At 59.3% G+C, this 57,671-nt stretch carries 47 protein-coding genes and 1 tRNA gene (1 of these 48 running past the window's edge); 29 read left to right on the plus strand and 19 right to left on the minus strand.

The annotated features are described in order from the left end of the window. Positions 1–110: 110 nt before the first annotated feature. Both ACIPIN_RS18860 and ACIPIN_RS18865 read right to left on the minus strand, forming a co-directional pair. Entirely contained in the window at positions 111–740 is a 630-nt protein-coding gene (locus ACIPIN_RS18860; protein WP_024265168.1) for a response regulator transcription factor, read from the minus strand. A 33-nt stretch (positions 741–773) separates the two neighbouring features. Beyond that, the gene (locus tag ACIPIN_RS18865) at positions 774–3,167 is read right to left on the minus strand and encodes a PAS domain S-box protein (protein ID WP_401120875.1); all 2,394 of its coding nucleotides are present in this window, start codon (positions 3,165–3,167) and stop codon (positions 774–776) included. 74 nt (positions 3,168–3,241) lie between these two features. Between ACIPIN_RS18865 and ACIPIN_RS18870 the strand changes: the two genes are divergently transcribed. Then, positions 3,242–4,231 (plus strand): alpha/beta hydrolase family protein, encoded by a 990-nt coding sequence (locus ACIPIN_RS18870; protein WP_401120877.1) that lies wholly within the window; start codon positions 3,242–3,244, stop codon positions 4,229–4,231. A gap of 100 nt (positions 4,232–4,331) precedes the next feature. On the opposite strand, the gene ACIPIN_RS18875 is transcribed toward ACIPIN_RS18870, so the two are convergent. From ACIPIN_RS18875 to ACIPIN_RS18885, 3 genes are read right to left on the minus strand one after another with little or no spacing between them, the layout of a single operon-like run. Further along, a complete protein-coding gene (locus ACIPIN_RS18875) occupies positions 4,332–5,099 on the minus strand; it encodes a DnaJ domain-containing protein (protein ID WP_401120879.1) in 768 nt (255 codons plus the stop codon). Between the two features lies 1 nt (position 5,100). Beyond that, positions 5,101–5,772: an N-acetylmuramate alpha-1-phosphate uridylyltransferase MurU gene (gene murU, locus ACIPIN_RS18880; protein WP_401120880.1), complete on the minus strand. Its 672-nt coding sequence runs from the start codon at positions 5,770–5,772 to the stop codon at positions 5,101–5,103. Continuing rightward, positions 5,769–6,794: an aminoglycoside phosphotransferase family protein gene (locus ACIPIN_RS18885; RefSeq protein WP_401120882.1), complete on the minus strand. Its 1,026-nt coding sequence runs from the start codon at positions 6,792–6,794 to the stop codon at positions 5,769–5,771. Before ACIPIN_RS18885 ends, murU begins: the two co-directional genes overlap by 4 nt. Before the next feature lie 130 nt (positions 6,795–6,924). On the opposite strand from ACIPIN_RS18885, the gene ACIPIN_RS18890 reads away from it, so the two are divergent. The 11 genes from ACIPIN_RS18890 (at position 6,925) to ACIPIN_RS18940 (ending at position 21,114) form a co-directional block, all read left to right on the plus strand. Beyond that, positions 6,925–9,726 carry an LPS-assembly protein LptD gene (locus tag ACIPIN_RS18890; protein ID WP_401120883.1) on the plus strand — a complete coding sequence of 934 codons (2,802 nt, stop codon included), beginning with the start codon at positions 6,925–6,927 and terminating at the stop codon, positions 9,724–9,726. Then, positions 9,701–11,023 (plus strand): peptidylprolyl isomerase SurA, encoded by a 1,323-nt coding sequence (gene surA, locus ACIPIN_RS18895; protein ID WP_401120885.1) that lies wholly within the window; start codon positions 9,701–9,703, stop codon positions 11,021–11,023. Before ACIPIN_RS18890 ends, surA begins: the two co-directional genes overlap by 26 nt. Next, positions 11,020–12,009 (plus strand): 4-hydroxythreonine-4-phosphate dehydrogenase PdxA, encoded by a 990-nt coding sequence (gene pdxA, locus ACIPIN_RS18900; protein WP_401120887.1) that lies wholly within the window; start codon positions 11,020–11,022, stop codon positions 12,007–12,009. Before surA ends, pdxA begins: the two co-directional genes overlap by 4 nt. Further along, on the plus strand, positions 12,006–12,824 hold the full coding sequence (gene rsmA, locus ACIPIN_RS18905) for a 16S rRNA (adenine(1518)-N(6)/adenine(1519)-N(6))-dimethyltransferase RsmA (RefSeq protein WP_401120889.1): 819 nt from the start codon (positions 12,006–12,008) through the stop codon (positions 12,822–12,824). Before pdxA ends, rsmA begins: the two co-directional genes overlap by 4 nt. A 123-nt stretch (positions 12,825–12,947) precedes the next feature. Next, positions 12,948–13,328 carry a Co2+/Mg2+ efflux protein ApaG gene (gene apaG / locus ACIPIN_RS18910; protein ID WP_123424095.1) on the plus strand — a complete coding sequence of 127 codons (381 nt, stop codon included), beginning with the start codon at positions 12,948–12,950 and terminating at the stop codon, positions 13,326–13,328. Continuing rightward, entirely contained in the window at positions 13,328–14,209 is an 882-nt protein-coding gene (locus ACIPIN_RS18915) for a symmetrical bis(5'-nucleosyl)-tetraphosphatase (RefSeq protein WP_401120890.1), read from the plus strand. Before apaG ends, ACIPIN_RS18915 begins: the two co-directional genes overlap by 1 nt. A gap of 33 nt (positions 14,210–14,242) precedes the next feature. Next, positions 14,243–14,572, plus strand: a complete 330-nt coding sequence (gene glpE, locus ACIPIN_RS18920) for a thiosulfate sulfurtransferase GlpE (protein ID WP_401120892.1) — start codon at positions 14,243–14,245, stop codon at positions 14,570–14,572. A gap of 285 nt (positions 14,573–14,857) precedes the next feature. After that, positions 14,858–16,780, plus strand: coding sequence for a PrkA family serine protein kinase (locus ACIPIN_RS18925; protein ID WP_123424092.1), 1,923 nt, complete (start codon positions 14,858–14,860; stop codon positions 16,778–16,780). 210 nt (positions 16,781–16,990) lie between these two features. Next, complete coding sequence (locus tag ACIPIN_RS18930; RefSeq protein WP_054594316.1) at positions 16,991–18,262, plus strand: YeaH/YhbH family protein; 1,272 nt, start codon at positions 16,991–16,993, stop codon at positions 18,260–18,262. Beyond that, positions 18,259–19,821, plus strand: coding sequence for a SpoVR family protein (locus ACIPIN_RS18935; protein WP_401120893.1), 1,563 nt, complete (start codon positions 18,259–18,261; stop codon positions 19,819–19,821). Before ACIPIN_RS18930 ends, ACIPIN_RS18935 begins: the two co-directional genes overlap by 4 nt. 63 nt (positions 19,822–19,884) lie before the next feature. Further along, a complete protein-coding gene (locus ACIPIN_RS18940) occupies positions 19,885–21,114 on the plus strand; it encodes a multifunctional CCA addition/repair protein (protein WP_401120894.1) in 1,230 nt (409 codons plus the stop codon). Between the two features lie 108 nt (positions 21,115–21,222). On the opposite strand, the gene folK is transcribed toward ACIPIN_RS18940, so the two are convergent. After that, positions 21,223–21,741 (minus strand): 2-amino-4-hydroxy-6-hydroxymethyldihydropteridine diphosphokinase, encoded by a 519-nt coding sequence (gene folK / locus ACIPIN_RS18945; protein ID WP_401120895.1) that lies wholly within the window; start codon positions 21,739–21,741, stop codon positions 21,223–21,225. Continuing rightward, positions 21,732–22,085 (minus strand): dihydroneopterin aldolase, encoded by a 354-nt coding sequence (gene folB / locus ACIPIN_RS18950; protein ID WP_123424087.1) that lies wholly within the window; start codon positions 22,083–22,085, stop codon positions 21,732–21,734. The genes folK and folB overlap by 10 nt, the downstream gene beginning before the upstream one ends. A 74-nt stretch (positions 22,086–22,159) precedes the next feature. On the opposite strand from folB, the gene plsY reads away from it, so the two are divergent. Then, the gene (plsY, locus tag ACIPIN_RS18955) at positions 22,160–22,729 is read left to right on the plus strand and encodes a glycerol-3-phosphate 1-O-acyltransferase PlsY (RefSeq protein WP_401120897.1); all 570 of its coding nucleotides are present in this window, start codon (positions 22,160–22,162) and stop codon (positions 22,727–22,729) included. Positions 22,730–22,765: 36 nt separating this feature from the next. Here the strand turns inward: plsY and tsaD are convergent, their stop codons facing one another. Continuing rightward, positions 22,766–23,791 (minus strand): tRNA (adenosine(37)-N6)-threonylcarbamoyltransferase complex transferase subunit TsaD, encoded by a 1,026-nt coding sequence (gene tsaD / locus ACIPIN_RS18960; protein ID WP_401120899.1) that lies wholly within the window; start codon positions 23,789–23,791, stop codon positions 22,766–22,768. A gap of 199 nt (positions 23,792–23,990) precedes the next feature. Between tsaD and rpsU the strand changes: the two genes are divergently transcribed. The 15 genes from rpsU (at position 23,991) to ACIPIN_RS19035 (ending at position 43,542) form a co-directional block, all read left to right on the plus strand. After that, positions 23,991–24,206: a 30S ribosomal protein S21 gene (gene rpsU, locus ACIPIN_RS18965; protein WP_401120900.1), complete on the plus strand. Its 216-nt coding sequence runs from the start codon at positions 23,991–23,993 to the stop codon at positions 24,204–24,206. A 488-nt stretch (positions 24,207–24,694) separates the two neighbouring features. After that, entirely contained in the window at positions 24,695–26,656 is a 1,962-nt protein-coding gene (gene dnaG / locus ACIPIN_RS18970; protein WP_401120901.1) for a DNA primase, read from the plus strand. Between the two features lie 67 nt (positions 26,657–26,723). After that, a complete protein-coding gene (rpoD, locus tag ACIPIN_RS18975) occupies positions 26,724–28,571 on the plus strand; it encodes an RNA polymerase sigma factor RpoD (protein ID WP_262112869.1) in 1,848 nt (615 codons plus the stop codon). 124 nt (positions 28,572–28,695) lie between these two features. Beyond that, positions 28,696–32,439 carry a bifunctional diguanylate cyclase/phosphodiesterase gene (locus ACIPIN_RS18980; RefSeq protein WP_401120903.1) on the plus strand — a complete coding sequence of 1,248 codons (3,744 nt, stop codon included), beginning with the start codon at positions 28,696–28,698 and terminating at the stop codon, positions 32,437–32,439. Positions 32,440–32,454: 15 nt separating this feature from the next. Further along, a tRNA-Ile gene (locus tag ACIPIN_RS18985) sits at positions 32,455–32,531 on the plus strand. A gap of 87 nt (positions 32,532–32,618) precedes the next feature. After that, positions 32,619–33,080 (plus strand): Lrp/AsnC family transcriptional regulator, encoded by a 462-nt coding sequence (locus tag ACIPIN_RS18990; RefSeq protein ID WP_008067391.1) that lies wholly within the window; start codon positions 32,619–32,621, stop codon positions 33,078–33,080. Positions 33,081–33,220: 140 nt separating this feature from the next. Continuing rightward, positions 33,221–34,903, plus strand: coding sequence for an NAD(P)/FAD-dependent oxidoreductase (locus tag ACIPIN_RS18995; RefSeq protein WP_123426559.1), 1,683 nt, complete (start codon positions 33,221–33,223; stop codon positions 34,901–34,903). Positions 34,904–34,915: 12 nt separating this feature from the next. Next, entirely contained in the window at positions 34,916–35,710 is a 795-nt protein-coding gene (locus tag ACIPIN_RS19000) for a carbon-nitrogen hydrolase family protein (protein WP_401120905.1), read from the plus strand. A 48-nt stretch (positions 35,711–35,758) separates the two neighbouring features. Then, positions 35,759–38,224, plus strand: coding sequence for a pyrroloquinoline quinone biosynthesis protein PqqF (gene pqqF, locus ACIPIN_RS19005; protein ID WP_401120948.1), 2,466 nt, complete (start codon positions 35,759–35,761; stop codon positions 38,222–38,224). 144 nt (positions 38,225–38,368) lie between these two features. After that, complete coding sequence (pqqA, locus tag ACIPIN_RS19010) at positions 38,369–38,443, plus strand: pyrroloquinoline quinone precursor peptide PqqA (protein WP_003194766.1); 75 nt, start codon at positions 38,369–38,371, stop codon at positions 38,441–38,443. Between the two features lie 85 nt (positions 38,444–38,528). Continuing rightward, positions 38,529–39,440 carry a pyrroloquinoline quinone biosynthesis protein PqqB gene (gene pqqB / locus ACIPIN_RS19015; protein ID WP_401120906.1) on the plus strand — a complete coding sequence of 304 codons (912 nt, stop codon included), beginning with the start codon at positions 38,529–38,531 and terminating at the stop codon, positions 39,438–39,440. A 138-nt stretch (positions 39,441–39,578) separates the two neighbouring features. Then, complete coding sequence (gene pqqC, locus ACIPIN_RS19020) at positions 39,579–40,331, plus strand: pyrroloquinoline-quinone synthase PqqC (protein WP_401120907.1); 753 nt, start codon at positions 39,579–39,581, stop codon at positions 40,329–40,331. Next, complete coding sequence (gene pqqD, locus ACIPIN_RS19025) at positions 40,328–40,603, plus strand: pyrroloquinoline quinone biosynthesis peptide chaperone PqqD (RefSeq protein WP_401120908.1); 276 nt, start codon at positions 40,328–40,330, stop codon at positions 40,601–40,603. The genes pqqC and pqqD overlap by 4 nt, the downstream gene beginning before the upstream one ends. Before the next feature lie 10 nt (positions 40,604–40,613). Then, complete coding sequence (gene pqqE, locus ACIPIN_RS19030) at positions 40,614–41,744, plus strand: pyrroloquinoline quinone biosynthesis protein PqqE (protein WP_401120950.1); 1,131 nt, start codon at positions 40,614–40,616, stop codon at positions 41,742–41,744. Then, on the plus strand, positions 41,710–43,542 hold the full coding sequence (locus ACIPIN_RS19035) for a prolyl oligopeptidase family serine peptidase (protein ID WP_401120909.1): 1,833 nt from the start codon (positions 41,710–41,712) through the stop codon (positions 43,540–43,542). The genes pqqE and ACIPIN_RS19035 overlap by 35 nt, the downstream gene beginning before the upstream one ends. Before the next feature lie 91 nt (positions 43,543–43,633). Here the strand turns inward: ACIPIN_RS19035 and ACIPIN_RS19040 are convergent, their stop codons facing one another. Together ACIPIN_RS19040 and ACIPIN_RS19045 are read right to left on the minus strand one after the other, a co-directional pair. Beyond that, entirely contained in the window at positions 43,634–44,911 is a 1,278-nt protein-coding gene (locus ACIPIN_RS19040; protein ID WP_401120911.1) for an aspartate aminotransferase family protein, read from the minus strand. Further along, positions 44,908–45,606: an MOSC domain-containing protein gene (locus ACIPIN_RS19045; RefSeq protein WP_401120913.1), complete on the minus strand. Its 699-nt coding sequence runs from the start codon at positions 45,604–45,606 to the stop codon at positions 44,908–44,910. The genes ACIPIN_RS19040 and ACIPIN_RS19045 overlap by 4 nt, the downstream gene beginning before the upstream one ends. Before the next feature lie 101 nt (positions 45,607–45,707). On the opposite strand from ACIPIN_RS19045, the gene ACIPIN_RS19050 reads away from it, so the two are divergent. Further along, positions 45,708–46,637, plus strand: a complete 930-nt coding sequence (locus ACIPIN_RS19050; RefSeq protein ID WP_401120915.1) for a LysR family transcriptional regulator — start codon at positions 45,708–45,710, stop codon at positions 46,635–46,637. Between the two features lie 236 nt (positions 46,638–46,873). Here ACIPIN_RS19050 and ACIPIN_RS19055 read toward each other — a convergent pair whose 3' ends face one another. The 9 genes from ACIPIN_RS19055 to bioF form a co-directional block, all read right to left on the minus strand. After that, complete coding sequence (locus ACIPIN_RS19055; RefSeq protein ID WP_401120916.1) at positions 46,874–48,652, minus strand: acyl-CoA dehydrogenase C-terminal domain-containing protein; 1,779 nt, start codon at positions 48,650–48,652, stop codon at positions 46,874–46,876. Between the two features lie 219 nt (positions 48,653–48,871). Next, on the minus strand, positions 48,872–50,668 hold the full coding sequence (locus ACIPIN_RS19060; RefSeq protein WP_401120918.1) for an acyl-CoA dehydrogenase C-terminal domain-containing protein: 1,797 nt from the start codon (positions 50,666–50,668) through the stop codon (positions 48,872–48,874). A 90-nt stretch (positions 50,669–50,758) separates the two neighbouring features. Next, positions 50,759–52,048: a GGDEF domain-containing protein gene (locus ACIPIN_RS19065; RefSeq protein ID WP_401120920.1), complete on the minus strand. Its 1,290-nt coding sequence runs from the start codon at positions 52,046–52,048 to the stop codon at positions 50,759–50,761. Between the two features lie 221 nt (positions 52,049–52,269). After that, positions 52,270–54,075, minus strand: coding sequence for a phenylacyl-CoA dehydrogenase (locus ACIPIN_RS19070; RefSeq protein WP_401120922.1), 1,806 nt, complete (start codon positions 54,073–54,075; stop codon positions 52,270–52,272). A gap of 276 nt (positions 54,076–54,351) precedes the next feature. Further along, positions 54,352–54,648 carry a pyrroloquinoline quinone biosynthesis protein PqqE gene (locus ACIPIN_RS19075; protein WP_401120924.1) on the minus strand — a complete coding sequence of 99 codons (297 nt, stop codon included), beginning with the start codon at positions 54,646–54,648 and terminating at the stop codon, positions 54,352–54,354. Positions 54,649–54,755: 107 nt separating this feature from the next. After that, complete coding sequence (gene bioD, locus ACIPIN_RS19080) at positions 54,756–55,436, minus strand: dethiobiotin synthase (RefSeq protein WP_401120926.1); 681 nt, start codon at positions 55,434–55,436, stop codon at positions 54,756–54,758. Beyond that, the gene (bioC, locus tag ACIPIN_RS19085) at positions 55,436–56,245 is read right to left on the minus strand and encodes a malonyl-ACP O-methyltransferase BioC (RefSeq protein WP_401120928.1); all 810 of its coding nucleotides are present in this window, start codon (positions 56,243–56,245) and stop codon (positions 55,436–55,438) included. The genes bioD and bioC overlap by 1 nt, the downstream gene beginning before the upstream one ends. Further along, a complete protein-coding gene (locus tag ACIPIN_RS19090; RefSeq protein WP_401120930.1) occupies positions 56,238–56,969 on the minus strand; it encodes an alpha/beta fold hydrolase in 732 nt (243 codons plus the stop codon). Before ACIPIN_RS19090 ends, bioC begins: the two co-directional genes overlap by 8 nt. Next, a protein-coding gene (bioF, locus tag ACIPIN_RS19095) for an 8-amino-7-oxononanoate synthase (protein WP_401120931.1) crosses the window boundary here: on the minus strand, positions 56,962–57,671 show its 3' portion. The gene runs 469 nt beyond the window's last position; only the last 710 of its 1,179 coding nucleotides appear in the window; its start codon lies off the right edge, out of view — the gene reads right to left on this strand; it ends in the stop codon at positions 56,962–56,964. Before bioF ends, ACIPIN_RS19090 begins: the two co-directional genes overlap by 8 nt.

The raw sequence follows: 57,671 nt of genomic DNA on the forward strand, positions 1-57,671 counted from the left end.
GCTGTTGCACTTCGTTTACGGCGTGCTCAAGTCGGGTCAACCCTTTGACCCGAAACTTGCGCTTGCCCGGTGAGGCTCAAGACGGTATCTACAGTGGATCGAGTACAACGTCAGAGGAGTTTGTGTTCCATTGCGTACTTCACCAGTTCGGCGAGGGAGGTGATGTTGAGTTTTTGCATCAGCCGCGCCTTGTGGGTGCTGATGGTTTTGCTGCTCAACGCCAGTTGCTGTGCGATGTCGTTGACGTTGGCGCCTTGGGCCAGGCGCTCAAACACCGAAAACTCGCGCTCCGAGAGCAACGAATGCAGCGGCCGCGAATCCGTCAGGCCGACTTCGAAGACCATTCGATCCGCCAACTCAGGATCGATGTAACGCCCGCCCGCCGCGACTTTTCGAATTGCCGTCAGCAGCAACGCCGGATCGCTGTCCTTGGTCGCATAACCGGCAGCACCGACCTTCAACGCACGAGCAGCCATTTGCGCTTCATCGTGCATCGACAGCACCAGAATTGCCGGCGGATTGTTCAGTGCGCGAATCCGTGGAATCGCCTCCAGCCCGTTAACCCCGGGCATGGAGATATCCAGCAACACCACCTCGCAGGGAATGTGGCGCAAGGTCTCCAGCAGTTGCTCGCCATTGCTCGCCTCCCCCACCACCAGCAAATCCTTGGCGAGGCCGATCAACTGTTTGATGCCTTCACGGACAATGGTGTGGTCTTCGGCTACCAGTACACGGATCACGCCTTTCTCCTCATTGATGGGTTGAGCGATCTTTTATCGGTCCAGCGGCACACGCACGCTCAGGGTCGTGCCCTCGCCCGGCTCACTGTCCAGCGACAACTGGCCGCCCATGATCAACACCCGTTCGCGCATGCCGACCACGCCAAAGGATGTCGGCCTGCCCGTGGGGGCGACAAAGCCTATGCCATCATCGCTGACCGTCAGGCACAACTCGTCGCCTTCCAGCACCAGTGTCAGTTCAACAGTATGCGCCTGCGCATGCCGCATGACATTGGTCAGCGCTTCCTGAAGAATCCGGAACAGGCCGATGGCCTTGGCATCGCTGAGGGTCGGCAGGTTGTCCGGCACTTGCACCAGACACGGGATCTGCGTGCGCGCTTCGAAACGCCGGGCTTGCCACTCGATGGCCGATGCGATCCCTGCGTCGAGAATCGGCGGGCGCAAAGCCGTGGCCACGTCCCGCACCAGCTGGAACAGTTGGGCGATCAGGCGCTTCATACTGTTGAGACGGTCACTCAAGCCCGGATCGAGCTCGGCGTAGGCCAGTTCGCACATCGAGGTTTCCAGCTTGAGCACCGTCAGCATCTGACCCAACTCATCGTGAACTTCCCGGGCAATCCGGGCTTTTTCCTCTTCCCGCACGCTTTCCAGGTGCGCAGACAGTTCACGCAATTGCTCGCGGGAGCTGGCCAGTTCCAGCTCGATGCGCTTGCTCTCGCTGATGTCCCAGACAATCCCGTCCCAGACGAATGCACCATCGTCGAGCCGACGGGTAATGGCCTTGATCTCGGCCCAGCGCTGCTCGCCCTGGCGGGTGAGAATCCGGCCCTGCCATGACCAGTCGCTGTCGGTGTCCAGTGCATGATTTTGAGTCTGGTGATAACTCGCCTTGTCGTCCGGATGCACCAGACTGCGCAGGCCCATGTCGCGACGGCTCAAGGTTGCCGGTGAATACCCCACCAGGCTCTCGCTGCCCTCGCTGATGTAGGCAAAGTCGATTTGCCCGGTCACCGGCGCACGCTCCAGGCGAAAGACCAGGCCCGGTACGTTGGCAGCGATCCCCTGCAACCGCGCCTCGCTTTCCTGCAAGGCGGCCAGCGCCCGACGGCGTTCGGTGACGTCGTTGAGGTAAACCACCAGGTATTCGCCGTCACGAAAACGCAGAAAACTCAACGACACATCGGCCGGCAGAATGCTGCCATCGGCGCGCACGCAGTTGGTTTCAAAGCTTTGTGGCCCGTCCTCGCTGGCCCGGGCGCGCTTCCACAGGCTCAACCAACGGTCCATGTGCAGACCGGGTTCGAAGTCGATCAGTGGCCGATCAATGACACCGCCCGGCGCATAACCGAGCATGTCCTCGGCCGCACGGTTGGCGTAACGCACATGGCTGTCCCAATTGACCCAGAGAATCCCGACGGTGCTTTGATCAATCGAAAACTGCGTCAGGCGCAATGCTTCTTCACTGGCCTCGCGCAGGGCAATGTCTTCGCGGGCCGCCAGTAAACGCTGCTCAAGCGTCTGTTGCTGACGGCGCTGCCACAGCACGATGGCCATGCTGCTGAGGAACAACACGGCCAACAACAGACAAAGGTTTTGCCAGAAGCCCGGCGACTCGGCCAGACGCGGGTATTTGGGTTGCAGCCAGCGCGTGTGCAACTGCTCAATATCCTTGGCCGGAATGGCGTGCAAAGCGCTTTCGACGATGCCCGCCAACTCCGGCCAGTCGCGGCGAGTCGCCACCCGTAGCAACTGCGGCAGGCCAATGTCCCCTACCACCACCAAGTTTGCGAATTCGGGCTCGGACGACAAACGGCTGAGCTGGGCCTCATCGACAACCGCGTACCGGGCCTGTTGAGTCAGCAGCAATTGCAGGGCCTCACGCTCCATGGGCACGCCCTGCAGGTTGAGATTGCCGTAATTGCTGCGCAGATAATCGGCGACGGCACTGGGCATGCGCACCGCGACCCGCGACTGGCTGTCGAGCTTTTCCAGCTCGACGATACCGGTGCCCTTCTGTTCGCCGACCACCAGCTGCGGTACACGCATGTACGGGTCGGTGAATTGCCACAGGCGCAGGCCGGCGGGTGTTTGGGTCAGACCCGGAGCGATGTCGACTTCACCCTCGCGCAACGCTTCTTCCAGTTGCGCCACATCAGGGAAGTTACGCCACATCAGCTCGATATTCAGCGCACTGGCGAGCCACTGCATCAGTTCGACATTGGCCCCGGACAACCGCTGCAAGCGCCGATCGTACTGTGCGAAAGGTGCTTGCAGCACCACACCAACGCGCAGCTCGTTGTGTTGTGCGAGCCACTGACGCTGCTCGGCGTTCAATAGCGCGTCATGCGCAGGCGACGCCGGTGCCGCCCATGCCATCAAGGGAAGCCAACAACAGCCGATAACCAACAGGCAGCGAAAACGCATCATCCGAAGTCTCACACACTGACAAATACTGACCAACCCATTAGGCTGCCGGGATTACTTCTGGCCTGGAATATCCGATGCCCCCTGTCTACCGCTTGGCACTGCCAACATTGTGCCTGTCGCTGATCCTGCCTTGTGCCTTTTCAGCTCTGGCCGCCGACCCGGCACCCGCCACTGCGCAAAAGTCCGCAGCAGCAAAACCGGTCGAACGCCAGCCTCTGCCAGAGCGTAGCCAGGAAGAAGCCACAGCCCTTGAACGGACGGTCCCCGCGCAAGAGCAACAGCAATTGCAGGCCGGCAGTGACAGTTTTCTCGCGCTCTGGAAACCGGCTAACACCAGCAATCCCAAGGGTGCGGTGATTATTATCCCCGGCGCGGGTGAAACTGCTGACTGGCCTCAAGCAATCAGCCCATTGCGGCAAAAATTGCCCGATGCCGACTGGAGCAGTCTGAGTCTTACCTTGCCTGACCTGCAAAGCAATGCCCCACAAGCGCGCGTCGTCGAAGTCGCACCCACACCGGCCAAAACCGCAACCGGCAGCAAAGACGCCAGCACCGCACCACCCATCGAACAAGTGGCCGGTGGCGAAGGGGACGTCGCCGACCGTGCCATCACCGAGACCAGCGAGGAACAAGCCAAGGCCGACGCCGAGCGCATCTACGCACGGATCGACGCAGCCATTGCTTTCGCCGAACAACAAAGTGCCCGCAGCATCGTCTTGCTCGGTCACGGCACCGGGGCTTATTGGGTTGCGCGCTACCTGAGCGAAAAACAACCCTCGCAAGTCGCGAAATTCGTGATGGTCGCCGCACAGACACCGGTGACCGCGAAACCTGGACTGGCCGAACTGACGACCACGTTGAAGCTGGCCACCTTCGACATCTACTACAAGGACAAAGCACTGGTGCAGAGCGCAGCCCTGGAGCGTTTGCAGGCCAGCAAACGCCTGAAAGCTTCGACCTTCAGCCAGCTTGCACTGAAGACGTTGCCCGGCAACAGCGCTGCCGAACAAGAGCAATTGTTCCGGCGTGTGCGCGGTTGGTTGAATCCGCAGAAAGCGGACTAAGCACAAGCAAAAGATCGCAGCCTGCGGCAGCTCCTACATTGGATTATGCGTACACCTGTAGGAACTGCCGCAGGCTGCGATCTTCTGACCTTCCAAGCCGTTAACGAAAATCCCGCCGCTCGCGAATCAACGTATAGGCGTTGTGCAACTCACTAGTCTTGTCAGTCGCGTCGCGCACCTGGGAAGGAGTCGCCCCGCTGCCGGCGATCTTGTCCGGGTGATGGCGACTGAGCAGACGTCGATACGCACGCTTGATTTGCGACGGTTCACTGGTGGTGGATACGCCAAGTACCCGCAGCGCCTCCTGATAAGCCGCCGCACTGTTAACCAGGGTTCTTTTGTGTGGCTCGTAATCACTGGCCAGGGCCTGCACCTGCTCCGGCGTCCAGCCCAGCCACTTGCCCCACTGCGCAATCAACTCACGCTCGGCGCATCCGGCACGCCCGTCGGCCCAGACCATCCGCCAACAGGCGCGCAAGACACCTTCGGCGGCATGCGGTTGCGCGCTTAACCGGCGCAGGTAACCCCGCAATCGATCATGGCCTGACTTGCCACGATTGAACGCCGCGATTGCGCGCTTTTGCGCCGGCTCGCTCATTTCCAGCGAACGCATTTCCTGACGTGCCTGGTAGATATGACCATCCACCACCCGGCCATCGCTCTTGGCCAGACGCCCCAGCAATACAAACAGTAATTCGTCGTTACGCAACATCGGCCGACCGCCGAGTCGCTCACGTAAATGCCCCAGGCTTTGCAACTGCAAGCGCCGATCCAGCGCCTGCCCCAACAATGCGCCGAGCATGGCCCCCGGAATGCTGGCTATGGCAAAGCCCGCTCCGGCTCCGATCAGAGTCCCTGGCCACAACATGTCAGTAGCTCGCTTCTATCAATTGTTCAACTTCGGCCAGACGTTCGTGAGTGCCGACATCGACCCAGTGACCGTGCAATCGCTCACCACTCACCTGCCCTCGCGCCATGGCGTCGCGCAATAACGGGGCCAGTTTGAAGGCGCCGTCCACGCACGCCGCGAAGAGTTTCGGATGCAGCACGGCAATGCCGCTGTACGTCAGCGTATCGGTTCCCGGCTGGCCGTCCCGCACCAGGCCATCGACCAGACTGAAATCGCCGGTCGGGTGATGGTCCGGGTTGTCGACCAGCACCAGGTGGGCCAGGCCCGCGATCGGTTGACGCAGTGCCATGAAGTCATAATCGGTCCAGATATCCCCGTTGACCACCACAAAGGCCTCATCACCCAAGAGCGGCAATGCGCGGAATATCCCGCCACCCGTTTCCAGCGGCTCACCTTCCGGCGAATACTGAATACTCAGGCCATAGCGCGAACCGTCACCCAGGTACTCTTCGATCTGTTGTCCCAGCCAGGCGTGGTTGATCACCACCTCGGTGAAACCTGCCACTACCAACGCCCGCAGGTGATACTCGATCAGCGGCACCCCGCCAACACGCACCAGCGGCTTGGGGGTGGTCAGCGTCAGGGGGCGCATACGCTCGCCCTTGCCAGCCGCCAGAATCATTGCCTTCATGCAGAAACTCCGACCGACTGGCGCAGACTGGCCAGCAACACATCCAGTTCCACCAACTCAGGACGACGAGCGACCACTGCTTCTATATAAGCAAAGAAGCGCGGCACATCGCCGAGGTAGCGCGGCTTGCCATCGCGATGACAGATGCGGGCGAAAATGCCGATCACTTTCAGGTGACGCTGCACCCCCATCAGGTCGCTGGCACGCAGGAAGTCTTCGAAGTCAGGCTGAACCGGAATCCCGAGAGCGCCTGCTTGCTGCCAGTAGTCCGCCAGCCAACCACGCACACGCTCCTCGGGCCAGCTGAGGAAGGCGTCCTTGAACAGGCAGGTCACGTCATAGGTCACCGGCCCGTATACCGCGTCCTGGAAATCCAGCACGCCGGGGTTCGGCTCGCTGAGCATCAGGTTGCGCGGCATGTAGTCGCGATGCACCAGCACTTTGGGCTGGGCCAGGGCGCTGTCGATCAACCTGTCGCTGACTTGCTGCCAGAGCATTTGCTGCGCCGAATCGAACTCGATGCCCAACTCGCGCTTCACGTACCACTCGGGAAACAGTTCCAGCTCGCGGCGCAAAAGGGCCACGTCATAGCTGGGCAGTGGCGCAACCATCGGCAACTGCTGAAAAGCCAACAACGCTTGCAAGGCATCCCTGAACAAATCGTCAGCATTTTCGCTGTCGATCACGTCCAGATAGGTCTGGTTACCAAGGTCGTTGAGCAAAAGAAAACCGCGTTCAAGGTCTTCTGCGTAGATTTTCGGTACGTTAATTCCGGATTTCGCCAGCAAAAATGCGATATCCACGAAGGGTTTACAGTTTTCCTGGGGCGGGGGAGCGTCCATCACGACGAAGCTGCGGCCGGCGCCTTCCCAACGGAAGTAACGGCGAAAACTCGCGTCACTGCTGGCCGCAGTCAACGTGGCCGGGGGTACGGCCCCCCATCCTTGTGCGGCAAACAGCGTTGCCAATTGCTCATCGAGCCAAACTTTCAGGTGTTGCAAGCGTACATCTTGGTCAGGCATTACAAGGGTCTCCGACGGCGCTAGCCGTCAAGCGGGTCATGCTTTATTATCCAGCATCTTTTTCAGACCATCGAGAGGCGTGCGGCCCACACCGCGGGCAGATGGCACGCAGGAAGCCCGGACTAATAAGATGGCATTGAAATCCCCCGCGTTTCGTAAAAAATTTCCGTTGTTGGTGACCGGCAGTTTGCTGGCCCTGCAACCTCTAGCCACTTCGTTCGTGGTCGCCGCGGAACAGTATGACTGCTCAGTCTCTGCTTCGGGTGCCTGGGACTGCGCGCCAAAAGCCAACGCAGCTCAACTGCCACCGCGCCCTGTGCATGATGCCAGCGCGGTCAGTTCGGGCAACGAGTCGGCGGCAGACAGCACTGCAAATGGCGAAACTGCCGACAAGCCGGTGCTGGTCACTGAAGCCAAGGGTCGCGCCCTGAAGTCGCGCAGTGCCGACTACAGCCACCTCGACTGGGTCCCGCGTGAGAAGCTCACCGCAGCCCAATTGGCCGAAACCGGACCTTACTGCTCTGGTTCCTATATCGAACCAATTCGTCCTGGCATGAATGACAAGACGAATAAAAGTGACGCCCCGACCTTTATTGGCGCCAAAGCCTCCCGCTATCAGCAGGAAGAACAGGTGGCGACCCTCGCCGGTGACGTAGTCATGCGTCAGGGCAGCATGCAGGTCGAGGCCGATGAGGCCAGCCTGTATCAAGCCGAAAACCGTGGCGAGCTGAGCGGTAACGTTCGCGTGCGCGACAACGGTGCACTGATCGTCGGCGACCACGCTGACGTGCAACTCGACACGGGTGAAGCCCAGGTCGACAACGCCGAATACGTGATGCACAAATCCCGTGTCCGCGGTAGCGCGCTGTATGCCAAACGCGCCGAGAACGCGATCATCCGCCTCAAGGATGGTACGTACACCACGTGCGAACCGAACAGCAACGCCTGGCAGCTCAAGGGCAACAACATCACCTTGAACCCGGCGACCGGTTTCGGTACCGGGACCAACGTGACACTGCGGGTCAAGGACATTCCGGTGTTCTACACGCCGTACATCTATTTCCCGATCGATGATCGTCGCCAGTCCGGTTTCCTGCCGCCAAGCTTCGGCACCAGCACCAAAACCGGCTTCATGCTGGTCACACCGTACTACTTCAACCTGGCACCGAACTACGACGCCACGTTGTATCCGCGCTACATGAGCAAGCACGGCATGATGATGGAAGGCGAGTTCCGTTACCTGACCAAGTCCAGCGAAGGTCAGTTCGGCGCCTCGTACCTCAATGATGAGTCCAACGATCGCAGCAAGCAGACCGACTCCGAAAAAACCCGCTACATGTACAACTGGCAGCACAAGGGCGGGCTTGATTCGCGGGTATTCACCCAAGTCGACTACACCAAGATCAGCGATCCGTACTACTTCCAGGATCTGGAGACCGGTCAACTGGGTGTGAAAAGCGCCCCCGATTTTGTGAACCAGCAAGGTGCAGTCACCTACCGTGGCGACAGTTTCAATGCACGCCTCAACGTGCAGGCCTTCGAACTTGCATCGGTTTCCAACCTCACGCCGTATGATCGCCTGCCGCAGATCACCCTCAACGGTGTTCTGCCTCAGCAGCCTGGCGGCCTGAACTTTGCGTATGACACCGAGGCTGTAAGGTTTGACCGAAGCCTGCAAACAGGCATCTATTTCGACCAGGACGGCAACCCGGCCTCTCGACTTGACAATAACATTCAAGGCCTGGCGCGTGCCAACGGCGACCGTCTCAACCTGGCACCCAATGTCAGCCTGCCGCTCAACTGGACTTATGGCTTCCTGAAGCCAACGCTCAAGTATCAGTACACCCAGTACGATCTTGATCTCGACAGCACCGGCAAACAGCAAATCGCGGCCCAGAGCGCGCAGCAGGATAGCCTCAGCGGCACCTACAGCCGCAATCAGAGTCGTGCGGTTCCTATCGCGAGTATCGACAGCGGCCTGTACTTCGACCGCAATACCCAATGGTTTGGCAAAAACTACCGCCAGACCCTGGAACCTCGTCTGTACTACCTCTATGTTCCAGAGAAAGACCAGTCTGACATCCCGGTATTCGACACCGCCGAAACCACGTTCAACTATTCCTCGCTGTTCCGCGACAACCGCTTCACCGGTTCCGACCGGGTTGGCGACGAGAACAAACTGTCGCTGGGCGTGACCAACCGCTGGATCGAAGAAAACGGCTTCGAACGTCAACGCTTCAGCGTTGGCCAGGCCATGTACTTCAAGGACCGCGAAGTCCAGTTGCCGGGTATCGATCCAAAAACCCGCGCCGATGCACACTCCAACGTTTCGCCGTATGCACTGGAATACGAATACCGCTGGAATCGCGATTGGCGTACCACGGCCGACTACAACTGGGACCCGGACAGCCGCAAACCTCGCTCGGGCAGCGCGATGTTCCACTACCAGCCTGAAGACAACCCGAACAAGGTCATCAATGCCGGTTATCGCTATCGCAATGACCAGATTCGTTACGATCAGAACACCGGTAAGTGGACAGTGGGTGGTGGTGACTACGGCACCCCAGGCCAACCTGGCTACGTGAAGGATTACTACAAGATCAAACAGCACGACTTCTCGGTCATCTGGCCAGTCGTGCCACAGTGGAATGCCATCAGCCGCTGGCAGTACGACTACAACCGCAACCGTACCCTGGAAGCCTTTGGTGGTTTCGAGTACGACAACTGCTGCTGGAAACTGCGCCTGATCAACCGTTACTGGGTTTCGTATGACGAGTTCAGTCAAGCAGCCCCGCAAAACGAAAAAGGCGACCATGGCGTCTTCCTCCAAATTGTTCTGAAAGGTCTCGGTGGCGTTACTGGCGCCAAGGTAGAGAGCTTCCTCGACAAAGGCATTCAAGGTTATCGTGAACGTGAAGACCAAGCTTTCTGATTGTCTGCGCCCGCTGATGCTGGGCGCGCTGTTCCTGGGTACCGCGGCTAACGCCGCGGTTCAGTCCATCGACAAAGTGGTGGCCATCGTCGACAACGACGTGGTCATGCAGAGCCAGTTGGACCAGCGGGTTCATGAAGTTCAGCAAACCATCGCCAAACGCGGCGGCGGCACACCGCCTGCCGGCGTACTGGACCAACAGGTGCTAGAACGCCTGATCGTCGAAAACCTGCAGCTGCAGATCGGCGAGCGCTCCGGCATTCGCATTACCGATGAAGAGCTGAATCAGGCGATCGGCACCATTGCCCAGCGCAACAACATGACCGTGGACCAGTTCCGTGCCGCCCTGACTCGCGACGGTCTGTCTTATGACGACGCCCGCGATCAGGTTCGTCGCGAGATGATCATCAGCCGTGTTCGTCAGCGTCGTGTGGCCGAGCGGATTCAGGTGTCCGAGCAGGAAGTGAAAAACTTCCTCGCTTCGGACCTCGGCAAGATGCAACTCTCCGAAGAGCTGCACCTGGCCAACATCCTGATCGGGACGCCGGAAAGCGCCAACGCTGAAGCAATTCAAAACGCAGCGCGCCAAGCCTCCGAGATTTATCAGCAACTCAAGCAGGGTGCTGACTTCTCTCAACTGGCCATCGCAAAATCTGCCAGCGATAACGCACTGGAAGGCGGCGACATGGGCTGGCGTAAAGCCGCTCAACTGCCACCACCGTTCGACCGAGAGCTGAGCGCCATGTCAGTGGGTGAGATCACTCAACCGGCACGCACACCAGGCGGTTTCATCATCCTGAAAGTACTGGAGAAGCGCGGCGGTGGTACTCAGATGCGCGATGAAGTGCATGTGCGTCACATCCTGGTCAAACCGAGCCCGATCCGCGACGAAGAAAAAACCAAGGCTCTGGTTCAATCGCTCTACACCCGTATCGAAGCAGGCGAAGACTTCGCTGAGCTGGCGAAAAGCTACTCGGAAGACCCGGGTTCTGCCCTCAACGGCGGCGACCTGAACTGGATCGACCCGAACGCCCTGGTGCCGGAATTCCGCGAAGTGATGGCCAAGACCCAACAAGGTCAGCTGTCCAAGCCGTTCAAGACTCAATATGGCTGGCACGTTCTGGAAGTCCTTGGCCGCCGCGCCACCGACAGCACCACCCAGGCCCGTGAACAACAGGCAATGACCGTACTGCGCAACCGCAAATACGACGAAGAGCTGCAATCCTGGTTGCGTCAGATCCGTGACGAAGCCTACGTTGAAATCAAGCTCCCTGGCGTCGACCAGGCGGCGAAGTGAACCCCAAGCGTTTTGCACTGACACCCGGCGAGCCGGCCGGCATAGGTCCAGACCTGTGCCTGCTACTCGCCTCGCAAGCCCAGCCACACCCCCTGATTGCCATTACCAGCCGCGACCTGCTCCTTGAGCGGGCCGCGCAGCTGGGTGTGGTCGTCGACTTGCTGCCGGTAACGCCGGACAACTGGCCGGACGTTCCTGCGCCAGCCAACAGCCTGTATGTCTGGGATACACCGCTCAGTGCGCCGGTTACCGCCGGGCAACTGGACAAGGCCAATGCCGCCTTCGTCCTGGAAACCCTGACCCGCGCTGGCCTTGGCTGCCTGGACGGGCACTTTGCAGGGATGATTACCGCCCCTGTGCACAAAGGCGTGATCAATGAGTCGGGCATTGCCTTCTCCGGTCACACCGAGTTTCTCGCAGACCTGACCCACACCCCGCAAGTGGTGATGATGCTCGCCACACACGGCTTGCGAGTCGCTCTGGTTACCACGCACCTGCCCCTGCGGGAGATTGCCGATGCAATCACCCCTGAGCGCCTGGAGCGGGTCACGCGGATTCTGCATACCGACCTGCAACAAAAATTCGGCATCGCCCAGCCACGCATCCTCGTCTGCGGACTCAACCCGCATGCCGGCGAAGGCGGACACCTGGGCCACGAAGAAATCGACATCATTGAACCAACCCTGGAGCGTCTGCGCGCTGAAGGCATGGACCTGCGTGGTCCCCTGCCCGCCGACACTCTGTTTACCCCCAAATATCTGGAGCACTGCGACGCGGTGCTGGCGATGTACCACGACCAGGGCCTGCCTGTGCTGAAATACAAAGGCTTCGGCGCGGCAGTCAACGTGACCCTCGGCTTGCCGATCATCCGCACCTCAGTCGACCACGGCACTGCCCTGGACCTGGCTGGCAGCGGAAAAATCGACACCGGCAGCCTGCAAGTCGCCCTGGAAACCGCCTACCAGATGGCCGAGACCCGTTTATGACCGAGCATTACCAACACCGGGCGCGCAAGCGTTTCGGCCAGAATTTCCTGCACGACGCCGGCGTTATCGACCGTATCCTGCGCTCCATTCACGCCAAGCCCGAAGACCGTCTGCTGGAAATTGGCCCGGGTCAGGGCGCGCTCACCGAAGGCCTGCTCAACAGCGGTGCCCAACTGGACGTGGTTGAACTGGACAAGGACCTGATCCCGATCCTCAACCAGCAATTCGCCGGCAAAAGCAATTTCAACCTGCACCAGGGCGATGCGCTGAAGTTCGACTTCAACAGCCTGAATGCCGCGCCAAACAGCCTGCGCGTTGTCGGCAACCTGCCGTACAACATCTCCACGCCGCTGATCTTCCACCTGCTGAACAACGCAGGCATCATCCGCGACATGCACTTCATGCTGCAAAAGGAAGTGGTCGAGCGTCTGGCGGCAGGTCCTGGTGGTGGTGATTGGGGCCGTCTGTCGATCATGGTTCAGTACCACTGCCGGGTCGAACACCTGTTCAACGTCGGCCCTGGCGCGTTCAACCCACCGCCGAAAGTCGACTCGGCGATCGTCCGCCTGGTGCCGCACGCCGTGCTGCCGCACCCGGCCAAAGACCATCGTTTGCTGGAGCGCGTCGTTCGCGAAGCCTTCAACCAGCGCCGCAAAACCCTGCGTAACACCCTCAAATTGCTGCTGAGCAATGCCGAAATCGAAGCCGCTGGCGTCGACGGCAGCCTGCGCCCCGAGCAGCTCGACCTTGCCGCCTTTGTACGACTGGCTGACAAGCTCAGCGAACAAGTCGCACAGAAACCTGCCGTCGGCTGACAGGCGTCGAGCGTTATCGGGTAGGACACCAGCGCACATGTCTGGTTTACTACCCGATACTTGGCCTAGACTGACCTCAATCAGTTACGCCCCGCGTCCCGCTTTGCTTTTAAGGCCTCTTGCATGTCCGATCCTCGTTATCAGGTCGACGTCAGCGTCGTCACCCGCTATCTGGCAGAACAATCGCAACCCGAGCAAGACCGCTTTGCCTTCGCCTACACCATTACCGTACAGAACAACGGCCTGCTACCGGCCAAGTTGCTCTCGCGACACTGGGTGATTACCGATGGCGACGGGCATGTCGAAGAGGTTCGCGGCGCAGGCGTGGTTGGCCTGCAACCGCTGATCGGTGTCGGCCAGAGCCACACCTACAGCAGCGGCACCGTGATGACCACCCGCGTTGGCAACATGCAGGGGACTTATCAAATGCTCGCCGAAGACGGTAAACACTTCGACGCCATCATCGCGCCATTTCGCCTGGCGGTGCCCGGAGCCCTGCACTGATGGCGACGTACGCCGTCGGCGACCTGCAAGGCTGCCTCGAACCCCTGCAATGCCTGCTCAAGCGGGTTGCCTTCGACCCTGCAAAGGATCATTTGTGGCTGGTTGGCGACCTGATCAACCGTGGTCCGCAATCGCTGGAAACCCTGCGCTTCCTCTATAGCATCCGCGAATCACTGGTGTGCGTGCTGGGCAACCACGACCTGCACCTGCTGGCCGTCGGCTACAACATCGAGCGCCTGAGGAAAGCCGACACCCTGCGTGAAATCCTCGAAGCACCGGATCGCAAAGAACTGCTTGAGTGGCTGCGCCAGCAAAAGCTCATGCACTACGACGAACAGCGCGACATTGCGCTGGTCCATGCCGGTATACCGCCGCAGTGGTCCCTGCGCAAAGCCTTGAAGTGCGCAGCCGAAGTCGAAGAAGCATTACGTGACGACAACCGCATCGCGCCCTACCTCGATGGCATGTATGGCAACGAGCCGGTGAAGTGGGACGGCGACCTTAAAGGTGTAACCCGCCTGCGGGTGATCACCAACTACTTCACCCGCATGCGTTTCTGCACCAGCGACGGCAGGCTTGATCTCAAGAGCAAGGAAGGCCTCGACACCGCGCAACCGGGCTACGCGCCATGGTTTGCACACCAGGAACGCAAGACCCGCGGCCAGAAAATCATTTTCGGCCACTGGGCGGCGCTCGAAGGTAAATGCAACGAACCTGGCCTCTTCGCCCTCGACACCGGTTGCGTCTGGGGTGGTTCGATGACCTTGATGAACGTCGACACCGGCGAACGCCTGCATTGCGCATGCGATGCCCAGGGCCACACCAGGCCGCACGTCACCCCAATCAACCCAGAACTATTGTCGGCCAGCGCCAAGCGCTAGGCTGCGTTTTCAGCCAGGCCACAGGAGCCCGCCATGAGCGAATTCAAACGCATCCCCCCAGAACAAGCCCAGGCCCTGCGCGAACAAGGCGCCGTGGTGGTCGACGTCCGCGATCCACAGACGTTTGCCTTGAACCACATCAGCGGCTCGAAGCACCTGGATAACCACTCCATCTCCGACTTCATCCGCGCTGCCGACCTCGACGCGCCAACCGTGGTGGTCTGCTATCACGGTAATTCCAGCCAGAGCGCTGCGGCTTACCTGATCAGTCAGGGCTTTTCCGACGTCTACAGCATGGACGGTGGTTTTGAGCTGTGGCGTACGATCTATCCTTCGGAAATCGCGCAAGGCACTTCCGAGTAATTTTTTTCACACGCTCAAGCCCACGCCCACCGTGGGCTGACGAACGGTCAGTCATAACAAATTGCGCATTGCCCCTTTACCTTGCGGATTCCGAACTATCCTTAGCCTCAGGCCATCCAAAACAGGGGAGAGCCGGTACACCGGCGAGCGGATCATCGGGAGTAGCTTTCAGGGTTGATAGCTTTGAAGGTGTTCTGGGGGGTAAAAGGCAGCTGCACTTCAGTTGCTTGCCAGCATCCACTGACTGATCCGACGTCGGCTCCACGTATCGAGCGAGGTGACGTCATGAGTATCTTTAGCCACTTCCAACAACGCTTCGAGTCCACACGCCAGGAAGAGCTCTCCCTGCAGGAGTATCTCGAACTGTGCAAAAAGGACCGCAGCGCTTACGCGTCCTCCGCCGAGCGTCTACTGCTGGCAATCGGCGAACCCGAACTGCTGGACACCTCGACCAACTCGAGACTGTCGCGCATCTTTTCCAACAAGGTGATCCGTCGGTATCCGGCCTTTGAAGACTTCCACGGGATGGAAGAATGCATCGACCAGATCGTCTCCTACTTCCGCCATGCGGCTCAGGGCCTGGAAGAGAAGAAACAGATCCTCTACCTGCTCGGCCCCGTTGGTGGCGGTAAATCGTCCCTGGCCGAGAAGCTCAAACAGCTGATCGAAAAAGTGCCCTTCTACGCCATCAAGGGCTCTCCGGTGTTCGAGTCTCCGCTGGGGCTGTTCAACGCCACGGAAGATGGCGCGATCCTCGAAGAGGACTTTGGCATTCCGCGGCGCTACCTGAACACCATCATGTCACCCTGGGCAACCAAACGTCTGGCCGAATTCGGCGGCGATATCAGCCAGTTCCGGGTGGTCAAACTCTACCCGTCGATTCTCAACCAGATCGCCGTGGCCAAGACCGAACCGGGTGACGAAAACAACCAGGACATCTCGGCGCTGGTGGGCAAGGTCGATATCCGCAAGCTGGAAGAGTTCCCGCAGAACGACGCCGACGCCTACAGCTACTCGGGCGCACTCTGCCGCTCCAACCAGGGGCTGATGGAATTCGTCGAAATGTTCAAGGCACCAATCAAGGTGCTGCACCCATTACTGACCGCCACCCAGGAAGGCAACTACAACAGTACCGAAGGCCTGGGCGCGATTCCGTTCACCGGGATCCTGCTGGCGCACTCCAACGAGTCGGAGTGGCACACCTTCCGCAACAACAAGAACAACGAAGCCTTCATCGACCGGATCTACATCGTCAAAGTGCCGTACTGCCTGCGGGTCAGCGACGAAGTGAAGATCTACGACAAGCTGCTGTTCAACAGCTCCCTGGCCAAGGCCCACTGCGCGCCCGACACGCTGAAGATGCTCGCTCAGTTCACCGTGCTCTCGCGCCTCAAAGAGCCGGAAAACTCGAACATCTACTCGAAAATGCGCGTGTATGACGGCGAGAACCTCAAGGACACCGATCCGAAGGCCAAATCGATCCAGGAATACCGCGACACCGCTGGCGTCGACGAAGGCATGAACGGTCTTTCTACCCGGTTTGCCTTCAAGATCCTGTCGAAAGTCTTCAACTTCGACCCGCACGAGATCGCCGCCAACCCGGTGCATCTGCTGTACGTGCTGGAACAACAGATCGAGCAGGAACAATTCCAGGCGGAAACCCGCGAGCGCTATCTGCGCTTCCTGAAAGAGTACCTGGCGCCGCGTTATATCGAGTTCATCGGTAAGGAGATCCAGACCGCGTACCTGGAGTCTTACAGCGAATACGGGCAAAACATCTTCGACCGCTATGTGCTCTATGCGGACTTCTGGATTCAGGATCAGGAATACCGCGACCCGGAAACCGGCGAGATCCTCAACCGCGTAGCCCTCAACGAAGAGCTGGAGAAAATCGAAAAACCGGCGGGCATCAGCAATCCGAAGGATTTCCGCAACGAAATCGTCAACTTCGTCCTGCGTGCCCGGGCCAACAACAACGGCAAGAATCCAACCTGGCTCAGCTACGAGAAGCTGCGGGTGGTCATCGAGAAAAAAATGTTCTCGAACACCGAGGATCTGCTGCCGGTTATCAGCTTCAACGCCAAGGCCAGCAAAGAGGACCAACAGAAACACAACGACTTCGTTACGAGAATGGTCGAGCGCGGCTACACCGACAAACAGGTACGACTGCTCTCCGAGTGGTACCTGCGGGTCAGGAAATCGCAGTAACTCGCTGCCGGTCAGACCGGTTGTCGTTAGCCCGGAGCCTGTGCCGAGATTTTCTGTTACACAGGTTTCAGGAAGGTGTTTGGAAATCGACAGCGAAGCCCAGGCAACGCGTAGGTGGTACGGGGCGCAAGACCGCGCCCCCCCCCTGCTCCGCGCCCATTACGGCCAGACTTGCTCGCGATTTCCCAAGACAGCTTCTAAGGAGAAGTCATGAGCTATGTGATCGACCGACGTCTCAATGGCAAGAACAAGAGCACGGTAAACCGTCAGCGGTTTCTGCGGCGTTACCGTGACCACATCAAGAAGGCCGTCGAAGAGGCGGTCAGCCGGCGCTCCATTACCGATATGGAACACGGCGAGCAGATCAGCATTCCCGGTCGGGATATCGACGAACCGGTGCTTCACCATGGTCGCGGCGGCAAGCAGACCATCGTGCATCCCGGCAACAAGGAATTCACCAGCGGTGAGCATATCGCTCGTCCGCCGGGAGGTGGCGGCGGCAGAGGTCCTGGCAAGGCCGGCAACTCTGGCGAGGGCATGGACGAGTTTGTCTTCCAGATCACCCAGGAGGAATTTCTCGAGTTCATGTTCGAGGACCTGGAGCTGCCGAACCTGGTCAAACGCAACCTGAGCGGCACCGACACCTTCAAAACCGTGCGCGCCGGTATCAGTAATGAAGGTAACCCTTCGCGGATCAATATCATCCGCACGCTGCGTTCGGCCCATGCGCGGCGCATCGCACTGTCGGGCAGCAGCCGAGAAAAATTGCGGGTAGCCAAAGAGGAACTGGCGCGACTTAAGCAGGAAGAACCAGATAACTTCGGCGATATTCAGGAAATCGAGGCAGAAATCGAGCGCTTGAGTGCGCGCATCAACCGTGTTCCATTTCTCGACACCTTCGACCTCAAGTACAACCTGTTGATCAAGCAGCCTAACCCCAGCTCAAAAGCCGTCATGTTCTGCCTGATGGACGTTTCCGGCTCCATGACTCAGGCCACCAAGGACATCGCCAAACGGTTCTTCATCCTGCTGTACCTGTTCCTCAAGCGTAACTACGAGAAAATCGATGTGGTGTTCATCCGCCACCATACCAGTGCCCGGGAAGTCGACGAGGAAGAATTCTTCTACTCTCGCGAAACCGGCGGCACCATCGTTTCCAGCGCCCTGAAACTGATGCAGGAGATCATGGCCGAGCGTTATCCGAGCAACGACTGGAACATTTACGCCGCCCAGGCTTCCGACGGTGACAACTGGAACGATGACTCACCGATCTGCCGCGACATCCTGATCAACCAGATCATGCCATTCGTGCAGTACTACACTTATGTGGAGATTACCCCGCGCGAACACCAGGCCCTGTGGTACGAATACGAACGTATCAGCGAAGCCTTTTCCGACACGTTTGCCCAGCAACAACTGGTTTCGGCCGGGGATATCTATCCGGTCTTCCGTGAACTCTTCCAGCGCAGGTTAGTGACATGACCGCCAAAGAGCAGAAGCGCCAACCCATATCCACCGGCTCCGAATGGACGTTCGAGCTGATCCAGGCCTACGACCGAGAAATCAGCCGTATTGCGGCCCGCTACGCGCTGGATACCTACCCTAACCAGATCGAGGTGATTACCGCCGAGCAGATGATGGACGCCTACGCCTCTGTCGGCATGCCGCTGGGTTACCACCACTGGTCCTATGGCAAACACTTCCTCAGCACCGAGAAGTCCTACAGCCGCGGCCAGATGGGGCTGGCCTACGAGATCGTGATCAACTCGGACCCGTGCATCGCCTACCTGATGGAAGAAAACACCATCTGCATGCAGGCACTGGTGGTGGCCCATGCCTGCTACGGCCACAACAGCTTTTTCAAAGGCAACTACCTGTTCCGCACCTGGACCGACGCCAGCTCAATCATCGATTACCTGGTGTTCGCCAAGCAGTACATCATGCAATGCGAAGAGCGCCATGGCATCGATGCCGTGGAAGACCTGCTGGATTCCTGCCACGCCCTGATGAACTACGGTGTCGACCGCTACAAACGCCCTTACCCGATTTCCGCGGAAGAAGAGCGGCGCCGGCAAAAGGATCGTGAAGAACATCTGCAAAAGCAGATCAACGACCTGTGGCGCACCATTCCAAAAGGCGCAGACAAGTACAACGAGAAGGACAACGCACGCTTTCCGGCAGAACCGCAGGAAAACATCCTCTACTTCATCGAAAAACACGCCCCGCTGCTGGAGCCATGGCAACGGGAAATCGTGCGGATCGTACGCAAGATCGCGCAGTACTTTTATCCACAGCGTCAGACTCAGGTCATGAACGAGGGCTGGGCGACGTTCTGGCACTACACCCTGATGAACGACCTGTACGACGAGGGTCTGGTGACCGAAGGTTTCATGATGGAGTTCCTGGCGTCCCACACCAGCGTGGTCTTCCAGCCTGGGTTCGATAGCCCTTACTACAACGGCATCAACCCCTACACCTTGGGTTTTTCCATGTACCGCGACATTCGGCGCATGTGCGAAGCGCCCACTGAAGAGGATTACCGCTGGTTCCCGGAAATCGCCGGGACCGACTGGCTGTCGAGCATCAAGTTCGCCATGAGCAGCTTCAAGGACGAAAGTTTCATTCTGCAGTATCTGTCACCCAAAGTGATTCGTGACCTGAAACTCTTCAGCATTCTCGATGACGACCAGAAGGACGACCTGCTGGTGCCAGCCATTCATGACGAGGAAGGTTATCGAACCATTCGTGAAACCCTGGCAGCGCAGTACAACCTGGGTAACCGCGAACCGAACATACAGATCTACAGCATCGACCGCCGTGGCGATCGCTCGCTGACGCTGCGTCATCAGCAACACGACCGCAAACCACTCGGGGACTCCACCGATGAAGTGCTCAAGCACCTGCACCGCCTCTGGGGCTTCGATATTCACCTGGAAACACTGCAAGGCGACCAGGTAATGAAAACCCATCATGTCCCGCCTAAGGGCGAGCATAGCGAGGGCGAATACGGTCGGCTGGACCTGGCTGTCATTCATCTTTGATGCCACCCGGACCTCCGGAAGCTCGACGCAAAGGTTATCCTGTCGAGCTAACGGAGGTTTTTTATGCAGATTTATAAAGTCGGTGGCGCGGTCCGTGATCGCCTGCTTGGCAAGCCTGTTACCGACATCGACTGGGTGGTGGTGGGCGCCAGCACCGAAGAAATGCTCGCCAAGGGCTATCGCCCGGTAGGCGCCGATTTTCCGGTGTTCCTTCACCCCAAAAGCGGCGAGGAATACGCGCTTGCGCGCACCGAACGCAAAAGCGGACGTGGCTACGGCGGCTTCACCTTCCACGCCAGCCCCGAAGTCACTCTGGAAGAGGACCTGATTCGTCGCGACCTGACAATCAATGCCATGGCCGAAGACGACCACGGTCAATTGACCGATCCGTATCACGGCCAGCGCGATCTGGAAGCGCGCCTGCTTCGCCATGTTTCCCCCGCGTTCGCCGAAGATCCTCTCCGCGTCCTGCGCGTTGCTCGTTTCGCCGCGCGCTATGCCGGACTCGGCTTCACGGTAGCCCCGGAGACTCTGGAGCTGATGCGTCAGCTCAGCGAATCAGGCGAGCTTGAGGCGCTGACCGCAGAACGCAGCTGGAAAGAAATATCCCGCGCTCTGATGGAGGATCAGCCACAAGTTTTCATCCAGGTTCTGCGCGACTGCGGTGCCCTGAAAGTCTTGATCCCCGAAATTGACGCACTGTTCGGCGTACCGCAACCCGAAGCCCACCACCCGGAAATCGACAGCGGCGTGCACACCCTGAGCGTTCTCGAACAGGCTGCCCTGCACAAACAACCGCTGACCGTGCGCTGGGCCTGCTTGCTGCACGATCTGGGCAAAGGCCTGACACCCGAGAGCCAATGGCCCAAACACATCGCTCACGAGCACAGAGGCCTGAAGCTGATCAAAGCGGTCAACGAACGCTTCAAAGCCCCGCGCGACTGCCAGGAGCTGGCGTTGCTGGTAGGCGAATACCACACCCATGGTCATCGTGCGCTGGAGCTGAAGCCGTCGACATTGCTGGAGTTACTGCAAAGCTTCGACGTTTACCGACGGCCGCAGCGCTTTGAAGAATTCATCAAGGCCTGCGAAATGGACGCTCGGGGCCGCAAAGGCCTCGAGCAGAGAAGTTATCCACAAGCGGATTATTTGCGAGGCGCGGCGACGGCCGCACGAACCGTGGCGGTTCAGCCGTTGCTGGAGCAGGGATTCAAAGGCCCGGAGTTGGGCGAGGCGCTCAAGCGCGAACGGCTCAAGGCTTTGAAGGCTTACAAAGAGGCAGCGTCCACCTGAAAAGCATCGCGGGCAAGCCTTGCTCCTACGAGACCTATGCCGAGCACGTAAATGGCGTACGACACAATACTGTAGGAGCAAGGCTTGCCCGCGATGGAGCCACCAAAGTCACAGCAAATTCGAAGGGGTCAACTGCTCGCCGCGCCACTCAAACGCAACCGGCGCCAGGACCTGATCGATCTGCGCCTCGCTCCACAGTGTCGCAAAACTTTTACCCACGCCAGGATGCACTCTGTTCGGCGCAATCAGCGACAACGGCCACAACACAAAGGCATTTTTCAGGATTTCCGCTCGCGGCAGGATCAATCCGTCGAAATTTCCCACCAGATCGCCATACAGCAGCACGTCGATATCCAGCGGCAAGCCTTTGCGATCTGGAGCATAACGACCGTTGTCGGCCTCGATAAACTTCAACCGACGGTCCAGCTCCATCAACGGCAGGTCGGTAAACGCCGACACCACAAAATTGAAAAACGGCCCGCTCTTGATCCCGACCGGCTGGCTTTCGAACACCGCCGAGCAGCGCATATCCACCAGAAAACCGGCAAGCGCTTCCAGCCCTGCCTGCAAATGAGCTTCGCGCTCGACATTGCTGCCGAGCCCAAGAAATACCTGAGTTAGCGACATCCGCGCTCGATCTCCACGCCCACGCCCGTTGCAGCCGGGATAGCCCCCGGCTTGGTCAGCTTGAGGCGCAGCCAGGTAATCTTGAATTCGCTCATCAAGACTTCGGCCAGACGCTCGGCAAAGGTTTCAACCAGCTGGTACTGCGCCTGCTCGGCAAACGCTTGAATACGTGCTGTCACGCTGGCGTAGTCGAGCGCCAGGGTCAGGTCATCACCGGCCGCTGCCGGACGATTGTCCCAGGCGAAACTCAGATCAAGACGCAGGCACTGACGGATGCCACGCTCCCAGTCGTAGGCACCGATCACCGTGTCGACTTCCAGGCCCTCGATAAACACTCTGTCCAAGCACTCTTCTCCGCAGCACGACAAGGGCGCAATGCGCCGTTAGAATCAGGGCGTCCTCGCCCGGAATAGTTAGCATGTTTTGGTTACTGGCGATCCTCGCCTACCTGCTTGGCTCTCTGTCCTTTGCCATTTTGCTCAGCCGCCTGACCGGAAGCCCCGATCCGCGAATGAGTGGCTCGGGTAATGCCGGCGCCACCAACATGTTACGCCTGGCCGGCAAAAAACTCGCGGTCCTGACCTTGTTCGGCGACCTCTGCAAAGGCCTGCTACCCGTTTTGATCGCAGGGCTTGCGGGGCTCTCGGTACAGCAACAGGCTTGGGTCGGCGTCTATGCCGTCATCGGTCATCTGTTTCCGCTGTACTTCCGCTTTCGCGGCGGCAAAGGTGTTGCAACGGCCGCCGGCATGCTGCTGGGGCTTTATCCTCCGGCAGCGCTTCTGGCTCTTGGCGCCTGGCTACTGACCTTCTACCTCACCCGCACCAGCTCGCTGGCCGCCCTGATCGCCACGCCCCTGACCTTGCCACTGCTGGCCTGGCAGGAGCCGGGAGCATTGCTGCCCATGAGCGCCCTGACAGCGCTGATCGTCTGGCGCCATCGCGGCAATCTACGCGACCTGTTTGCCGGGCGCGAACGGCATTTTTAAATATTGTTGCCGAGTACGCCCCAAACTCATCGGTCTTTACAACGGCGACAGCTGCTCCATCGGCCAGCGCGCCTGCACACTGATCGCCAGGCTTTCCTGCTGACCGGCCTGTAGCCGCTGACATCCGGCAAAAGCGATCATCGCGCCGTTATCGGTGCAGAACTCCGGACGTGCGTAGTAAACGTCGCCCTTCATGTCGCCGAGCATTTTCTCCAGGGAAATGCGCAAAGCCTTGTTGGCGCTGACGCCGCCAGCGATCACCAGACGCTTGAGACCCGCTTGCTTCAGGGCGCGCTTGCATTTGATGGTCAAAGTCTCCACCACCGCCTGCTGGAAGGCCAGCGAGATGTCGCTGCGGGTTTGTTCGCCGTCGTCCCCGGCGCTGACGCACTGCTGCCATGTGTTCAAGGCAAAGGTTTTCAAGCCGCTGAAACTGAAATCCAGGCCCGGCCGATCACACATCGGACGCGGGAACACGAAACGTCCGGCAACGCCTTGCGCAGCCAGTCGTGCGATTTCCGGACCGCCAGGGTAATTGAGGCCCATCATCTTCGCAGTCTTGTCGAACGCCTCACCGGCAGCGTCATCGAGCGTCTCGCCCAACAACTCGTATTGGCCGATACCGTCGACCCGAACCAGCTGCGTATGACCACCGGACACCAACAAAGCGACGAACGGAAATTCAGGTGGTTGCGGCTCCAGCATCGGCGCCAGCAAGTGGCCTTCCATGTGGTGCACACCCAAGGCAGGAATGCCCCAGGCAAATGCCAGCGCCTGAGCGCAGGAAGCCCCCACCAGCAAGGCACCAACCAGGCCAGGACCCGCGGTGTAGGCGATGGCGTCGATCTCGGTCGGCACGCAGTCAGCTTCGGCCAACACCTGACGAATCAAGGGCAGCATGCGTTTGACGTGGTCACGCGAAGCCAGCTCCGGCACCACGCCACCATAGGCGCGATGCAGGTCGATCTGACTGAACAGCGCGTCGGCCAGCAGGCCTCTTTCACTGTCGTAAAGTGCGACACCGGTTTCGTCGCAGGAGGTTTCTAATCCCAGTACTAGCATGGGTTTGCGCCTTGTTTAGGCTAAATTCGAAGGCGCGCATAATAGTCGCCATGCGATGCCCCGACTAGCGGTTTTCGATCAGAGGCTTTGCATTCCGAGCGATGAGGAGTTAACATCCGCAACCCTTAAAAACCGACGTCTTCAAGTGCACTTTTGCCGCGAGGATGTTGACCCCGGTAATGAATGAAGGTAGCTCTGGATGCCAGCCGTCAAAGTAAAAGAGAACGAACCCTTCGACGTAGCTCTGCGTCGATTCAAGCGCTCCTGCGAAAAAGCCGGTGTACTGGCTGAAGTTCGGAGCCGCGAATTCTACGAGACGCCAACTTCAGAGCGGAAGCGTAAAGCAGCAGCCGCTGTTAAGCGTCACGCCAAGAAAGTTCAGCGCGAACAGCGCCGCGCCGTTCGTCTGTACTAATACACAGTCGTTCGTAGCAAGCTTCTGCCAAGCCCGGCCCTCAGCCGGGCTTATGGCATTTGCGGATATCGCTTGATGCTTCACCGTCAAAGCCGCAGACGCGACCGAGACGAATCTGCTTCACACGTCAGACCTGGCTCTTTTGCCAGCGGTGCACGTCTCTTCTGACGAGCCTTCCAAGGCTACTGACGAGCACACCTTTTACTGATTCCTCTCACGACGATCAGCCCAAGGCACGATTTTGCGTGCCCGCTTATGAGCTATCCGAGGCCTCTCATTGGCCATTGCGGACTCAGCGCAACACTTTCAAACAGTCGAATACCGATGAACACTAACGTCAGCGGATTTTCGGCAGATACACTTCCCGACAGCGAATACGCAGACGATACCTGGTCGAGCCGCACATCTGCCGCGCCTCAAAATAATGACCAGCATCAGGCCGCCCTTCGCGCGGGTTAAATTTTCAGCGCAGTGATGACGAGAACGCCATGGCCGGGCTAATTCCCCAGAGCTTTATTGACGACCTTCTGAACCGCACCGACATCGTCGATGTGGTCAGCTCGCGCCTGCAAATGAAAAAAGCCGGCAAGAACTACACCGCTTGCTGCCCGTTCCACAAAGAAAAAACCCCCTCCTTCAGCGTCAGCCCGGACAAACAATTCTATTACTGCTTTGGCTGCGGCGCTGGTGGCAATGCCCTCGGCTTCATCATGGACCACGACAACCTGGACTTTCCCCAGGCCGTCGAAGAACTGGCCAAAGCCGCTGGCATGGAAATCCCCCGCGAGGAAAGTGGTCGCCCGCACAAACCGCGACAACCGACCGACTCGCCCCTTTACCCACTGCTGACTGCCGCCGCAGACTTTTACCGTCAGGCACTGAAAAGCCATCCTGCGCGCAAAGCGGCTGTCGACTACTTGAAGGGTCGCGGCCTGACCGGCGAGATCGCCCGCGATTTCGGCCTCGGCTTCGCGCCACCGGGCTGGGATAACCTGTTCAAGCACTTGAGCAACGATACCCTACAACAAAAAGCCATGATCGATGCCGGTCTGCTGATCGAGAACGCCGAAACCGGCAAACGCTACGACCGCTTTCGCGACCGCGTAATGTTCCCGATTCGCGACAGCCGCGGGCGCATCATCGCGTTTGGCGGCCGGGTACTGGGCGACGATAAACCGAAATACCTGAACTCACCGGAAACCCCTGTATTTCATAAAGGCCAGGAGCTCTACGGCCTGTATGAAGCGCGCAAAAACAACCGCAATCTCGACGAAATCATCGTCGTCGAAGGTTACATGGACGTCATCGCCCTGGCCCAGCAAGGCTTGCGCAATGCCGTCGCCACGCTCGGCACCGCCACCAGCGAAGAACACTTGAAGCGACTGTTCCGCGTCGTGCCCAACGTGCTGTTCTGCTTCGACGGCGACCAGGCCGGCCGTAACGCCGCATGGCGCGCTCTGGAGTCAACGCTTTCGAGCCTGCAAGACGGACGGCGTGCGCGCTTCCTGTTCCTGCCCGAAGGCGAAGACCCGGACACGCTGATCCGCTCCGAGGGCACCGACGCCTTCCGCGCGCGAATCAATCAGCACGCCCAGCCATTGGCAGATTATTTCTTTCAGAAACTGATCGAGGAGTCCGATCCGCGCTCGCTCGAAGGCAAGGCCCACATGGCCACCCTCGCCGCGCCGCTCATCGACAAAGTCCCGGGAGCCAACCTGCGCACCCTGATGCGCCAGCGCCTGACCGAAATTACCGGCCTTAATAGTGAAGCCGTCAGTCAGTTGGTGCACAGCGCACCGCAGGATGCTCCGCCCGCCTACGATCCAGGCATCGATTACGACGCGATGCCGGACTATTCCGACTACCACCAGCCGCAGGATGCCTACGCGCCCCAGCAAGAGTGGACGCCGAAAAAACCCGGCGCGGGCGGCAAGAAATGGGATAACAAACCCTGGGACAAGAAAGGCAAACGTGGCGGTGATCGCGATCAACCTCGCGCCCCACGCATCCCGGCCGCGGTCGAGCCACCAACACTGGCGGCCCTGCGCACCTTGCTGCACCACCCGCAACTGGCCGAAAAAGTTGAAGACGCCGGGCACTTCGCTGCCGAGGACCACTCCAACACGCAATTGCTGGTGGCACTGCTCGAAGCCGTGCAGAAGAATCCTAAGCTAAACTCATTTCAGTTGATTGCGCGTTGGCATGGCACCGAACAAGGACGTCTGCTCAAGGCACTGGCGGAAAAGGAGTGGCTGATTGACGGAGATAACCTTGAACAACAGTTTTTCGACACCATTACTAGCTTGTCAGCCCGCCAACGCGAGCGAAACCTGGAACAACTTCTCAGGAAAGCACGTCAAAGCGAATTGAGTGCAGAAGAGAAAAACCAACTGCGCGACCTCCTAAGTCGCAATGTTTCCGCATCAAACCCGACCTCAAGTGGCGCGTGAGGTCATAGCTAAGGTATAATCCTCGGCTTGTTTTTTGCCCGCCAAGACCTTCAGTGGATAGGGTGTTATGTCCGGAAAAGCGCAACAGCAGTCTCGTATCAAAGAGTTGATCACCCTTGGTCGTGAGCAGAAGTATCTGACTTACGCAGAGGTCAACGACCACCTGCCGGAGGATATTTCAGATCCGGAACAGGTGGAAGACATCATCCGCATGATTAATGACATGGGGATCCCCGTACACGAGAGTGCTCCGGATGCGGACGCCCTTATGCTGGCCGACGCCGATACCGACGAGGCTGCCGCGGAAGAAGCGGCTGCAGCGTTGGCAGCGGTTGAGACCGACATTGGTCGCACTACCGACCCTGTGCGCATGTACATGCGTGAAATGGGTACCGTAGAACTCCTCACACGTGAAGGCGAAATTGAAATCGCCAAACGTATTGAAGAGGGCATCCGTGAAGTGATGGGCGCAATTGCGCACTTCCCTGGCACGGTTGACCACATTCTCTCCGAGTACACTCGCGTCACCACCGAAGGTGGCCGCCTGTCCGATGTCCTGAGCGGTTATATCGACCCGGACGACGGCATTGCGCCGCCTGCTGCAGAAGTGCCGCCGCCTGTCGACCCGAAAGCCGTGAAAGCGGACGACGATGCCGAAGACGACGATGCTGAAGCCAGTGACGACGAAGAAGAAGCCGAAAGCGGTCCGGATCCGGTCATCGCAGCACAGCGTTTTGGCGCTGTGGCCGATCAGATGGAAATCACCCGCAAGGCGCTGAAAAAGCACGGTCGCGAAAACAAGCAGGCAATTGCCGAGATGTTGGCGCTGGCTGAGCTGTTCATGCCGATCAAACTGGTTCCGAAGCAATTCGAAGGCCTGGTTGAGCGTGTTCGTAGCGCCCTGGATCGTCTGCGTCAGCAAGAGCGCGCGATCATGCAGCTCTGCGTTCGTGATGCACGCATGCCGCGTGCCGACTTCCTGCGCCAGTTCCCGGGCAACGAAGTTGACGAAAGCTGGACCGAAGCACTGGCCAAAGGCAAAAGCAAATACGCTGAAGCCATTGGTCGCCTGCAGGCCGACATCGTTCGTTGCCAGCAGAAGCTGACCGCACTTGAAGCCGAAACCGGCTTGAAGATTGCCGAGATCAAGGACATCAACCGTCGCATGTCGATCGGTGAGGCCAAGGCCCGCCGTGCGAAGAAAGAGATGGTCGAAGCGAACTTGCGTCTGGTGATCTCCATCGCCAAGAAGTACACCAACCGTGGCCTGCAATTCCTCGATCTGATCCAGGAAGGCAACATTGGTTTGATGAAAGCGGTAGACAAGTTTGAATACCGCCGCGGCTACAAATTCTCGACTTATGCCACCTGGTGGATCCGTCAGGCGATCACTCGCTCGATCGCCGACCAGGCCCGCACCATCCGTATTCCGGTGCACATGATCGAGACGATCAACAAGCTCAACCGTATTTCCCGCCAGATGTTGCAGGAAATGGGTCGTGAACCGACCCCGGAAGAGCTGGGCGAACGCATGGAAATGCCTGAGGACAAGATCCGTAAGGTATTGAAGATCGCTAAAGAGCCGATCTCCATGGAAACCCCGATCGGTGATGACGAAGACTCCCATCTGGGTGACTTCATCGAAGATTCGACCATGCAGTCGCCAATCGATGTTGCTACCGTTGAGAGCCTTAAAGAAGCGACTCGCGAAGTTCTCTCCGGCCTCACTGCCCGTGAAGCCAAGGTTCTGCGCATGCGCTTCGGTATCGACATGAATACCGACCACACCCTTGAGGAGGTTGGTAAGCAGTTCGACGTTACCCGTGAGCGGATTCGTCAGATCGAAGCCAAGGCGCTGCGCAAGCTGCGCCACCCGACGAGAAGCGAGCATTTGCGCTCCTTCCTCGACGAGTGATCACAAAACCCCCGGCCCTGCCGGGGGTTTTGCTTTCTGTAGATTAAATCCCCCTCGCTTCGCTCCCGTCCCGCATAGCCCGTCTACACTCGAAACATTCCCCTCGAGCCATAACGAGACCGTTATGCCCAGACTACCGGCCATGCTTTTGCTATTGCTGATGACCTGGACCGCAACGGCTGGCGCGCTGACTCTGACCGACGAAGAACGTGGCTGGCTTGCGGCTCACCCGGAACTACGCCTGGGCGTCGACGCCTCTTGGCCACCGTTTGAGTTTCGTGATGAGCAAGGCCGCTATCAAGGTCTCGCGGCTGACTACATCAACATCGTGCGTGAACGCCTGTCGATCAAGGTCACGCCCATTGAGCCTGTCAGCTGGACCGAAGTCCTGGCGCAGGCCAAACAAGGCAAACTGGACCTGCTGCCCGGCGTCATGTCGACGCCCGAACGGCAGAACTACCTCTCGTTCACTCGGCCCTACCTGGACTTTCCGATCGTCATCCTGTCCCATGTGGGAGGCGCACAACCGCACAAGCTGGAGGACCTTTACGGCTTGAAAATCGCCGTAGTGGAAAACTACGCCCCCCATGAACTGCTGCGCACGAACCATCCCGACCTCAATCTGGTCCCCATGCCGAATGTCAGCTCAACCTTGCAGGCACTGGCCACCGACGAAGTGGACGCCGTAGTCGGCGATCTGGCCTCAAGCGTCTGGAGCCTTCGGCAACTCAAGCTGGACGGGCTCTACGTCAGCGGCGAAACGCCCTATCGCTACCAACTGGCGATGGGCGTACCGCGAGATGAGAAAATGCTGGTCGGCATTCTGGATAAAGTGCTGGCGGACATGAGCCCGGGAGAAATCAGCGCCATCCAGGAACATTGGGTCGGAAACGTCCTCGACCACCGCACCTTCTGGTCCGACCTGCTGGTTTACGGCCTGCCCGGCGTACTGCTGCTGGTCACCGTGCTGGGCGTGGTGATCCGCATCAATCGTCGTTTGAGCTCGGAAATCTCCCGCCGGGTCGCGCTGGAGCAAGAGCTGCGCACCAGCGAATACCATTACCGCGGGCTGGTGGAGAGCCTTTCGGCGATTGCCTGGGAAGCACGAATCAGCGATTTTACGTACAGCTACGTGTCACCCCATGCCGAAGACCTGCTCGGTTACCCCCTGTCCCATTGGCTGATTCCGGGCTTCTGGCGCAACATCATCCACCCCGCCGACCTCACACGTGCCCAGGCATTTTGCGATCACGAAGTGCTCGCCGGGCGCGATCACAGCCTCGACTACCGGGTAATCACTGCGGATGGGCGCTGCCTCTGGGTACGCGACATTGTCAGCCTGATCGAACACGGCCATGAACCAATATTGCGTGGGCTGATGATCGACATCAGCGAAGCCAAAAGAACCGAAGAAGCCTTGCGCCTCTCCGAGCAGAAGTTTGCCTCGGTGTTCCAGCAGTGCCCGGACATTCTGGTCATTGCACGCCTGTCTGACGGTTGCCTGCTGGAAGTCAACGAAGCGTTCGAAGATCAAATCGGCCTCAGCGCCGAAGACGTGATCGGACAGACCGCCACCGAGCTGAACATCTGGGGCATACCAGACGTCGGCCCTGGCCTCTTGCATCGGTTACAGGCTGGCAGCATTCGCAACCTGGAGATGCCCTTTCGTCGCAGCAATGGCCAGGTGTTCACTGGCCTGATCTCCGCAGAACCCTTCGAACTCGACACCACCCCGGCACTGGTCGTGGTGGTGCGCGACATCAGCCAGCTCAAAGAAACCCAACAGCAACTGCAAACCTCCGAAGAAAAATTCGCCAAAGCCTTCCATGCCTCCCCTGACGGCTTATTGCTGTCACGCGTGAGTGACGGCCTGCTGATCGAGGTCAACGAAGGCTTCAGCCGCATCACCGGCTTCAATAGCGCGATGTCGCTGGACCGCTCGACCCTCGACCTCGGTATCTGGGTCAACCTGAATGAACGCAGACAGATGCTCGACCTGTTGAAACGCGATGGTTTCGTACGTGACTTCAGTTGCCATATCCGCCGCAACGACGGGCAAATCCGCCTCTGCGAGATGTCCAGCCGGCCGCTGCCGATTGGCGATGAAGATTGCATGCTGACCATCGCCCGGGACATCACCGAGCGGCATCTGATGCAGGAAAAACTGCAACAGGCCGCCACGGTATTCGAGAGCACTGCAGAGGGTGTGTTGATCACCGACACCCAACAGCACATCAGCGCCGTCAACCGCGCGTTTACCGAGATCACCGGTTACAGCGAAACCGAAGCCCTGGGCCACACTCCCCGGCTGCTCGCCTCGGGCCTGCATGACAGCGCCTTTTACGCAGCGATGTGGCATCAACTGACCGCCGAAGGGCATTGGCAGGGCGAGATTTCCAACCGGCGCAAGAATGGCGAGCTGTACCCCAGCTGGCTGACGATCAGCGCGGTGCGCAACAAAGACCGGTTCATCACCCACTTCGTTGCGGTATTTGCTGACATCTCGAGCCTCAAGCATGCCCAGGCCAAACTCGACTATCAGGCCCACCACGACCCGTTGACCGGGCTGCCGAACCGGACGCTGTTCGAAAACCGGCTGCTGACCGCACTCAACAGCCAGCAAGAAAATGGTGGCCAGGGCGCAGTGCTGTTCCTGGACCTCGACCGCTTCAAGCACATCAACGACAGCCTTGGTCATCCGGTCGGCGACCTGCTGCTCAAAGGCATCGCGGTGCGACTCAAAGAGCAACTTCGGGACATCGATACTGTGGCGCGACTGGGGGGTGACGAGTTCATCATCCTGCTGCCGGGCTTGCAGCAAGCCAGCGACGCCGACAATATCGCCAACAAGCTGCTGAACTGCTTCACAGCGCCCTTCCAGGCGGGCGAGCACGAGTTCTTCATCAGTGCCAGCATCGGCACCAGCCTCTACCCCAAGGACGGCAGCGACGTCGCTACGCTGGTCAAAAACGCCGATGCCGCGATGTACCGCTCCAAAGCCAAAGGCCGCAATCGGGTTGAAAGCTATACCCGCGACCTCACTGCCCAGGCCAGCGAACGAGTCGCACTGGAACATGAACTGCGCCGCGCCATCGAGCGCAATGAGCTGTCACTGTTCTATCAACCGAAAATCAGCCTCAACCATCCACGCCTGGTAGGCGCAGAAGCTCTGATTCGCTGGCGTCATCCAGCCTTCGGCGACGTGCCGCCCGAGCACTTCATCCCGCTGGCCGAAGAAAACGGCATGATCCTGCAAATCGGTGACTGGGTGCTGGAACAGGCCTGCCTGCAGATGCATGAATGGAACAAGCGCTATGAAGGTTTCGGCCCGCTGTCGGTCAACCTCGCCGGCGCGCAGCTGCGCCAGCAGAACCTGCTGGGCCGCATTGAACAGTTGCTCAAGGACAACCGCCTCAAACCCGGCCTCCTGCAACTGGAAATCACCGAAAACTTCATCATGAGCCAGGCCGAAGAGGCGCTTGAAGTCCTGCACCAGCTCAAACGGCTAGGCGTGCAACTGGCCATCGACGACTTTGGCACCGGCTATTCCTCGCTGAGCTACCTCAAGCGCCTGCCTCTGGACTTCCTGAAAATCGACCAATCGTTTGTCCGCGGCCTGCCGGATGATCCACACGATGTCGCCATCGTCCGCGCAATCATCGCCCTGGGCCGCAGCATGCAATTCACGATCATTGCCGAAGGCGTTGAAACCCAGGCGCAGCAGCAATTCCTGACTGCCGAAGGCTGCGAACAGATCCAGGGCTACATCGTCAGCCTGCCCCTACCCGCCGACGAATTCGCCGCAACCTTTCTTCGTATCGCAGTTTCAGACTTTTCGGATAGCACAGCCGAGAAACCGTCGCTATAATCCGCGGCCTACTGAGGGCCTATAGCTCAGTTGGTTAGAGCAGAGGACTCATAATCCTTTGGTCCACGGTTCAAGTCCGTGTGGGCCCACCAAACTCAAAGCCGCGCATTGCGCGGCTTTTGTGTGTCTGGCGAACGTGTAACATGCTCCCCCACCGCAACGTGCCGCCGGAGATGACCTTGCCTGATACCCGCCCTCCCGTCCTCGACGAAATCGACCGCCAACTGATCGCAGCCTTGCAGATCAACGCCCGTGAAAGTGTGGCCATGCTCGCCCGACAATTGGGAATTGCGCGCACTACCGTGACGTCACGCCTGGCGCGGCTGGAGAAGGCTCGGGTGATTACCGGTTACGGTGTGCGGCTAGGGCAGCGGGTAGTCGATGGCGGTTTGCAGGCATATGTCGGGATCACCGTACAACCACGTTCCGGCAAGGAAGTGCTGCGTCGGCTCAGCGCCATGGCGCAGGTCCAGCAGTTGTGTGCGGTCAGTGGCGAATTCGATTACGTGGCCTGGCTGCGTACTGATTCACCGGAACAGCTCGACCAGTTGCTCGATCAAATCGGCAGCGTCGACGGCGTAGAAAAAACCACCACCTCGATCATCCTCAGCAGCAAGATTGATCGCGGCCAGCCAGTTTGATCGATCTGTTCGTCATATCGCATCAACAACATGCATAACGACGACACATTGCGTCTTATTATCGTGCTCTACGCTCCCTAGAATGGCGACAGTCTTTTCCTATACTCAGCACCGAGTGCGAGTCGCCAGCAAGGTCAGCCATGAACAAGAACAATCGCCATCCTGCAGACGGTAAAAAACCAGTCACCATCTTCGGCCCGGACTTTCCTTTCGCCTTTGACGACTGGATCGAACACCCGGCCGGCCTGGGCAGCATCCCCGCGCACAACCACGGCGCGGAAGTGGCAATTGTCGGCGCCGGTATCGCAGGCCTGGTGGCCGCTTACGAGCTGATGAAACTGGGCCTGAAACCAGTCGTCTACGAAGCCTCGAAAATGGGCGGCCGCTTGCGCTCCCAGGCCTTCGAAGGCGCAGAAGGAATCATCGCCGAGTTAGGCGGTATGCGCTTCCCGGTATCGTCCACGGCGTTCTATCACTATGTCGACAAGCTCGGCCTTGAGACCAAGCCTTTCCCTAACCCGCTGACGCCTGCTTCCGGCAGTACCGTCATCGATCTGGAAGGCCAGACCCATTACGCACAGAAACTCGCGGACCTTCCTGCACTGTTCCAGGAAGTCGCCGACGCCTGGGCTGATGCACTGGAAGACGGCTCGCGCTTTGGCGAGATCCAGCAAGCGATCCGCGACCGCGACGTGCCACGCCTCAAAGAGTTGTGGAACACCCTCGTTCCGCTGTGGGATGACCGGACCTTCTACGACTTCGTTGCCACCTCCAAAGCCTTCGCCAAGCTGTCGTTCCATCACCGCGAAGTGTTTGGCCAGGTCGGTTTCGGCACCGGCGGCTGGGATTCTGACTTCCCAAACTCGATGCTGGAAATTTTCCGCGTGGTGATGACCAACTGCGACGATCACCAGCACCTGGTGGTCGGTGGCGTGGAACAGGTGCCGCTGGGCATCTGGCGCCATGTGCCGGAACGCTGCGCTCACTGGCCGCAAGGCACCAGCCTGAGTTCCCTGCACAACGGCGCGCCGCGCACCGGGGTCAAACGCATCGCGCACGCCGCCGATGGCCGTTTCAGCGTGACCGACAACTGGGGTGACACCCGCGAATACGCCGCCGTGCTGACCACCTGCCAGAGCTGGCTGCTGACCACGCAGATCGAGTGCGAAGAGTCGCTGTTCTCGCAAAAAATGTGGATGGCTCTGGACCGCACCCGCTACATGCAATCGTCGAAAACCTTCGTGATGGTCGACCGGCCGTTCTGGAAAGACAAAGACCCGGAAACCGGTCGCGACCTGATGAGCATGACCCTCACCGATCGCCTGACTCGCGGCACGTACCTTTTCGACAACGGCGACGACAAGCCTGGAGTGATTTGCCTGTCGTACTCGTGGATGAGCGACGCGCTGAAAATGCTCCCGCAACCGATCGAAAAACGCGTGAAGCTGGCACTGGATGCACTGAAGAAAATCTATCCAAAAGTCGATATCGCTGCGCGCATCATCGGTGACCCGATTACCGTGTCCTGGGAAGCCGACCCGCATTTCCTGGGTGCGTTCAAAGGCGCCCTGCCCGGCCACTATCGCTACAACCAGCGGATGTACGCGCACTTCATGCAGCAGGACATGCCTGCGGAACAGCGTGGGATTTTTATCGCTGGCGACGACGTTTCGTGGACGCCGGCGTGGGTCGAAGGTGCAGTACAGACCTCGCTCAACGCGGTATGGGGCATCATGAATCACTTCGGCGGCGAAACCCACGCCGAAAACCCTGGCCCGGGCGATGTGTTCCATGAAATCGGCCCGATTGCCCTGCCCGAGTAAGAGGAGTCCAAAATGCGCGTAGCTCTCTACCAATGCCCGCCGCTGCCGCTCGACGTTGCCGGCAATCTGCAACGCCTGCAACAGCTCGCGACGCAAGCCTCGGGCGCCGATCTGCTGGTGTTCCCGGAGATGTTTCTGACCGGCTACAACATCGGCGCCGAAGCGGTTGGCGCATTGGCGGAGGCGCAAGACGGAGCATCCGCGCAGCACATTGCGAGCATCGCCAAATCCTGCGGCATTGCCATTGTGTATGGCTACCCGGAACGCGCCGAGGATGGGCAGATCTACAACGCCGTGCAGTTGATCGACAGCCAGGGCCAGCGCCTGGCCAACTACCGCAAGACCCACTTGTTCGGTGAACTCGATCACTCGATGTTCAGCGTCGGGCCGGATGAGTTTCCCTTGGTGGAGCTGAACGGCTGGAAGCTCGGCTTTTTGATCTGCTACGACCTGGAGTTCCCGGAAAACGCCCGGCGTCTGGCTTTAGCGGGTGCCGAGCTGATTCTGGTGCCGACGGCGAACATGATTCCTTACGACTTCATCGCCGATGTCACCGTGCGCTCGCGGGCCTTCGAGAATCAGTGTTACGTGGCGTACACCAATTACTGCGGGCACGAGGGCGAGATCCATTACTGCGGTCAGAGCAGCATCGCAGCGCCGGATGGCAGTCGCATCGCCCAGGCCGGCCTGGATGAAGCGCTGATCGTTGGCACGCTGGATCGGCAGCTAATGCTCGATTCGCGCGCCGCCAATCGCTACTTTCTTGATCGTCGGCCAGAGCTCTACGGTGTGCTGAACAAGCGCTGATCCCTGGTTTTCGCTAGCATGAGCGCTTCTCAAGTAGCGGAAGTGCTCATGCCTGCGCCGACCCATCTTCTCCCTCACACCGAAACCCTGGCCAACGGCCTGCGGGTTTCACTTCGTCATGCGCCCGGTTTGAAACGCTGCGCCGCTGCCTTACGGGTTGCCGCCGGCAGCCACGACGCCCCGCTGGCCTGGCCAGGGCTGGCGCACTTTCTTGAACACTTGTTCTTTCTCGGCACCGAACGCTTTCCTGCTGACCATGGGTTGATGGCCTACGTGCAACGTCATGGCGGGCAACTGAACGCGACTACCCGCGAGCGCACCACCGACTTCTTCTTCGAATTACCGCCTCAGGCCTTCGCCGGTGGGCTTGAGCGTTTGTGCGACATGCTCGCCCACCCACGTCTGAATCCGGACGATCAGTTGCGCGAACGGGAAGTACTGGAAGCGGAATTCATCGCCTGGTCTCAGGATGTTGAGGCACAGCGACAGGTCGCACTGTTCAACGGACTTTCATCCAATCACCCCTTGCGCGGTTTCCACGCCGGTAATCGCGACAGCCTGGTGGTGCAGCAGCCTGAGTTTCAGCAGGCGTTAAACGCGTTCTATCAGCGTTTCTACCAGACCGGCCAAATAACTCTGAGCCTTGCCGGTCCACAGTCTGTGGATGAATTGCGTAGCCTGGCCGAGCGCTTGAGCGCCGACTTCACCGTCGGTGAGCAGCAATCGCAAAGCGCCCCGCCCGCCTTGATGGCAACCGCAGAGGCAAGTTATCAACAGGCTGACGAACACCGACTCAACCTGCTGTTTGCATTCGAAGCATTGCCTGACGCATCCCGTGAAACGCTGGACTTTCTCTGCACCTGGCTGAACGCGTCGAAACCGGGAGGCTTGTTCGCCGAATTACGCCATCGCCAATTGATCGACAGCCTGAAGGCCGCGCCGCTGTACCAATTCGCCGGGCAAGCGCTGCTACACATCGAGTTCAACCTGACGCCCAGCGCCACAACGCAGACCGGGGTAATCGGTGAGCTACTGGGTGATTGGCTGGGTTTCTTCGCCAACCATGCCGATTGGTCTGAATTGCGCGAAGAATATGCCCTGCTGCAACAGCGAAAACGTCAGGTCAGCAATGCCTTGGCGCTTGCCCGACTGGATAGCGAGAAGTTGGAACCAGAGCTGTCGGAGTCGGGCGTAATTGTCCTCAAGAGCATATTGCAGCAAATGAACCCGACGCCTGTGGATAACCTGGCTGTCGCTTGGCAACTGCCGCCGTTCAACCCATTTCTGCGCTCGGTCGATGCACCGGCACCGGCCGGGCTGATCCGCGGACAAACCAGCGCCCATCGGGGCTTGCGCACGTTTGCCCAGGATCGCACGCGCGGGCGCCGTGAACGCTCGCCCATGCAGTTCAGCCCGGCACTGGCAGACGACAGCGGCGAAGCAGCGATTTGCCTGCGCTGGCGCCTCGACTCGGCACCGTCAGCCAATCTTCAGGCGGCGCTAGCCCGCAGTCTGCAAGGCCTGTGCGACGACGCGAGTCAGGCGGGTGTCGAGCTGTCCTTCAGCGAAATGGGCAACCAATGGTTGCTGAAGATGACCGGGCTGCACGAGTCGATGCCGGTGATTCTCGAACAGGCGTTGCTGTGTCTGACGAATCCCGCCGCCGATGCCTGGCAAAACAGCGACTCGCCTGTGCCTATGATTGCGATTCGGCAATTGCTCAAAGCACTTCCTGAGCATTGTCTGGGACAGAGTTTGCGTCCGACGTCGCAGCCAGCCGGTCCTGATGACCTGCAACAACACTGGGTCGGCGCACGCTGGGATGGACTGGCCGCAGGTCTGCCGGCAACCGCTCAAACCGCAATCACCCGCGCCTTGAGCCGAGCGCCCGGCATCCCCGACAGCGAGATGACAGCGCCGATGTCTATTGCCGGTCAACGTCTCTGGTCCGAGCTGCCCAGCGCAGTCAACGAACACGCATTGCTGCTGTTTTGCCCTACAGCCACTCAGGAACTGGCCGACGAGGCCGCCTGGCGAATGCTTGCCCATGTCTGCCAAACACCCTTCTACCAGCGCCTGCGGGTCGAACTGCAATTGGGCTACGCGGTGTTCAGTGGCGTCCGACAAATCAACGGGCAAACCGGTTTGCTGTTCGGCGTGCAATCGCCAAAGACGTCGGAGAAAGAACTGCTCGAACACGTGGAGCTCTTCCTCAACCAACTGCCTGAGCTGATATCGGCGCTCAATGATGAAGTGTTGATCAATCAGCAACAGGTCCTGGCCGAACAACTCGACGGCAATGCCATGCCGCTTGTCCAGGCGTTTGAACTGCTGTGGCAGGGCAAACTGGGCGGTCATTCATCGGATTACCTCCTTCAGTTGCAACAGGCTGTGTTGCTACTGGACCGCACCGCTTTACTCGACGCGGCAAGGCGGTTGATTCACGCAGAAGGTGGCCGCAGATGCCTGGCCAGCGCTGCCTGCCCGGATGGCACCTGGCAACCAACCTCCTGATCATTACCGGGGCTGTAACGGGCTTTCTTCGATAGATGTCTCCAATTTGCGGAAACGTTTCAGTAAGATAGCCCGCCAAGCATCTGAACATCTCCCGCGGGAGGTGGACTGTATGTATCGAGCCCAATCTGAAGGAGCGTTTTCATGACCTGGTCCAAACCCGCTTACACCGACCTGCGTATCGGCTTTGAAGTCACCATGTACTTCGCCAGCCGTTGATTCTGCCTTCGGGTAGAACCTGCAGTGCAACGCCTCGGCCCGTCCGGGGCGTTTTTATTTTTAGCGTTGAAGTGATGGAGCAGCCATGTTTGTCCAGATTCTAGGTTCCGCCGCCGGCGGTGGTTTTCCGCAGTGGAACTGCAACTGCGTGAACTGCGCAGGTTTTCGCGCAGGCAGCCTGCGGGCCGAGGCCCGGACCCAGTCGTCTATCGCGATTTCCGATGACGGCGTGAACTGGGTGCTGTGCAACACCTCGCCGGACATCCGCGCGCAGCTCCAGAACTTCGCGCCGATGCAGCCGGGCCGCGCTCTGCGTGACACCGGTATCAGCGCAATCATCCTGATGGACAGCCAGATCGACCACACCACCGGCCTGCTGAGCCTGCGCGAAGGTTGCCCGCATCAGGTCTGGTGCACCGACATGGTTCATGAAGACCTGAGCACCGGTTTCCCGCTGTTCACCATGCTCACCCACTGGAACGGCGGGCTGAACTGGAACCGCATCGAGCTCGACCAGAGCTTCTGCGTCCCGGCCTGCCCCAACCTGCGCTTTACCCCATTGCCACTGCGCAGCGCCGCACCTCCCTACTCGCCACACCGCTTCGACCCACACCCGGGCGACAACATCGGGCTGATCGTCAAAGACCTGCGTACCGGCGGAAAGTTGTTCTACGCGCCGGGGCTGGGCAAGGTCGATGCACCGCTGCTGGAGCTCATGGCCGGCAGCGACTGCCTACTGGTGGACGGCACGCTGTGGGATGACGATGAAATGCAGCGTCGTGGCGTCGGCACCCGCACTGGCCGGGAGATGGGCCACCTGGCACAAAACGGCCCCGGCGGCATGCTCGAAGTACTGGAGCAACTGCCCAAGCAGCGCAAAGTGCTTATCCACATCAACAACACCAACCCGATCCTCGATGAGGACTCGGCCGAGCGCGCCGAGCTGGTTCGGCGCAACGTTGAAGTGGCCTACGACGGCATGAGTATTGTGCTGTAGCGGATGCCCTCATCGCGAGCAAGCTCGCTCCCACAGAGATTTCGTTTACTCAACAGATCCAATGTGGGAGCGAGCTTGCTCGCGATGAGGCCAAAGCAAACACAACAGAATCCACCGGTTGTTCCCCGGAGAACCGAAATGACTGACACACCACTGTCCCCCGCCGAGTTCGAACAGGCTCTTCGGGCGAAGGGCGCCTACTACCACATCTATCATCCGTATCACGTGGTGATGTACGAAGGCCGGGCGACTCGCGAGCAGATCCAGGGCTGGGTCGCCAACCGCTTCTACTATCAAGTGAACATCCCGCTCAAGGACGCCGCGATTCTGGCCAACTGCGCGGACCGGGAAATTCGCCGCGAGTGGATTCAGCGCCTGCTCGACCACGACGGCGCGCCCGGTGAAGACGGCGGTATCGAAGCCTGGTTGCGTCTCGGCCAAGCCGTTGGCCTGGACCCGGATCAGCTACGCTCACAGGAATTGGTGCTGCCCGGCGTGCGCTTCGCCGTGGATGCCTACGTCAACTTCGCCCGCCGCGCCAGTTGGCAAGAGGCCGCCAGCAGCTCGCTGACCGAGCTGTTCGCGCCGCAAATCCACCAGTCACGTCTGGACAGCTGGCCGCAGCACTACCCGTGGATCGATCCGGCCGGTTATGAGTATTTCCGCACTCGGCTGGGCCAGGCGCGGCGCGATGTCGAGCACGGTCTGGCGATCACCCTGCAGCACTACACCACCTATGAAGGCCAGCAGCGCATGCTGGAAATTCTCCAGTTCAAACTGGACATCCTTTGGAGCATGCTCGATGCCATGAGCATGGCCTATGAACTGAACCGCCCGCCTTATCACAGCGTGACCGAGCACCGGGTCTGGCATACAGGGATCGCCTTATGAGTTTCAACCGCAGCAAGACCCCGAGCTGGCGTCCTGGCTACCGCTTTCAGTACGAACCGGCGCAAAAAGGCCATGTGCTGCTGTACCCCGAAGGTATGATCAAACTCAACGAAAGCGCTGCGTTGATTGGCGGTTTGATCGACGGTGAGCGTGACGTCGCGGCGATCATTGACGAACTGGATGCCAGGTTCCCCGACGTGCCCGAGCTGGGTGACGACATCGAGCAATTCATGGAGGTCGCCCGTGCTCAGCACTGGATCGAACTCGGCTGATGCTCAGGTCATGCCGCCGAAACCCGAGATCGGCCTGCCGCTGTGGCTGCTCGCCGAGCTGACCTACCGCTGCCCGCTGCAATGCCCTTACTGCTCGAACCCGCTGGACTTCGCCGAACAAGGCAAAGAGCTCAGCACCGAGCAGTGGCTCAAGGTGTTTCGCGAGGCGCGGGAAATGGGCGCCGCACAGTTGGGCTTCTCTGGCGGCGAGCCGCTGGTGCGTCAGGACCTCGCCGAGCTGATCGCCGAGGCCCGCAAACTAGGCTTTTACACCAACCTGATCACCTCGGGGATTGGCCTCACCGAGCAGAAAATCAGCGACTTCAAAAAGGCTGGGCTTGATCACATCCAGATCAGCTTCCAGGCCAGCGACGAACAGGTGAACAACCTGCTGGCAGGCTCAAAAAAAGCCTTCGCGCAGAAACTCGAAATGGCTCGCGCGGTGAAAGCCCACGGCTACCCGATGGTGCTGAACTTCGTCACCCATCGGCACAACATCGACAAGATCGACCGCATCATCGAGCTGTGCATCGCCCTGGAAGCCGACTTCGTCGAGCTTGCCACCTGCCAGTTCTACGGCTGGGCCCAGCTCAACCGCGTCGGTTTGCTGCCGACCAAAGAACAATTGGTGCGCGCCGAACGCATCACCAACGAATACCGCGCCAAGCTCGAAGCCGAAGGTCACCCATGCAAGCTGATCTTCGTCACCCCGGACTACTATGAAGAACGCCCCAAAGCCTGCATGAACGGCTGGGGCAGCATCTTCCTCACCGTGACCCCGGACGGCACCGCCCTGCCGTGCCATGGTGCGCGGCAGATGCCGGTGCAGTTCCCGAACGTGCGCGACCACAGCATGCAGCACATCTGGTACGACTCGTTCGGCTTCAACCGCTTTCGCGGTTATGACTGGATGCCCGAGCCGTGCCGCTCCTGCGACGAGAAAGAAAAGGACTTTGGCGGCTGCCGTTGCCAGGCGTTCATGCTCACGGGTGACGCGAGCAACGCCGACCCGGTGTGCAGCAAGTCACAACATCACGGCGTGATCCTCAAGGCCCGCGAAGAAGCCGAGCACGCCACCCAGACCATCAAACAGTTGGCCTTTCGCAATGAACGAAACTCACGCCTCATCGCTAAATGCTGAACCCTTGAGCGCCCTCAAAGCCGTAGCGGCTGGCCTCGATTTCACTGACTTGCGCGTCGGCGCTCATGGCTTGTTCTGGAATGAGTACCGCCCCGAAGATGCCGCCTGCCGAATCTGGCACTGGCGCGACAACACCGCCCATTGCCTGACTCCGCCGGGGTTCAGTGCGCGCAGTCGAGTCTATGAATATGGTGGCGGATCGTTTTGCCTGAGCGATGACGGCGTAGTCTTCGTCAACGAGTCAGACCAACAGCTATATCGGCAATCGTTGGCAGGTGAAATACCGCAGTCGCTGACTTCGGGCGAATGCCGTTACGGCGATCTGCAATTTGCCGGTGGGCAGGTGCTCGCCGTCGAAGAGCAAGGCAATCAGCATCGCCTGATCGCCATCAATCTGGCAGACGGTAAACGTTACCTGTTGGTTGAAGGCGCGGACTTTTACTCGGCGCCGACCATGAGTCCGGATGCGCGGCGATTGGCCTGGATCGAATGGAGCCGACCGCATCAACCCTGGACCACGACACGCTTGATGGTTGCCGAACGCGACACCAACGGCGCTTTCGGCGAGCCGCATTGTGTGGCCGGTGACGACTCTGAGGAATCCTTGCAACAGCCTCGCTTCGATGAAGCCGGCCATTTGTATTGCCTGACTGATCGCGCAGGGTTCTGGCAGCCGTGGGTCAAAACTGAATCCGGTTTGCAGCCGTTACCCAGCAGCGACGCAGATCATGCGCCAGCGCCATGGCAACTCGGTGGCTGCACTTGGTTGCCGCTGGGCGAAACAAGTTATTTGGCAAGCTGGACCGTGGAGGGTTTCGGACGCTTGGGGTTGTGTTCTGATGATTCCACCGAGGATTTCACTGGCGACTACAGTCGCTTCCGCAATCTGGCGCTGGACCAGCAGTTTGTTTACTGCATCGCGGCATCACCGGTCAGCCCTCCAGCGGTGATTGCCATCAACCGCAAAAGCCACCAAGCCCGGGTGTTGGCTGGCGGCGTCGCGCTTTTGCCCGCTGAGCAAATCAGCCAGCCGCAAGCACTGCGTTACCCAAGCGGTGCCGGTGAGGCCCATGGTTTCTTTTATCCGGCCATGACCGATGCCGCCAAACCGCCGTTGGTGGTGTTCATTCATGGCGGGCCAACATCGGCGTGCTACCCGATGCTCGATCCGCGTATCCAGTACTGGGCGCAACGTGGCTTCGCGGTCGCCGACCTCAACTATCGCGGCAGCAGCGGTTACGGTCGCGCTTATCGGCAGGCGCTGTACCTGAGCTGGGGCGAAGTGGATGTCAAAGACGCCTGTGCCGTGGTCACCTACCTCGCCGGGCAAGGTTTGATCGACGGCGATCACGCATTCATTCGCGGCGGCAGTGCTGGCGGTTACACCACGCTCTGCGCGCTGGCGTTTCACGACGTCTTCAGCGCCGGTGCCAGTATGTACGGGGTCAGCGATCCGTTAGCGCTGGGCCGCACCACTCACAAATTCGAAGGCGATTATATAGATTGGTTGATCGGCGATCCGCAGCAGGATGCCGAGCGCTACGCCGCCCGCACGCCGTTGCTGCACGCGAGCGAAATCCGCGTGCCGGTGATCTTTTTTCAGGGCGAACTCGACGCCGTGGTGGTGCCGCAACAGACCCGCGACATGCTCAAGGCCCTGCAAGACAACGGCATTCCCGCCCAGGCCCATTACTATCCGGATGAACGCCACGGCTTTCGCAAGGCCAACAACCAGGCCCATGCGCTGGAGCAGGAGTGGTTGTTTTATCGCGGGGTGATGGAGCAGAAAAACGCGTGAGACAAAAAAACGCCCCATGCCAAAAGGATCAGGCATGGGGCGATGCGTTATACCGCGAGACGGTTAGGGAATGAGAGAAGTGACGGTCTATTCAGACCGCGATGCCTTTGCGGCATTGGAGTTGGGCCGTGCGCACCCGGGAGAAAGCTCGGGCCAGACGCAGGAGCATTTCGTCGATGTTGGCCTTGCTGATCGTCAGCGCCGGTGTAAACCGTAGGCAATCGGGTTTTGGAGCGCTCAGCAGTAAACCTTCGTACAGCGCGGCTTTAATCACCGCGTCCGCCGAGTCATCACTCAGGGTAAGACCCCAGAGCAGTCCTTGGCCGCTTAACTCGCCATGTCCGTAACGGTTGGCCAATCGGCTCAAACCTTCGCGCAGGTGTTGAGCGTTTTCCTGAACATGCTCGAGGAAGCCGTGATCCAGCACGCAGTCCAGAACCGCCAACCCCGCCGAGGCCATCAACGCGTTGCCATGATGGGTACCATTCAGCTCGCCCGACTCAAAGCAGCAGGCTTTACCGCGTGCCAGAAGCGCCGCCACTGGCACCCCGCCGCCCAGCCCTTTGCCCAGAACAACAATGTCGGCACGCACACCGTAAAACTGTTCGACGAGCAAACTGCCGCAACGACCAATCCCGGTTTGCACTTCGTCAAGAATCAGCAGAATTCCCAGATCACGGCACAGGCGTTCGACCCCCTTGAGGTAATGCTCGGTCGCCGGAACAACCCCGGCGGCGCTTTGGATTGGCTCAAGCATGATGGCGACGGTCTGCGCATCCACCGCCGCATGTAACGCCGGCAAGTCATTGAACGGTACGTGGCTGAAGCCTGGAAGCTGCGGCTCAAAGCGATTGCTCTGACAGTCCGAGGCGGACATCGCCGCAAAGCCGTGACCATGGCAGCTACCGCTGGCGGTGATGATTCGCGAAGCACCGCCGCGATGCAGCTGCCCCCATTTGCGCGCCAGCTTGATCGCCGCTTCGCAGGCTTCACTGCCACTGTTGAGCAAATAAGCCTGATCGCTGCCGGTACTGACGCACAGCCGCTCGGCCAGGTTGAGCTGACCACGGTTAAGCAGACCCGAACCCGGATTGATCAGCGTTTGCGCCTGAGCGGCGATGGCTTTGACCAGCACCGACGGGCTGTGGCCGAGGCTGTTGGCCGCGCCGCCTTGGGTAAAATCCAGATAGGCACGATCGTCACCGTCCCACAGCCATGAGCCTTGGCCGCGAACGAAAATTTGCTGGGGTCGCTCGACACTGAGCATCAGGCACTCGCTGGAAAGGTTGTCGTGCCTTGAAGGCTGAAAATGCTCCGTCGTCAGATTATCCAGGCTTGGCTGATGGCGACGCAGGTTAAACAGATTCATGCGCGCAGCCCCTCCAGTGGCAAACCCAGCAGACGTGACGACCAATCCTCGACGCGCTCGGTACGCATGCGTTTGAGTGCAATATCACGCCAGCGCGAGGACAGCGCCGGGCAGTCGACGAGTTTTTTCAAGCCGGCATGCTCAAGCGGCTCCCGATAAAAACAGCGCAAGGCCCAGGCCACGGTGAGGCCGGGGTAGCTGCGCTGGATCAGCTCGAACGGCTGATCGGCACTGACAAATCCGGGTTTGAGAACGCGGTAGAACCAGCCACAGCGCCCCGTGTCTTGGGCCAGTTGCGGCAAGATCGGCACGCCCCAGCGATGGCTCAACCGATAGCACGGCGAGCGCGGTTGGCTGACCTGCAACAACGCACCGCCCCAGCGAAACATATCGCCGAGGCACACCTGCTCTTCGGTCAGGCCATGGGTTGACAGGTTTTCACCAAAGGCCGGCGCGCTCCAGTCGATCAGTGGATAACGTTTGCGCCAGTAGGCGTAGTGCTCCGCCGGGTAATGATGCAGGGCGCGTTCGGGGCCGGTATGAAAACGCGGATCGCCGTGTTCATCGCTGCCGAGGCCTTGCGGCCACAACCAGAGCCGATTGGCAATCCGCTGTTTGTCGGTATCGCTGATCAAACCCTGCCCGAGGTTTTTTGCCTTGCCTATGTAAACACCATCAACGTAAACGGTATTCATCGCGCTTTCTGGCCCTATAAGCCTTGTGAATGCGGTTAGACTAGGCTTCTGTCAGGCGCTGAGCCATTTCGATTTTCCAGCTTTTTCGATAAGAATTACTTATGGATTTTAAGCAACTGCGTTATTTCGTCGCGGTGTATGAAGAAGGCCATGTCGGGCGTGCCGCCGAACGCCTGTCGATCTCCCAGCCGGCGCTGTCGCAACAAATCCGCCAACTGGAACAAAACCTCGATGTGAGCCTGTTCGAACGCAGCAGTAAACGCCTGCTGCCCACCCTGGCCGCACATACCTTGTACAACCACGCCCTGCCGTTGCTCGACGGAATGCAGCGGGCGCGCGAGGCCTTGGGCAATTTCAAGGGCCATGCTCTGCGCACCTTGGCCATCGGTGTGCTGCAAACCGTTCACACCAGCCTGGTGCCGAAAATGCTCGAGCGCGTGCGCACGGCACAACCGCATCTGGTGGTGCAGATCTACGAGCTCACGGGCCTGGAAATCGAACGTCGATTGCTCAATGGCTCACTCGATATCGGTATCAGCTATCTGCCACCGCGCCAGCCTGGGCTGCATGGTGTTCTGCTGTATGAGGATGAACTGACCCTGGTCATCCCGGCCGACCATCCACTGCGTGAATTCAAGAAAGTCTCCATGAGTCAGGCAGCGGAGTTGCCGATGCTGTTGCTGGGGGAAGAGTTTCAGCTCCGGCAGATCTGGCAGGGGCAACTGGCCAATCTCGGACGCCGTCCGCAAGTGCAGGCGGAACTGAACAACATGGCGGGGATTCTCGACAGTTTACCCCACACCAGGCTGGCCACTGTCCTACCCGGTCGCTCGCAGCAGGAACACGGAAACAAGGCACTCATGTGGAAACCCTTGAGTGAGCCACGGGTCCCGCTGAAAGTAGGATTGGTCTGTCGCGACGTGCAACGTCAGCAAGCAACGCTGGAGTTGCTGCGTAACCTGCTGGAAGACGTGATGAATGGCCCGGACAGGCGTATGGCGAGCCCGACGGTACTGGATGTACAGGGCTGAACGGCAAAAACATAAATCGCAGGCAAAAGAAAACCCCGCCGAAGCGGGGCTTTGCAGACTGTTTCCCTGACATCCATTTCACTCCGCCGTCCTGGCAGAATCCTACGTGTCCGTGTTGTTGCTTTGCGCTTCCTGCGCGACGTCCATGTGAAGTAGATTAGCTCTGGATCCAATCTTAGAACAGGGGAAAACGGCAGCACGTCACGTAAGCAAATGCTTACATGACGTTACACTCCTCAGAACTGCGCCGCGTCCAACAGGAACAGCGACTCACTACCGGCCTTGACCGAAGCGCTCAGAGAATGAATCCGCGGCAACAGGCGAGCGAAATAGAAACGCGCGGTGCCCAGCTTGCTGGCGTAGAAGTCGTCCTGCGCCTCTTTACCGAAGGCCGCCTTGGCCATCAAAGCCCACATATAGGCGTAGGACACATAGCCGAACACTTGCAAATACTCGACCGAGGCCGCGCCGATTTCGTTCGGGTTATTTTTCACACGGTCCAGCAGCCAGGCGGTCAGCTCGTCCAGCGTGCCGACAGCGTCGTTCAACGGTTTGGTGAACTCGGCCAGATCCGCGCTCGCGGTGGCGGTGAAATGACGGATCTCATCAGCGAACAACTTGTAGTACGCCCCGCCGCTGCCGACGATTTTGCGCCCGACCAGGTCAAGCGCCTGAATGCCGTTGGTGCCTTCATAGATCTGGGTAATCCGCACGTCACGAACCAGTTGCTCCTGGCCCCACTCGCGGATGTAGCCATGACCGCCGAAAACCTGCTGGCCGTGAATCGTGGTTTCCAGGCCCAGATCGGTAAGGAACGCTTTGGCGACCGGAGTCAGCAAGGCCACCAGGTCCTCAGCGCGTTTGCGAGTGGTCGCGTCTTCGCTGAACTTGGCGGTGTCCAACTGCATAGCCACGTAGGTTGAAAATGCACGGCCGCCTTCGTTCGAGGCTTTCATGGTCAGCAGCATGCGCCGCACGTCCGGGTGAACGATGATTGGGTCGGCCACCTTGTCTTTGTTCTGTGCGCCAGTCGGCGAACGGCTTTGCAGGCGATCGCGGGCGTATTCAACTGCGTTCTGGTAAGAGCGCTCGCCAGTGGCCAGGCCCTGGATACCGACGCCCAGACGCTCGTAGTTCATCATGGTGAACATGGCCGCCAAGCCTTTGTTCGGCTCACCGACGAGGTAACCCACAGCTTCGTCGAAGTTCATCACGCAGGTAGCGGAGGCCTGGATGCCCATTTTGTGTTCGATCGAACCGCAGCTCGCAGGGTTACGCGCACCCAGGCTGCCATCGGCATTGACCATGAACTTCGGCACCAGGAACAGCGAGATGCCCTTCGGCCCTGCTGGAGCATCCGGCAGTTTGGCCAGCACCAGGTGAATGATGTTTTCGGTCAGGTCGTGTTCACCGCCGGTGATGAAGATCTTGGTTCCGCTGACCTTATAGGAACCGTCTGCTTGCGGTTCGGCCTTGGTGCGGATGATCCCCAAGTCAGTACCCGCGTGCGGTTCGGTCAGGCACATCGAGCCTGCCCAGACACCGGCGTACATGTTGGGCAGGTAAGCAGCTTTCAGTTCTTCGCTGGCATGAGCGTTGATCGACAGGCAAGCCCCGGCGGTGAGCATCGGGTACAGACCGAACGACAGACTGGCGGAGTTGACCATTTCTTCGACCTGAGCCGAAACCGCTTTAGGCATGCCCATACCGCCGTAGGCCGGATCACCACCGACGCCGACCCAACCGCCTTCAGCATAAGTCTGATAAGCCTGTGGGAAACCTGCTGGCGTGGTGACGGCGCCGTCGCTCCAGTGGCAGCCTTCTTCGTCAGCGGCACGGCTCAGCGGGGCGATGCTTTTGCTGGTGACTTTGCCGGCTTCCTCAAGAATTGCCTCGACGGTCTCGGCATCGACGGTGTCAGCCAGGGCGGGCAGTTCAGCCCATAGTTTGGCAACCTCGAAAACTTCATTGAGGACGAAGCGCATATCGCGCAGGGGCGCTTTGTAGTCAGCCATGGCAAACCTCGTGAGAACTTGAAAAGTGATTCGTAGGATCGGATTTCAGCAAGGTCTTGAGTGTACCCGAACAACTTTTACGACACATAGGGTCGACTCGTGACTTGTTTGTAATTTTTAGTCACCAACAAAAAGATCGCAGCCTGCGGCAGTTCCTACAGGTTCATCTGTATTGTAGGAGCTGCCGCAGATTGCGATCTTTCAGAAACAGCGCTTATGTCAGAGCGCAAACAGCTCCGCAGGCAGTTTCATCAGGCAATCACTGCCCGCCTCCACCGCTGCCTGATGAGCGGCCGTACGCGGCAACAGGCGCTTGAAGTAGAACTCGCAGGTGGCCAGTTTGCCCCGGCAATAATCAGCGTCACCGCTACCCGCCGCAAGCTTTGCCTGAGCCACCAGCGCCATGCGCAGCCACAGGTAAGCCAAAATGATGTAGCCGCTGTACATCAAGTAATCCAGCGCGGCAGCGCCGACTTCATCCGGATTTTTCATCGCGGCCATGCCGACCTTGGTGGTCAGTTCGCCCCACTGCTGGTTCAACTCGTTGAGTTGCGCTACATACGCCTTGAGCTGCGGATGTGCGGCATTGGCTTCACAGAACTTGTGAACAATTTTGGTGAACCCGCGCAGCAGTTTGCCTTGGCTGCCAAGCACCTTGCGCCCCAGCAGGTCCAGCGCCTGAATGCCGTTGGTGCCTTCGTAAATGGGTGCAATACGACAGTCACGCACCAATTGCTCCATGCCCCACTCACGGATGAACCCATGGCCGCCGAACACCTGCATGCCATGGTTGGTCACTTCCAGGCCGGTTTCGGTCATGAAGGCTTTGCAGATCGGGGTCAGGAATGCCAACAGGTTTTCGGCATCCTGGCGTTGGGTTTCGTCGCTACTCAGGTGCGCGACATCCAGCAATTGCGCGGTGAAATAGGTTAGCGCGCGGTTGCCTTCGTTGAAGGCCTTCATGGTCAGCAGCATGCGCCGTACGTCGGAGTGGACGATGATCGGGTCGGCAGCTTTTTCCGGCGCTTTGGGCCCGGTCAGCGAGCGCATTTGCAGACGATCGTTGGCGTACTTGATCGCACCCTGGAAGCTCGCTTCACCCAGACACAAACCCTGCATCCCGGTGCCGAGCCGAGCGTGGTTCATCATGGTGAACATGCAGTTCAGGCCCTTGTTCGCCTCGCCAATCAGGAAGCCCTTGGCACCATCGAAGTTCAGCACGCAAGTAGCCGACGCCTTGATGCCCATCTTGTGTTCGATCGAACCGCAGGAAACCCCGTTGCGCTCACCGGCTTCGCCTTGGGCATCAGGCAGGAACTTGGGCACGATAAACAGCGAGATGCCCTTGGTCCCGGCGGGCGCATCCGGCAGTTTGGCCAGCACCAGGTGAATGATGTTGTCACTCATGTCGTGCTCACCGGCAGAGATGAAAATCTTGCTGCCAGTGACCGCATAACTGCCGTCGGTTTGCGGTACTGCGCGGGTCTTGATGATCCCCAGGTCTGTGCCGCAATGCGCTTCGGTCAGGCACATGGTCCCGGTCCACTGCCCGGCCGTGAGTTTGCTCAGGTAGGTCTGTTTTTGCTCTTCGGTGCCGTGGGCATGGATCGCCGACATCGCGCCGTGGGTCAGACCGGGATACATGCCCCAGGAGGTGTTGCTGGAGCCAACCATTTCACTGATCACCAACCCCAATGAAACGGGTAAACCCTGACCACCATAAGTCGGGTCCGCCGCCAGACCATGCCAGCCGCCTTCAACGTATTGCGCAAACGCCTGCTTGAAACCTTTGGGTGTCGTGACCACGCCATTGTCGAAATGGCAGCCTTCTTCATCACCCGAACGGTTCAGCGGCGCCAGCACGTTTTCGCAGAACCTGGCACCCTCCTCGAGGATCGCGTTGACCATGTCCGGGCTGGCATCGGTGGCGCCAAGGGCCGCGTAATTGGCGTGGAAGTCGAAGACGTGGTCAATCAGAAAGCGCATGTCGCGCAGGGGAGCTTTGTACTCGGGCATGGTCGTTTCTCCGTCAGCAGGTCATCCAAACCTACTGCCGCGAACCACCCCGAACAATCACAGTCCAGACGCTGAATGCGCCATCATCACTCAACCCGTAGCGCCGTCCATGCGCACCGCGCCACGGCGGCTTTGGCCGAATGCCATCACGCAGTTTCGCCCCGCACCCTTGGCGCTGTAGAGCGCCTGGTCTGCGGATTTCAAGACTTCTTCCGGGGTCCGCTGTTCCAGTCGCTCGGCGACACCAATGCTCACCGTGACCGAAACGCTTGAGGCGCCAGACCCTGCACGGCGTTGCCGACCTTGCTGGTCGTCTTGCGGACGGTTGTCCTGATTGCGCAACTGAATGTCGTACGTGGCAATCGACTCACGGATGACTTCCAGGTGTGGCATGCACTCTTCGAGGGTTTTCGCGGCGAATACCAAGGCGAACTCCTCACCCCCGTAACGATACGCCCGGCCACCACCGCCGATCTTCGACAGCTTGCTGGCCACCAGCCGCAACACCTGGTCGCCAACGTCGTGACCGTGGGTGTCGTTGAATTTCTTGAAATGGTCGACGTCGCTCATGGCCAACACATAGTTGCGACCCAGACGCTGCATGCGCTCGTTCAAGGCGCGACGCCCCGGCAAGCCGGTCAGCTCATCACGAAAGGCCATTTGATAGGCTTCGTGGGCAACCGCCGCCGCAATCATCAACATCACCTGGCTGCACATGATGTTCAGGGTGAACGGCAGGATGAAGGTCTTGGGCAACATCCAGAACAACCCGAGCAAGCCCACCAATTGCGCCGCATGCAAGGGCCGTGGGTTGCGAAAGTACTGATACGCCAACAGCAGAAAAGACGCGAAGAACACCGGATAGGACAACTGGATCAAACTCATCCACGCACCGTGCAGCGCAGGCCAGCGTATTTCCGACAGCCATATCAACAACGTCTGTGGGTAACTTTGCTCAAGCCCCAGTGCAACACTGCCGAATGCCAGCAGTACGGCGAAGCGCGCGACCATGTCCTGAAACAAGTGGGTGCGTTCCTGCCAAGCGGCAAAGAGCCCGTACAACAAGGGCAGCAGCAAACAACAGAGATGGAAAACCACCGCCGCGTCGTCACGCACCTTGCCATAATCGCGGTAGTAATCGGTTTGGGTGACGAGCAGGAAATAGGCGATGTACACCGTGACCATCAGAAACAGTTCACGTTGACGTCGGTAAACCGCGCAGTACGAACCGCCAAGCAACAGCACCAAAGTCGGCAGCACGTTGAACAGTGAGGTGAAGAAGACGTTGAGATCCTTGACGTAGGCAGCCGCAAGCCCCGCAAGCAACAACAGTAATGAGGGCAAAAAGTGACTGAGACGTACAGCGGAAGAACGCGGCAAGGGTAGAGCTCCGGCCCGGCATATCAATGGATGGCATTGTGCCTGCATTCCTGGCAGTTAAGCACATGCAATGTGACGCGCATCACACTGCACACTCTTTAACGGCAGCAAAAGCGTTCTACTTAGCGTTTTAGTCGGGAATATTTACAGCTGTTTGCGCCGGGCACAAAAAAGCCGCTGCTCCCGAAGAAGCAGCGGCTTTTTGAAGGGCTGCGCGGGACTTAGTAGCCCAGTGCGAAGTCTTCTTCTTTCATGTCCATCAGGTTGTTAGCGCCCGACAGCATGGTAGCAACGTGCGTGCGGGTACGCGGCAGGATGCGCTGGAAGTAGAAGCGCGCAGTCTGCAGCTTGGCGGTGTAGAACGCCTCTTCGGAGGTGCCGGCAGCCAGTTTCTCGGCAGCCAGGCGCGCCATGTCAGCCCAGAAGTAGGCAAGGCAGGCGTAACCGGAGTACATCAGGTAGTCCACCGACGCTGCGCCGACTTCTTCGCGATCTTTCATCGCGGCCATACCGACCTTCATGGTCAGCTCGCCCCATTCCTTGTTCAGTGCAGCCAACGGCTCGACGAACTCTTTGACCGCTTCGTTGCCTTCGTTGGTCTGGCAGAACTTGTGGACGATCTTGGTGAAGCCTTTCAGAGCCTCGCCTTGAGTCATCAGCACTTTGCGGCCCAGCAAGTCGAGTGCCTGGATACCGGTGGTGCCTTCGTACAGCATGGAAATGCGGCTGTCGCGAACGTTCTGCTCCATGCCCCACTCGGCGATGAAGCCGTGGCCGCCGTAGATCTGCACGCCGTGGTTGGCGGATTCAAAACCGACTTCAGTCATGAAGGCCTTGGCGATCGGAGTCATGAAAGCCAGCAGTGCGTCGGCTTTTTTCTTCTCTTCTTCATCCACGCCGTACTTGACGATGTCGACCTGCTTGGCAGTGAAGTAAACCATCGCACGGTTGCCCTCGGCGAATGCCTTCATGGTCAACAGCATACGACGTACATCAGGGTGAACGATGATCGGGTCAGCCGCCTTGTCCGGCGCTTTCGGGCCAGTCAGGGAACGCATTTGCAGACGATCGCGAGCGTATTTCAGACCGCCCTGGAAACCGATCTCGGCGTGAGCCAGACCTTGCAGAGCCGTACCCAGACGCGCGGTGTTCATAAAGGTGAACATGCAGTTCAGGCCTTTGTTCGCCGGGCCGATCAGGAAACCGGTGGCCGCGTCGAAGTTCATCACGCAGGTGGCGTTACCGTGGATACCCATTTTGTGTTCCAGGGAACCACAGGTCACGGCGTTGCGTGCACCGATGCTGCCATCCGCGTTCGGCATGAACTTTGGAACGATGAACAGCGAAATGCCTTTGGTGCCAGCAGGCGCATCCGGCAGGCGAGCCAGAACGATGTGGACGATGTTGTCGGCCATGTCGTGTTCACCGGCCGAGATGAAGATCTTGGTGCCGGAAACTTTGTAGGAGCCATCAGCCTGAGGCTCGGCCTTGGTACGCAGCATGCCGAGGTCGGTGCCGCAGTGCGGTTCGGTCAGGCACATGGTGCCGGTCCATTCGCCGGAGACCAGTTTGGTCAGGTAAGCCTCTTGCTGCTCAGGCGTACCGTGCTCGGAAATGGTGTTCATCGCGCCATGGGACAGGCCTGGGTACATGCCCCACGACCAGTTGGCTTCGCCGACCATTTCGCTCACGGCCAGACCCAGAGACTCCGGCAGGCCTTGGCCACCGTGCTCTACGTCGTGAGCCAGACTTGGCCAGCCACCTTCGACGAATTGTTTGTAGGCTTCTTTGAAGCCAGTCGGAGTCTTAACGCCGGACTCGCTCCAGGTACAGCCTTCGGTGTCACCCACGCGGTTCAGCGGAGCCAGCACCTGCTCACAAAACTTGGCGCCTTCCTCGAGAATGGCGTCAACCATGTCCGGGGTAGCGTCCTGGCAAGCCGGAAGGCTCTGATAGTGCGCTTCGTAGCCGAGCAGTTCGTCACGAACGAAGCGAATATCACGCAAGGGGGCCTTGTAGTCAGGCATAGCGATAAACCTCTGCTGATGTAACCGGGAATGAACGACCGCAATGATTTGTTGTGACGGTCAAACAGTTGTTTGAAACATACGTTTACGCCGAAATCTTGTCAAGCGTCGATCTTTTGCCGTTCGTCATGACCCACGTGAATAGCGCGCACGCAAAGGCTCGCAGCCGGTGCGCAAGGCAACAAACCGTGTAGGAAAGATTAGTTGAACGAGAAGGGCATGCCCGATAGAACACCGGGCCAATGGCGGCGTTCAGGCAAAAGGTTCAGCGAGGAATCAAGCGAAAGTATCGATCAACGTACCGAGCATTTCGTCAGAAGCCTTGGCGACTTTGACGCCCAGTTCTGCCTGGATCTTGCCTTGGGACATGTCGACCATATTACTGGCCAGGTCTGATTGCTGGCTGCGATCGACCGAGCGCAGTCGGTCGACTTGAGCTTCGGAAGACTGGCTGGTGGCGGAGCGTTCGACAGTGGTGTTGGCAATCTGGCTGGCAGCCTGATCGACACGGTTCTGCCCAGACTGAATAGTACTCAGACCGGCATAAAAAGCGCTGCTTCCCGAGATTTCCATGGGACAACTCCACCCTGCAAAGGATAAACAGCGCTCATTGAACCAGAGACACCGACAAAAGGCCCGACAAAAACACTAATGGCACAGTGCCTTGTCATAGGCAAAATCTAGTCGAGCAAATCCAGTTGAAGATACTCTGCCACCGCTTCTGCCGTGACCAGCTTGAGTTTTGGCACCCGCCCCAAACACGGTGCTGGCAGGCGCTCAGCCAGCGTGGCCAGGTTCTCTTCCAGCCGAGAAGTCTTGGGCTCAATGATGTTGGCCACCCAACCCGCCAGTTGCAAACCATCCCGGGCAATCGCCTCGGCCGTCAGCAACGCATGATTGATGCAGCCCAGACGCACACCAACTACCAGGATCACCGGCAAATCCAGCGCCATCGCCAGGTCCGAAAGATTGTCCTGATCTGCCAGCGGTACCCGCCAGCCACCCGCACCTTCGATCAAGGTGAAATCGGCCTGCTTGTCCAACACGTGCCGCATTGGCGCGAGCAACGACTGGACTGTCAGCGCGATACCCGCCTCACGTGCAGCCAGATGCGGCGCGATTGCCGGTTCGAAGGCCACTGGATTGACCTCGGCATAGGTCAACGGCAACGAGCATTGCGCCAACAGCGCCAGCGCGTCGGCGTTGCGCAAACCTTTGGGCGTCACCTCGCAACCAGACGCCACGGGTTTACCGGCCGCCGTGCTCAACCCCGCCAACCGCGCGGCGTGCAACAAACCGGCGGCAATAGTGGTCTTGCCGACGTCGGTGTCGGTGCCAGTGATGAAATAGGCTGCGCTCATTAGGGCTTCTCCAACACGGCGTAGACCACCTGATAAGTCGCGGGCAGTCCTTGCGCCTGACGAAACTGCTCGTAGGCGTCGATCAAACCCATGATCCGCGCCCGGCCTGTCAGCCCGCCCGGCCGACCAGGATTGAGATTATGCGCGCCCAAGGCCTTGAGTTCGTGAGTCAGACTACGCACATCCGGATAATGCAGCACGTGCGCAATACTTTGCAGACTGATCACATTCAAGCCACTGGCCGCACACAACTGTTGATATGTACTGAACTCGCGGAAGCGGTTGACGTGCACCAGACCATCGACCTGACGCCAACTGTCGCGCAATTCATACAGTGTACCCACGCAGAGACTAGCAAACGCCAACACACCACCAGGTTTGAGTACCCGATAAGCCTCGCTCAGCACCGCCCTGAAATCGGCGCACCACTGCACCGCAAGGCTGGAAAACACCAGATCGCAACTTGCGTCCTGCAACGGCAAGCGCTCGGCATCGCCAGCAATGAAATGCGTCGCACCACCCAAGGGCCGTGCGTGATTGAGCATGCCTTCCGCGATATCCAGCGCCAGCCCTTCGCTGGCATTGAATCGCTCAGCCAGCGCACGACTGAAATACCCCGTGCCACAGCCCAGATCCAGCCAGCGAACCGGCGATCGATCAGCAGGCAAACGCCCCAACAGTTCACTGCCGACATCCCGCTGCAATTCGGCAACGCTGTCATAGCTGGCCGCTGCTCGGGAAAAGGATGCCGCGACCTGACGCTTGTCGGGCAAGCCACCGGGCAGGTTGGGAAGGGATAAATCAGTCATCACCGGACTCATGCAAAAAGGCCTGGATAGCCCCCGCCACACCGTGGGGGTCTTCCAGAATAAACGCGTGACTGGCCTGTTCAATCAGACCAATTTCGACATCAGGGAGTAACGCCAGCAGCTCACCAGCGGCTTCGGCCGGGACCAACCCGTCGAGCCCGGCGAACAGATGCAACTGCGGACCACGAAAGGCCTGCAAGGCTTGCCGATTGTCCAGTTGCGCAAGCACTTCCAACCCGCTCATCAACACCGTCGCCGGAGTATTCGGCGCACCCGCAAGCAGCAGACGCGACAGCCCGCGCGGGTCTTCGGCACCTTGGGCGCAGAGCAGGCTAAAGCGCTTGAGGGTCATGCGCGGGTCAGTACGGCACCCGTCCAGAAACGCATCGAAAGTCTCGCCCGGCATGGCGCTCGACCACTCGGCATGCGCCACAAAAGAAGGGTTGCTCGCCAGCGTCAGCAAGCCGCAGCAGCGGTCGCCACGTCGAGCCGCCAGCTCAGAAGCGAGCATCCCGCCGAGCGACCAGCCGCCGAGCCAGGCATCTTTGGGCAGGGTTGAGTCCAGCTCGTCGAGCCATTCTTCGAGGTCACCCGACTCCAGCTCCGGCAGCGGCTCGATTTCGACACGCAGGTGTTCGTCCAGCCCCTGCAAGGCCGCTGCCAGTGGCTCCAGCGGCGAAATGCCAAGCCCCCAACCGGGCAATAGAATCAGACGATTACGCATGGTTCGGCTCCGCTCCCAACTGCTGAAAACAATCGGCCAGACCGTCTAACAATAGCTGCACCTGCGCCTCGCTGTGCGCCGCCGTCAGGGTCACGCGCAAACGTGCGCTGCCGGCTGGCACGGTCGGTGGGCGGATGGCGGTCACCATCAGTCCGCGTTCACGCAGCATCTGCGAAAAACGCACAGCGCGCCCGGCATCGCCAATCATGATTGGCTGGATCGGCGTAGAGCTGTCCATCAACTCAAGACCAATCTGTTCAGCGCCTTTTCGGAACTGGCGGATCAGTACGTTCAAATGCTCGCGGCGCCAATGTTCGCTGCGCAGCAACTCAAGACTTTTCAGGGTTGCGCAGGCCAGGGCCGGTGGCTGGCTGGTGGTGTAGATGTACGGCCGAGCAAACTGGATCAGGCTTTCAATCAGGTCATCACTGCCAGCGACAAATGCTCCCGCGGTGCCGAAGGCTTTGCCAAGGGTACCGACCAATACCGGCACATCCTCCAGACTCAAACCGAAGTGCTCGACGATCCCGCCGCCATTGGCGCCCAACGGACCAAATCCGTGGGCGTCATCGACCATTAGCCACGCGCCTTTGGCCTTCGCCTCCCGAGTCAGCGCCGGCAGGTCGGCGATGTCGCCGTCCATACTGAACACCCCGTCGGTCACCACCAGCGTATTGCCGGTGGCCTTCTCCAGACGTTTGG

It is taken from the genome of Pseudomonas sp. NPDC087697 (assembly GCF_044743155.1).
Classification (GTDB): Bacteria; Pseudomonadota; Gammaproteobacteria; order Pseudomonadales; family Pseudomonadaceae; genus Aquipseudomonas.

Coding starts and splice junctions, on each gene's coding strand:
- rsmA (WP_401120889.1), top strand. CDS start 12,006: ATGACCGAGCATTACCAACACCGGGCGCGCAAGCGTTTCGGCCAGAAT.
- plsY (WP_401120897.1), top strand. CDS start 22,160: ATGTTTTGGTTACTGGCGATCCTCGCCTACCTGCTTGGCTCTCTGTCC.
- ACIPIN_RS18870 (WP_401120877.1), top strand. CDS start 3,242: ATGCCCCCTGTCTACCGCTTGGCACTGCCAACATTGTGCCTGTCGCTG.
- ACIPIN_RS18925 (WP_123424092.1), top strand. CDS start 14,858: ATGAGTATCTTTAGCCACTTCCAACAACGCTTCGAGTCCACACGCCAG.
- ACIPIN_RS18865 (WP_401120875.1), bottom strand. CDS start 3,167: ATGATGCGTTTTCGCTGCCTGTTGGTTATCGGCTGTTGTTGGCTTCCC.
- bioD (WP_401120926.1), bottom strand. CDS start 55,436: ATGAGCGCAGCCTATTTCATCACTGGCACCGACACCGACGTCGGCAAG.
- pqqF (WP_401120948.1), top strand. CDS start 35,759: ATGCCTGCGCCGACCCATCTTCTCCCTCACACCGAAACCCTGGCCAAC.
- ACIPIN_RS19090 (WP_401120930.1), bottom strand. CDS start 56,969: ATGCGTAATCGTCTGATTCTATTGCCCGGTTGGGGGCTTGGCATTTCG.
- pqqB (WP_401120906.1), top strand. CDS start 38,529: ATGTTTGTCCAGATTCTAGGTTCCGCCGCCGGCGGTGGTTTTCCGCAG.
- ACIPIN_RS19070 (WP_401120922.1), bottom strand. CDS start 54,075: ATGCCTGACTACAAGGCCCCCTTGCGTGATATTCGCTTCGTTCGTGAC.
- rpsU (WP_401120900.1), top strand. CDS start 23,991: ATGCCAGCCGTCAAAGTAAAAGAGAACGAACCCTTCGACGTAGCTCTG.
- apaG (WP_123424095.1), top strand. CDS start 12,948: ATGTCCGATCCTCGTTATCAGGTCGACGTCAGCGTCGTCACCCGCTAT.
- ACIPIN_RS18890 (WP_401120883.1), top strand. CDS start 6,925: ATGGCATTGAAATCCCCCGCGTTTCGTAAAAAATTTCCGTTGTTGGTG.
- ACIPIN_RS19055 (WP_401120916.1), bottom strand. CDS start 48,652: ATGGCTGACTACAAAGCGCCCCTGCGCGATATGCGCTTCGTCCTCAAT.
- ACIPIN_RS18930 (WP_054594316.1), top strand. CDS start 16,991: ATGAGCTATGTGATCGACCGACGTCTCAATGGCAAGAACAAGAGCACG.
- ACIPIN_RS18875 (WP_401120879.1), bottom strand. CDS start 5,099: ATGTTGTGGCCAGGGACTCTGATCGGAGCCGGAGCGGGCTTTGCCATA.
- ACIPIN_RS18935 (WP_401120893.1), top strand. CDS start 18,259: ATGACCGCCAAAGAGCAGAAGCGCCAACCCATATCCACCGGCTCCGAA.
- bioC (WP_401120928.1), bottom strand. CDS start 56,245: ATGACTGATTTATCCCTTCCCAACCTGCCCGGTGGCTTGCCCGACAAG.
- ACIPIN_RS18995 (WP_123426559.1), top strand. CDS start 33,221: ATGAACAAGAACAATCGCCATCCTGCAGACGGTAAAAAACCAGTCACC.
- ACIPIN_RS19075 (WP_401120924.1), bottom strand. CDS start 54,648: ATGGAAATCTCGGGAAGCAGCGCTTTTTATGCCGGTCTGAGTACTATT.
- glpE (WP_401120892.1), top strand. CDS start 14,243: ATGAGCGAATTCAAACGCATCCCCCCAGAACAAGCCCAGGCCCTGCGC.
- pqqD (WP_401120908.1), top strand. CDS start 40,328: ATGAGTTTCAACCGCAGCAAGACCCCGAGCTGGCGTCCTGGCTACCGC.
- ACIPIN_RS18915 (WP_401120890.1), top strand. CDS start 13,328: ATGGCGACGTACGCCGTCGGCGACCTGCAAGGCTGCCTCGAACCCCTG.
- tsaD (WP_401120899.1), bottom strand. CDS start 23,791: ATGCTAGTACTGGGATTAGAAACCTCCTGCGACGAAACCGGTGTCGCA.
- ACIPIN_RS19000 (WP_401120905.1), top strand. CDS start 34,916: ATGCGCGTAGCTCTCTACCAATGCCCGCCGCTGCCGCTCGACGTTGCC.
- ACIPIN_RS19035 (WP_401120909.1), top strand. CDS start 41,710: ATGAACGAAACTCACGCCTCATCGCTAAATGCTGAACCCTTGAGCGCC.
- folK (WP_401120895.1), bottom strand. CDS start 21,741: ATGTCGCTAACTCAGGTATTTCTTGGGCTCGGCAGCAATGTCGAGCGC.
- murU (WP_401120880.1), bottom strand. CDS start 5,772: ATGAAGGCAATGATTCTGGCGGCTGGCAAGGGCGAGCGTATGCGCCCC.
- ACIPIN_RS19040 (WP_401120911.1), bottom strand. CDS start 44,911: ATGAATCTGTTTAACCTGCGTCGCCATCAGCCAAGCCTGGATAATCTG.
- dnaG (WP_401120901.1), top strand. CDS start 24,695: ATGGCCGGGCTAATTCCCCAGAGCTTTATTGACGACCTTCTGAACCGC.
- ACIPIN_RS18885 (WP_401120882.1), bottom strand. CDS start 6,794: ATGCCTGACCAAGATGTACGCTTGCAACACCTGAAAGTTTGGCTCGAT.
- ACIPIN_RS18940 (WP_401120894.1), top strand. CDS start 19,885: ATGCAGATTTATAAAGTCGGTGGCGCGGTCCGTGATCGCCTGCTTGGC.
- ACIPIN_RS19060 (WP_401120918.1), bottom strand. CDS start 50,668: ATGCCCGAGTACAAAGCTCCCCTGCGCGACATGCGCTTTCTGATTGAC.
- pqqE (WP_401120950.1), top strand. CDS start 40,614: ATGCCGCCGAAACCCGAGATCGGCCTGCCGCTGTGGCTGCTCGCCGAG.
- ACIPIN_RS18980 (WP_401120903.1), top strand. CDS start 28,696: ATGCCCAGACTACCGGCCATGCTTTTGCTATTGCTGATGACCTGGACC.
- pqqC (WP_401120907.1), top strand. CDS start 39,579: ATGACTGACACACCACTGTCCCCCGCCGAGTTCGAACAGGCTCTTCGG.
- ACIPIN_RS19050 (WP_401120915.1), top strand. CDS start 45,708: ATGGATTTTAAGCAACTGCGTTATTTCGTCGCGGTGTATGAAGAAGGC.
- ACIPIN_RS19045 (WP_401120913.1), bottom strand. CDS start 45,606: ATGAATACCGTTTACGTTGATGGTGTTTACATAGGCAAGGCAAAAAAC.
- rpoD (WP_262112869.1), top strand. CDS start 26,724: ATGTCCGGAAAAGCGCAACAGCAGTCTCGTATCAAAGAGTTGATCACC.